This is a genomic window from Sphingomonas sp. Leaf22 (assembly GCF_001421715.1).
Taxonomy (GTDB): Bacteria; Pseudomonadota; Alphaproteobacteria; order Sphingomonadales; family Sphingomonadaceae; genus Sphingomonas.
This window is the reverse complement of sequence record NZ_LMKP01000020.1, coordinates 1-43,207: the sequence shown is the minus strand read 5'-3', so window position 1 is coordinate 43,207 and position 43,207 is coordinate 1. Positions and strand designations below refer to the sequence as shown.

The following is a 43,207-nucleotide window of genomic DNA, read 5'->3' as shown; positions in this document are numbered from 1 at the left end:
CAGCCGCATTGAGATCATGTTTGGCCGCCTCAAGGACTGGCGCCGCGTCGCAACCCGCTACGATCGCTGCCCGACCGCCTTCTTCTCCGCCATCGCCCTGGCTGCCACCATCATCTTCTGGCTGTAATCAACGAGTCCTGACCCTAGGTCGGACAGATCGATGATACCCGGCACCGCCAAGCGAGCCCCCTTCCCCCGGATCGTTGCAACTAGCAGTTCGGCTTCGGGTAAAGGCAAGCGACTAATCCGGTCGATCTTCTCCGCGATCACGACTTCGCCGGGTTGCAGGTCATCGACCATGCGCAACAGTTCGGGCCGATCGGGCCGCGCACCCGACGCCTTCTCCCGGTACACGGCAGCGACATAGAAGCCGGCGGTCCGCGCGCCGGCAGCGATCGCCTCCTGCCGCGCCAGATCCTGTTCGTCGGTACTGACCCGCAGATACACCCGCGCTGCCCGGATCATGCTGTTTTGCTGCGTGCTCATAGTTTCTCGGCTCAAATGGGTATACCCAAGATAGCCGTACTCAACGAGTATGGCTACTAAGTTCCGGTAGCGATATATCGTAGCCTAGCCAAGCTGGATCACCCATATGAGCCAGTAATCATACTCTGATGGTCACACTCGGAGGTGAGATATTGAATCAATGCATCGTGCCTTATTGTCCGATGACACCTAATTACAGTTATGATACCTGTTTGCCAATCTTGGTCAGTATGAAGGGATCGTCAGATGGAGGCGCAGCGGGTCAAGATCGTGGAGGGCGGCAAGCTAGTCATACCCGCTCTTATGCGTCGTGAGCTTGGCATCGGCGCAGGCGATACCGTCATGGTGGATATCGACAATGGCGAGTTGCGGGTACGGTCGATATCCAAGGCGCTGGAGCGCTCGCGCGCAATCCTGCGCCGTCATATCCCCGAAGGATCGAACCTGGCCGACGAGCTGATCGAGGACCGGCGTGCCGAGGCCGAGCATGAGTAACAAGATCGTCCTCGATGCGTCAGCCCTTCTCTGCCTGCTCAATGATGAGCCCGGAGCCGATAAGGTCGTAAGGGTTTTGACCCGCTCCCTGATTGGCGCCACGAACCTTGCAGAAGTTGTGTCCAAGCTGCGCGAACGTGGTCTTTCGCTCGACGAGGTCAGGGAGGCCTTGGGTGGGCTGCATCTCGACGTTCGGCCGTTGACACATGGTCAGGCAATGCTGATTGGTGACCTGCGCCCCGCCACCCGGTCGCTTGGCTTGTCACTAGGGGATCGCGCTTGCCTGGCGCTGGCGATCGATCTCAACGCGGAAATCTATACGACTGATGCCGCCCTGACGAAGGCAGACGCAACCGTCGTCACGACAAATATCCGTAGCTGAATGACAGCCCGGGCTCGGGATCTCCGTCAGCCTGCCCACCCCCTCCCCTTTCAACATCAGACCCTGCCGTCCGTTCGCGGTACTGGTAGAGTATACTCTAAGTGCACTGGTTCCAAGCTGGTCTGTTTTCCGCGGGAGAACGACGTATAGATTTCTGGTCGATTTGCTCGCTTGGTCCGGCTGAGGTCTTAACCAACGAGGACCATACGGAACCCAATCAAACGGGACCGTTGACCTCCCTGCGGGGGTAACGAGGAGCGTCTCTGCCTCCGCCTCGAGGACGTCCGGCAAGGCGGTGTTGCGGCGAGAAAGAACTCCGTGCTGAACCCAGGTCTCAACGGCTACAATTGGGGACTTTGCCGACCGGCAGCTTTCGGGCCTTAGGTGTTTGATCCCACGATTTGATGGTGCGATCCTTTCGTTGGAATGGAAGGAAGCCGCATGGGACAGGTACGTCATGGGTGCGCCACGACCACGCACGCCGTCCGAGCAGCAATACAGCGATCGCAAGCTTCGCTCTCGACGCTTAGCCGTGAGCTGGGAATCAATCCCAAGACGGTCGCCAAGTGGCGAAAGCGGGTAACGGTTGAGGATCTGAAGACCGGGCCGAAGGCCCCTCATTCAACGACCCTGACCGAGGCGGAGGAGGCAATGGTTGTGGCGTTCCGGCGCCACACGCTGCTGCCGCTCGACGACTGCCTCTATGCGTTGCAGCCATCGATCCCGCACCTGACCCGCTCAGCGCTGCATCGGTGCCTTCAGCGACACGGCATTTCGCGCCTGCCGGACATCGAAGGCGACAAGCCAAAGCGGCAACGCTTCAAGCGCTACCCGATCGGCTTCTTCCACATCGATATCGCCGAGGTACAGACCGCCGAAGGCAAGCTCTACCTGTTCGTCGGCATAGACCGCACCAGCAAGTTCGCCGTCACCCAGCTGGTAGACAAGGCTGATCGCCGGACAGCATGGGAGTTCCTCGAGCACCTGCTGAAAGCCGTGCCCTACCGCATCCACACGATCTTGACCGATAACGGCATCCAGTTCGCCGAGCAGCCTCGCAACCGGAACACCGCCTGGTCCCGTCAGATGCGCTTCGACATGATCTGCGAAGCAAACGACATCGAGCACCGGCTCACCAAACCGAACCATCCGTGGACCAACGGTCAGGTCGAGCGAATAAACCGGACCATCAAGGAGGCGACCGTCAAACGCTTCCACTACGAAAGCCACGACCAGCTGCGGACGCATCTCGCCGACTTTATGGCCGCCTACAATTTTGCCCGCCGGCTCAAGACACTCAGCGGGCTTACACCCTACGAATACATCGCCAAGATCTGGACGTCAGAGCCAGATCGGTTCATCGTCGACCCGATCCACCAGATGCCGGGACTAAACACCTAGGTTTGGCTTGTCTGGCAGCTATGCATGCCGCAGCCTGTGTTCCAACTGGTCACCCCGCGATGGTGAACACTGAGCCGGAGTCGACACGGATACCAGCGCCATTTATAAAACTGGCGCGTTCGGAGACGAAGAACGCGACCGCCGCTGCCACCTCTTCCGGCTTGCCCCGCCGCTTCAGCACCATGCCTGGCCGTTCTTCGTTGAGGAAGCTGGAGATCGCCTCGTCGAAGGTGGTACCCTTCTCCTCGGCGCGCTTGCGCATCATCGCATCGGTCATCGGTGTTGCGATGAACGCCGGCGACACGGTGTTGACCAGCACGTTATCGCAGCCGTAGGCTTTGGAAAGTCCCTTTGCGAGGCTGAGGATACCTGCCTTCGACGCACAATAGGCGAGTTCGTCAACGTACGGCTGCACTGCATCCTCGGACGCGAACAGCACGATCCGTCCCCAGCCCTTCGTCCGCATCGCCGGTATCGCCTCGCGGCACATCCGCACCGCCCCCATCAGATTGATGTTCAGCGTCTCGAGCCAACCGGCATCGTTGACATCGAGGAAGTCGCCGGTCGCGCCGGTGACGCCGGCAGCGTTGACGTAGATATCGGGTTCTCCCAGCTTCTCGCGGACCTGCTGCCAGATCGCTTCGACCTCGTCGAGCTTGGTGACGTCCCCGGTCACCGCGACGATCTCGCCAAGCGGCGACAGTTCGTCGACCGCCTCATCCAGCGTGCCGTCCGGCTTGTCAGTGATCGCGACGCGGACTCCTGCCTCAAGCAATAGCCGCGCAGTTTCCTTTCCCATGCCAGAGTCTGCTCCACTGATCAACGCGATGCGGCCTTTGATACCCAGATCCATGTCTCTCTCCTTCAACCTCGCGTCGCGAGGAAACGGTCGGCGGTGCGCAGCGACAGTGCCATGATTGTCAACGCCGGATTAGCAGCAAGCGCGCTCGGGAAGACCGAATTGTCGCAGATGAACAGGTTGTCGATATCGAAGCTGCGTCCGTCGGCGTCGACCACGGCACGGTCGCCGTCTTGGCCCATCCGGCACGTGCCGATCGTGTGCGCCGAGCGGTCGACCGCGAAGATGTCGCGCGCGCCCGCCGCTTCCCAGATCGCGGTCATCGTCTTTCGCGCATGAGCGTCGATCGCGCGTTCGTTCGGCCCGTAGCTGAAGTCGATCCGCGCCTTGCGCAATCCATAGGCGTCGGTCTCGTCCGCCAGCGTCAGCCGGTTGTCGTCGGACGGCAGGCATTCGCCATTGATGCCGATTCCACCCAACCGGTTGTAATCGTCGAGAAGGTCGACCAACGCCCGCCCCCACAACCCGGCACCGCGCGCTAAATTGGTGGCGAGCGTCACCGGCATCACGCCTAGGCTTTGGATCAAATAGCCGCCGGCATGGTCGGCGTCGCCGGCCCGCATCATGTCCTCTGTGATCAGCGACGAGGGGTAGCCGCGGTTCATCCGCATGTCGGCATCGAACCGACCCCACACCTGCGTCGCGACATGCGCCATGAAGTTGCGCCCGACCTGACCGCTTGAATTGGCGAGATCGAGGTTGAGTAGTAATCGCGGCGTCTCGACCCCGCCGGCGCACAGAAACAGCGCGCGACAGGATAGGCGTCGACGCTCGCCGCGACAAACATAGACTACCCCGGTCACCCGGCCGTTGCCGTCGCGTTCGATGTCGACGACGCGGCACTCCGCCCGCACCTCGGCACCATGTGCGACGGCGAGAGGCAACCAGCTCGTGTCGGTCGTCGCCTTGGCGGCAGTGCGACAGCCCTGGTGGCAGGTGCCGCAGTTGATGCACGCCTTGCGCTCGCCCCAATGCGGCTGCTCGCGGTCGCGCGAGACCAGAGCAGCGGGAGCGTCGGTCGCAATGATGTTGAGTGCGGTGCAACCGCGTGCCATCGCATTGGCGGGCGCATTGCGCGCGACCGGAGGCAATTCGTAGCGCCGCCCCACGTCCCAGGGATAGCGCGCGGGGCCGGACACGCCGATGAAGCGCTCGACCGCGTCGATATAACCGATCAATTCATCGTGGGCGATCGGCCAGTCCTCGCCCCGCCCGCTCTCGCTGCGCAACCGCAGGTCGCGCGCGTCGGGCCGCGGGCAGAAGGCACCCCAGTGCAACGTCGAACCACCGACACCCATGCCTGAATTGTTGGCGCCGAAGGCGGTGGCGTCGGCGCCGCCGCTCAGCCGCTCTTCCATCCAATAGATGTCGGCGGCGAGTTCGTCGGCGACATGATCGTCGGGCCGAAAGGCGCGCCCCGCCTCCAGCACGATGACCGAGACGCCCGCTTGTGAGAGCCGCGCGGCGAGCGGCGCGCCGCCCGCGCCGCTGCCGACGATGACGACGTCAGTCACGTCCGCTGCCGCGCTCATGCCTGCACCTCCAACTGCTGCCAGTCTTCGATCATGTCGGCCGCGGTCAGCCGATATCCCTGCTTGTGCGGTCCGTCGCCGCCGACGGCGAAACCGTCATAGCCGATCCGCGCCATGGTCGCCGGCAGCGCCATCCATTGACGCGCGATCTCGGAGCGCGCCTCGGCGAACCATAATCGCATCTGGCGCGGATCGAAGGCACCGCCCTCCGTGTCGGCGGTCTCGTCGGCGATCGACTGCAGGCATTGCTCGCGATCCGCTGGCGAAGCGTCGGCAAAGCTGCTGGAGAGGTGATCTAGCGTGTCCAGGCCCGACGTCCAACCCTCAGCGTCGGCGGGCAGTTCGGCGCTGCGCCAGCCGTCGCCGATCCCGCTTGTCAGCATCGCATCGATCCGGGCGGCGAGATCGACTGGATCGGCGGCACCTGGCAGCACCGTCTCGATCAAGGCGGCGAGCACCGCCCGCTGCTGCGGCGACAGCACCTTGCCTCGCGGCGGTGCGGCGTGCCGCTCGGTCATTACCGCGCGTGTTCCGCGGCTGACCCGATCGGAGGCAAGGAGCGCAACGAACGGCGCGGGCAATGCTCGTGCGAAGGCCTGAGTGATGTGATCCCGGATCAAGGTCGCGACCGCAGCGGGCTGTTCATAGGGCAACAAATGCGCGGCGCCGGCCACCACTTCGACGCGCGCGTTGCGATAGTGCGGCAGGTTAAGCCGCCGCTGCGCGTCCTCGCCCAGATCCCCGTCCTCACCACCGGCGACGATCAGCGCCGGCACCGCAAGCGTCCCCGCAGCCTCCCTCCAATCCTCGCGGCTGTCGCGCTTCAGCCAGCCGGTCCAGGCAAGGCGTCGGGAACGCTCCACGTCGGCGATTGCCTGCGTGCGTAGCGGTTCGGGTAAGCGCTGTGCTGTGTTGGCATCGACGAACGTCGCCGCTTCGTCCGGACCAATCCGACCGTTGGCGAACCAGTCGATCATCTCGGCGCGACGCTCCTCGGCCATCGGCTCGGAGGCGGGAGGAGACGCGGCCAGCAGCACTACTGCGGCAAGGCCTGCGAAGGCAGGGTCGCCATCGCGAGCGCGCGCGGCGGCCAACGTGGCAATCTTGCCACCCATGCTGTGCCCGACCACTGCCCAGCTCTGTGGCTGATGCGCAGCCACCTGTTCGGAGAACCAGTCGACTAGCCCCGCGACATCAAGGTCGGCATCCGGGCTGCCGCCGAAACCGGGTAGGCAGAGCGGGACGCAAGCGCCGACATCGCCGAGGTCGGCGATTACCTGATCCCACTCGCGTGCGCTCGCGCCCAGTGCATGAAGGAAATATACCCGGTTCATACGCCCTCCGGCTTTCACGAGCGGCAGCACCAGTGCACCGGTGCTGCCGCACCAATCCTACGCCACGCCTGCCCCGCCGGTGACGCCGTAAACCTCACCGCTGATGAAGCTTGCCTCCTGACTGGCGAGGAGCACATACACTGCGGACAACTCGACAGGCTGACCGGGACGGCCGTACTGGCTCTCCGAACCGAACTTCTCGACCGCCTCCGGGGGCTGGCCGCCCGACGCCTGCAACGCGGTCCAGAAAGGGCCCGGTGCGACCACGTTGGCGCGTATGCCCTTCTCGAGCAGCTGTTTGGCCAGCGCCTTTGTGTAAGCGACGATCCCCGCCTTGGTGGTCGCATAGTCCAGCAGGATCGCCGACGGCTCGTAAGCTTGGATCGAGGCGGTGGTGATGACGCTCGCGCCGGTCGGCAGGTGCGGCACCGCAGCCTGAGTGATCCAATGCATGGCGTACAGGTTGGTCTTCATTGTCCTGTCGAAATCGTCCGAGCTAACCTTAGAGATGTCCTCGCGGTTCTGCTGGCGCCCCGCATTGATGACGAGAATGTCGATGCCCCCCAGCGCCTCATTGGCCTTGCTGACGAGCTCGCGGCACCATGCCTCGTCGGTGATATCGCCGGGCAGCGCGACGGCTGTGCGACCCTCCGCCTCGATCAGCTTGATGACCTCATCGGCATCCGACTGCTCGGTCTCAAGGTAGGAGATCGCGACGTCGGCTCCTTCGCGCGCATAGGCAATTGCCGCGGCGCGACCGACCCCACTATCACCGCCCGTAATAAGCGCCTTGCGGCCCTTGAGTTTGCCGGCACCGACATAGCTCGTTTCGCCGTGATCGGGCTTCGGATCCATGTCGGATGCAAGGCCGGGGACGGGCTGCGGCTGCCGAGGGAAAGGGGGCTGGGGATATTGCGTACGCGGGTCCTGGATGGTCAGACGATCGGTCATGTAATTGCTCCAGCTTGGGTGTGACGTGGTGGGAAAGTGTCGAAGGCCGTCAGCAATCATCCTCGGCCGCGAGCACATCGAGCGCCATGACGTGCGCTAGATGCGACAGGCCCTGCGGAAGGTTGCCAAGGAACGTGCCGGTGCGCGGATCGGCCATCTCGGTCATTATGCCGACCCCGCGGTCGAGAGCGGTGGTGATGGCGTTGAACACCTGCTCGGCGCGCTCACGCTGACCGAGCAGCGCGCGTGCCTCCACCATCCAGAAGGTGCATGCGAGGAAGCAGCCTTCCTCGGCGGAGACGTCAGTGTAGCGATAATGATAGGGCCCAGCGCCGAGCTCGGCGTCGATCGCATCGAGGGTTTTTACAAGCCGCTGACGGCCGTCGAAGCCGAAGCGCACCATCAGCGCAAGGGAGGCGTCGAGCTTCTCACTGCCGGGATAGAAAACGAACGCCTGCTTGGTTTCTGACCAGCAGTTCTCCTCGATCCATCCGGCAATCCGGTCGCGCTCACGCGACCAACGTTCGCGACACGTAGTGGGCAGCTGACCCTCGTCGGCGAGTTCGACGGCACGCGCCAGCGCCTGCCAGCAACTGACCTTCGACATAGTATAATGCTGGGACTCCTCCAGCTCCCAGATGCCGGCATCCTTCTTGCGCCACACGTCAGCGCACTCATCGGCAAGGTGTGAAAGAAGTTCGGCGCTGGATGCATCAAGTATGTTGCCGCACTCGACGAAGCGCGAGGCCGTCTCGAAGATGTCCCCATAGATGCCATGCTGGTGCTGGTCGGTCGCCGCGTTGCCGATCTGGACGGGTGTGGACCGCCGATAGCCTGGCACTTCGATCTCGCTCAAGCTTGGTACGATGGCGCCATCGAGCGAGTAGCAGACCCGCGCGCCATGCTCTTCCAATCGCTTCAGCAGCCAGCTGAACGCCGCCTTGGCCTCCGCCTGCGCACCTGCTGCCAGGAAGGCCTTGATGGTGTAGCCAGCGTCGCGGATCCACGCGTAGCGATAGTCGTAGTTCTTTTTGCCGCCGATACCCTCCGGCAGCGATGTCGTGGCGGCCGCGGCGATTGCGCCCGACGGCGAGAACAGCAGCAGCTTGAGTGCGAGCACGCTGCGGATGAATTCCGGTCGCCGGTCGCCGTCATATTCGATCTGCTCGGACCACACTCGCCACTCCGCATCGGATGTATCGATGCGCTCGTCGATCTTATCGATTTTAGGCACGATCAGCGGTTCGTCCTCGCCGGCGACGATCGCTACGATCTCCCGCTGCCCCTGCACGACCGTGAACTCAGCCGTCACTGCCTCGTCGGAGCGTTCGACCGTGATGCCTTCACTATGGAGCAGCAGCCCAAGCACCGTGCCGACATGGAAGACGGCGTGCTTGCCGATCGTCGACTGATAGGGACTGGCGCCGTTTGCGCGACGCCCCGGACGCATATTCAGCTGGAACCTGACAGAGCCGTCGAGCCCTTCGATGCGACGACCAAGTTCGGCCCAAGGCAGTCGCCCTGCCGTGCCGCTGTTCATCGATTCCGTCAGCTTGGCGCGACCTGACGCTGTCGTGAAGATCGTCTCAAGTACGTTGCTGTCGGGCAGGTAGCGCCGCTCCACCTCGAAGCTCTCGACCGGCGCGATGACGAAGCGGCCACCCTCCTCCGGATCAAGTAATCGGTCGAACAGTGGCGGAGAGTCGAGGTTGGGAACGCACCACCAGTCGATCGAACCGTCGGCCCCCGACAGCGCTACCGAGCGACCGTCACCCAGCGCGCCGTAATCCTCCAGTGCAAGATAGCCATCGACCCTGGTGCCGCCTGCCACAGGCGCGGCGATCTTGCCGCGGACGACGTCGAGCAGACCGTTCATGGGCGAAGTCGCGGCAGGAGCCGGCTTAGGCTAAAGCCTGCTGCTGCACCTGTGCTGAGCAGGGCACCCGCTGCCGCGACCTTAAGCAGGTCCCGTTGTCGGCTAGAGAAGATCTCACGGCGGCTCGATTTTACACGGTCGGGCGACGGCCCATCGATGGCAGCTGGCCCTTCGCCCGGTTCGTCGAGGTTGCCGACGCGGTCCGGTGCGGGGTCACCGGTCATGGCGTCGATCTGCTTGGCCGCCTGCTGATCGGCGAACTCAGGCGCAAGTGACTGCCCAAGCGCCATCATGGCGGTCGAGCGTCCGACCCAGAATTCGCGCTGTGGCCGCTCCACCGCCTCTTGCACCGCCTTGGCGCATAGCCGCGGATCAAACAGCGGATCAGGCAGCACTTGTTCGCGACCGCTATGATTGCGGGCCCAGGTCGGCTGCGGTGTGTTCACCGCCGGCAGGTAGACGACGGATAAGGTGATCCTACTTTTATCGGCGATCAGCTCGGCGCGCAGCGAGTCCGTGAACCCGGTTACGGCGGCCTTGGCGGCGCAATACGCCGCCTGGAGTGGTGCGGGTCGAAGCGCGAGGCCTGAGGATACCTGGATGATGGCGCCCTTGTCGCGCGTCTTCATATAACGGAGAGCGGCGAGAGTCCCATGCACCTGGCTCAGATAGGTCGTGGCCGTAACACGGGCGTATTCGGCGGCGGTAATGTGATCCGCACGCGCGACGACGGTGGACATAGCGTTGTTGACCCAGGCATCGATCGGCCCAAGCTCATCCTCTATTCGCGCTGCGGCGGCGTCGACCGCGTCTGCGTCCACGACGTCGACACTGATCGCCAGGACTTTTGAGGCGCCTGCCAACAAAAGCATCGCCTGCGCTTGCTCGAGCCGAGCCCGGTGGCGCCCCAAGATGCCTAGCTGCCAACCGGCAATCGCAAACTTCTCGGCAATGGCAAGTCCGATGCCTGCACTGCCGCCCGTCACCACTATGGTCTTCGCCATATCAGCCTCGCAAAACATTGTGATAATGCCCCGAGGTAGAATGACCGGCGCACGATGCGCCTGGGGATCAAGACGGGAACGTCTTCGGCCCGCATCATATCCGCAGCTCGGTCATTATATCTATTCGAATACGATCCATCGGATCGCGGCATACTAGCCTAGGACCGCTCATGGATTGGTCTTCGGATCGTTACGCTCGTAGGCTCTGACCCTCTTGAAGGGTAGAATTGTTCTCATCCTCGTGTTGAGCGGCTTCGACCCAATCCCGGACATTCAGTTGTCATCTTCCAAAGCTCCAACTTCGGACCCCCATTAATGTCGGAAGCGGGGACTGCGTCATAGGCGCTTTCCCCGCCGAACCGCACGGCAGCTTCCCGAGGAAAAATTTAGAGAAGCAGCGCCAATGGCAGCACTGTCGGCGCGGCGGCTGGACTTGCGATCGCCCCTGCGCCGACGGTGGCCACAACCCCAACCTCGCTCACCGACACCCGGAGGCCTCATCGCGATTAACCTGCGGTATGAGCTCGATCCTACGGCTGGCTCTGATGTGAGGGGCTGGGTCAGCTGCGATCCGGATTCCCGCGCATCGTCGGCCAGTCGGAATAGCCGACCGACCCGCCGCCATACCAATACTCTTTTGGCGCCTCTGCAAGCGGCGCACCTGTGCGCAGGCGATCAACGAGATCGGGGTTGGCAATGAACGGCCGCCCCATGCTGAACAGGTCGGCATCGCCACGCTCAAGAACCTCTTCGGCCAGCTTGAGCGTGTACTGGTTGTTCGCGATATAAGCCCCTTTGAAGCGCTTGCGCAGCGCAGCAAAGTCGACGCCATCTGCGTCACGTGTCTGCTGCGTCACGCCCTCGATGTCGTGGACATAGAGCAGGCCGCGCTGAGACAGCGCATCAACATAAATGCCGAACGTTTCCATCACGGTGCTGTCGAGCGGCGTCTCGCCGGGCATTGTCGTTGCTGGCGACAACCGGATGCCGACACGCCCTGCGCCCCAAACGCCGACGACCGCGTCGACGACCTCGAGGGGGAAGCGCAGACGGTTTTCGATTGACCCGCCATAGGGGTCGGTTCGCCGGTTGGTGCTGTCGCGTACGAACTGTTCAAGCAGATAGTTGTTCGCCGAATGGACTTCGACCCCATCGAACCCTGCCGCCTTGGCGTTGGTGGCGGCGCGACGATAATCCTCGACGATGCCAGGGATCTCGTCCGTTTCCAGGGCTCGCGGCGTTACGTGGTCCTTCATCCCATCCTTGGTGAATGCCTGTCCAACCGGCTTGATGGCCGACGGCGCAACCGGCGGTTTTCCGCCCTGTAGGTCCGGATGCGAGATACGCCCAGTATGCCACAACTGAAGAAATATGACGCCGCCACGATCATGGACAGCCTGCACGATCGGGCGCCACGCCTCGATTTGCTGTTCGTTCCAGATACCCGGTGTTAACGCATAGCCGACCGCCTGGGGAGATACGTTGGTCGCTTCGCTTATGATGATCCCGGCGTCAGCGCGCTGTGAGTAATAGTCTGCGGCGAAAGCGGGCGGGATCCCGTCGTCGTTCGAACGGCTGCGCGTCAACGGCGCCATGACGATGCGGTTGCGCAGCGACAGGTCGCCGATCTGGACGGGCTGCAATATGGGCGATGCGGAATGGTCGGGCATGGTCGGCGATATCCATCAAGCAGTGCAAGATCAGGAACGCTGAACGGACAAGCTGCCGTTACGGTCCGGCGTTCGGCCACATTCATGGTCGGTTGAACCGATCTGGAAGAGATGCTGGTGGCGCGTTGACGGCCGCAATGGCCTCCTATGCGATCATGACCGAACCCCATTCGTTTCGATCCCCTCCTGGCTAACTGATCTCAGCGCTCGTCAATGTGTATGAACTCGTCGTTTGGGCGTCCCCGCTTCGGCACCGGCACGCCCAAGCATTTACATGTCCGCTGCGGTCGGGCGAACGATCACCTCATTGATGTCGACACCCTCCGGCTGCTCGATGGCATAGCGAACGGCTCGCGCGATCGCGTCCGGCGTCAGCGACTTCTTTCGCCATCCGGTCAGGGCCGCAGCAACCTCAGGATCGGTGATGTCATGGCCCAGCTCGGTGGCGACCACGCCCGGCGAGATCAACGTCGAACGGACCTCGTCATGCTCCTGCCGCAGCCCTTCAGTGATGGCGCGTACGGCATGTTTGGTGGCGCAATAAACCGCGGCGGTCGGCATCACCATGTGTGCGGCGACCGAGGCGACATTGACGACATGCCCCCTTCGCTGAGCCACGAACCGCGGCAGGACCGCGGCGATGCCGTTGAGGACGCCGTGGATGTTGACGTCGACCATCCGCTTCCACTCGTCGCGCTTGAGCGCAGCGAGCGGTGAGAGGGGCATCACACCCGCATTGTTGACCAGCACGTCGACACGTCCGAAGCGCGCTTCAGCGGCCTCCACGAACGCATCGAAATCGACGCCGTAGGTGACGTCGAGTTCGCGCCAGGCGACGGTCTCGCCCAGTTCCTCCGCCAGTGCCTTCAGGCGCTCTCCGCGACGCGCGCCGATGAACAGCCGGGTGCCGGTCGCAGCCATTTCTCGCGCAGTTGCCTCGCCGATCCCACTCGACGCGCCTGTGATGAGGACGACCTTGTCAATATTTCCTGCCATGATGCAGTCCTTCCGTTGTGGTGACGGGACGCAGATGGGCCATCGTCCATGTCGCACGGTAGAGTGATTGCCCTAATGGCTTGCACGATCCTCTAGAATTAACGCCAGATGTTTGCCCACAGCTCGCAATTGGAGAAGGATCGTCGGCATGGACCGGATCGCCGAACTCTCTGCCCTCATCCATCGACACGTCGTGGGTACAGGCATTTGCAGCACGGCGATGCCGCATGTTTCGCTGATCCGGGCCGACGCACCGAGCACCCCCACGCCTGCCGTCTACGAGGCCTCCCTTTGCATAATAGCCCAGGGGTCTAAGCGGGTGTCGATCGGCGAGCACAGCGTGGTCTATGATGCGGCCCATTACCTCTTGGTCTCGGTCGACTTGCCGCTGGTCGGTCATGTGCTCGATGCGAGCCCCGAGCGACCCTATCTCTGCTGCAAGATCGATCTCTATGCCTCGATCCTGGCCGATCTCATGGCGATCGAAGGCGGCGGGCTGGTCCGAACAGACTTGCCGGTGCTTGGCGTCTACCCCGGCGATCCCGACCTGATCGACGCGGCATGCCGGCTGGTCGGCCTGCTCGACCGACCCGACACGATCCGCGCGCTGGCGCCGCTGATCGAGCGCGAGATCCTCTATCGTCTGCTCACCGGACCGCATGGTCCGATGCTTCGTCACGTCGCAACCGCTGGCAGCCATCTCAATCAGGTCAGCCGCGCCATCGCCGCCATCCGCCGGCGTTTCGACGCGCCGATCCGCATCGACGATGTCGCAGCCGAGGCCGGCATGAGCTCCTCCTCGCTCCACGTACACTTCAAGGCGATTACCCGCATGACGCCGCTGGAGTATCAAAAACAGCTGCGGTTGCAGGAGGCTAGACGCCTGATGCTGACGGAGGGCGCCACGGCGAGCACCGCAGGCTTTGCCGTCGGCTATGAGAGCCCATCGCAATTCAGCCGCGAATACAGGCGACTGTTCGGCGCGCCTCCACGTGCCGACATCGAACGACTCCACGCTGCGCCAGCAGCCGCCATGGCGCTGTGACAATGGCTCGGGTCGCGACCGGTGCTTCAAAATGCTGTGATCAGCTGATGCTGGGACGCAGACCCATAGCCGGTCATTCGCTGTTCGTTTTCGGCTTCCCAACTTCAGACATTTGTTCATCCAAATATTTGTGGTCGGCTTCCGGGCTGCCGACGCGGGAGCGAACTTATAAGACGCGATCGCTCGCCATCGACCGCGTGCCAAGCCTCAGTTTAGGATGGCGCCGCTGTTCGCCCGCGTGAAGGCTTCGTCCGGATCAGGCGTCGCGCCTCTGTCCTGAGGGCGATCGCCGTATCCCGGTCGCTTGGCGAGATCGTTCCATCGACCCAAAATATCGACCTTGTAGACCGGTTCGCTCCAGTCGTTCGCACGACCTCGTCAAACGCGATCGATACTGCGTCATCGCCATAGCCGAGGATGCCGGTCACCCTCTCCGTGATCGCGTCAGCAAGCCGGCTTCTGATCGTCCGACTTGCCCGGCCATAGCTTGACGATGACGTGCGGTACCACTCAGCCCTTCGCCAACGGCGCGAGATATTGCTCGTCGCTCACCTTTTCCATCCAGGTTACGGGTGTGCCATTCACAGATTCCTGGATGGCGATGTGAGTCATGGCGTCATGCGCGGTCGCGCCATGCCAGTGCTTGTGTTCAGGGGGGCACCAGAGCTGGTCGCCCGCATGGAATTCGAGCTTCGGTCCGCCCTCGACCTGCGTCCAGCCGACACCTTCGGTGACGATGAGCGTCTGCCCGGCCGGGTGGGTATGCCAGGCGGTGCGTGCGCCCGGCTCGAAATGGACCACGGCACCGCCGACGCGCGACGGCTCGGGCCGCTGGAATTGTCCGGTGATCGTGACCTTGCCGGTGAAATACGCGTCGGGGCCGGGGACCGTCTTCAGGTCTGCCTTGCGGGATATATCCATCTTGCTCTTTCCTTGCTGTGCGTGTGCGACGCCATTGGACGCCAGGAGAATTGCCGAAATTGTCAGAACTCTGATCATCATCGTCCTCGATAAACAGTGCGCAACGCTGCGGTGGCCCTCTGCTGTGAAGCCAAAATCATAATTGCTGCGCGGTCGGGCGGAAGATGATCTCGTTGACGTCGACATCATCGGGCTGACTGATCGCAAACGCCGCCATCCTGGCAAAGCTGTCGGCTGAGATACCGACCTTGCCGACATAATCGCTGTTTGCGGAGCGGACGCCCTCGTCCGAGATCTGCTCGAGCAACTCGGTCTTCACCGCGCCGGGGCACAGGATAGTGGTCCGGATGTTGTAGTCCTTCACTTCCTGACGGAAGCCTTCGCAGATGGCGCGGACCGCGAACTTCGTGCCGGAATAGACCGCCGATGCTGGGAAGACGACGTGGCCGGCAACGGAAGAGGTCGTGATCACCTGGCCCGATTTCTGCGCCTTCATATGCGGCAGCGCGGCCGCGATTCCGTACAGCACGCCCTTGATGTTGACGTCGACCATGCGGTCCCATTCATCCACCTTGAGGCTTTCCAAAGCCGACAGGGGCATAATCCCGGCATTGTTGATGAGGACGTCGATCCCGCCAAAGCGCTGTACGGCGGTGTCGACGAGGTTGGCGACCGCTGCACGGTCGGTAACGTCGGTCTGCACAGCCAGAGCCTGTCCGCCCGCCGCCACGATCTCTGCGACGAGCGTTTCGAGGCGACCTGTACGGCGCGCGCCGAGCACGACCGTCGCGCCGCACGCCGCCAGATGCCGTGCCGCCGCCTCGCCGAGGCCGCTCGAGGCGCCGGTAATCACGACGACCTTATCTTTGATACGGTCAGTCATTTCAGTGCCCTCCATTTCAGCAATTGATCGGGGCGGCGATACGCCGACCTCGATGTGCTTACGTTGCAGACGGAATATGGGACACGCGGCAGGCTAGATTACCCGCTATCTGGTTGATGCTTCGATGAACAGATTTCATCAATCCGAACCATCAGCATCCAACGCGACTCCGCGATCGATTGGTCGACAAATCCGGGAGATTGTCTGGATGACACGCTGGTCATTCGCGTTAAATACGGCGAATACCGTTTCAAAGCACACCCGTCCAAACTGCAACGGACCCAGTAATGCCTTTGATCGATCGACGAATGCTGTTGGCGGGACTCGCCGTTGGCGCTGCCACTTCGAGGACTGCGTGGGCAGCCAATCCCGTTCTGCCGGGCTGGTACGCCGATCCGGAGATCCGCATTTTCGGCGATCGATACTGGATCTATCCGACCTATTCCGCCGACGGGCCCGTCCCCGCCCCGCCCAGCCGGTTCACCCGTTGGCAAACCCATGAACGCGCCTCGCCGACGATATGGAGCCCGTTTCTGCGACAGACGTTTCTCGACGCGTTCTCCTCGCCAGACCTGGTATCCTGGACCCGCCATCCGCGTCCTCGACGTCAAGGACGTCGACTGGGCGGCCTATGCGGTGTGGGCCCCTTCGGCGATCGAGCAGGATGGCCGCTATTTCCTGTTCTTCGGCGCGAACGACATCAAGACCGACCGACAGCGCGGCGGAATCGGCGTGGCGGTCAGCGACCGCCCGGAAGGCCCGTTCCGCGACGCGATCGGCAAACCCCTGATCGGCAGCATCGTCAACGGCGCGCAGCCGATCGACCAGATGGTGTTCCGCGACGACGATGGAACCTGCTACCTGTATTATGGCGGCTGGAAACACTGCAACGTTGTGAAGCTGTCGCGAGACCTCACCAGCCTCACCCCGTTCGCGGACGGCGAGACGTACAAGGCGATCACCCCCTCCGCCGACTATGTCGAGGGACCGTTCATGCTGAAGCGGCGCGGAATCTATTACCTGATGTGGTCGGAAGGCGAGTGGACGGGACCGCTGTACAGCGTCGCCTACGCTACGGCTTCCAACCCTCTCGGACCGTTCACACCGCGCGGCAAGATTCTCGAGCAGGACGCGCGCGTCGCTCGCGGCGCGGGGCATCATTCCGCTGTCTGCATCCCTGGAACGGATGATTGGTATATCGTCTATCACCGACGTCCCCTGGGTGAGACGAACGGCAATCATCGTCAGGTCGCGATCGAGCGGATGCATTTCCGTAAAGACGGCAGCATAGCGCCGGTCGTTCTGACCCAGGGCGGCGTGACGGCCCGACGCCTGCCGGTGGCGACTAAAGCGAGGCCAGGCTCTTAGGAGGCGCCATCAGCCGGATTTGCTACCGCTTTTCGTGGTCGAAGTTCGAAGACGAGCAGCGTCGACGTCGCCGTCGCGCAGAGCTGCCCCTTCTCGTTGACCAGGGTCGCCTCCGAAAATGCGGCGCGACCGCCCATCGACACAAGGCGTCCGACCGCCCGGATCTTCCCGCTGGAATCGTTCAGCGGGCGTAGAAACGACACCTTCAACTCCAGCGTCGTATAGCCGAAGCCCGGTTTCAACCCGGTGTGCGCAGCGATGCCGCAGGCACTGTCGAGGATTGCCGAGATATACCCGCCGTGCACCGTTCCCATCGGATTGTAGGACGTGCCGTCCGGCGTGGCTTCGAAGACGGCATGCCCGTATTCGACCTCGACCAGCGAGATGCCGAGCTTTTCCCCGAGCGGAGGCTGCCGCCCGGTCGACAGCATCGCGCGAACCTGGGCAAGCCCGTCAGGAGTGATCGGAAGGTCAGTCGTCATGGGTCGATCTCACATAGCGGTTCTTGGTAAAGCAGAGGCAACGACTGGATCTCAACGATTTCCAGGCGCTCGGAACGAGGCAGCGGCGCCACGACTGGCCGCTGCGCGCGCTGCCAGTACCTGATCAACCGCCAAGACCGACCGTCTGTCCACCATCCACGACCATCGCATGACCGACCATGAACGCAGCCGAGTCGGAGCAAATGTAGAGCACCGCGGCGGCGATCTCCTCGGGCTTGCCCATGCGGCCGATCGGCTCCTGCGCGATCATCTTCTTCTGGCCTTCCTCGGTACCGCCAGACACCCGGTCGGTGATCATCGGCGTTTCGATGATGCCGGGGCAGATGACGTTCACGCGGACATTGTCGCCGATATATTCGAGCGCAGCCGACTTGCTCATTCCGATCACGCCGTGCTTGACGGCAACGTACCCGGCCTGCCCTGCAATTCCGACGACGCCTGCGCCCGACGAGGTGTTGACGATCGCGCCGCCCCCCCGCTTCTGCATCAGCGGAATCTGGTATTTCATGCAGAGGAACACGCCGCGCAGATCGATCGCGGTCATGCGGTCGAAATCCTCCTCGCTGAGGTCCGCCAGCGGGATCTGCTGCTGCTCGATACCGGCGTTGTTGAACGCGATGTCGATGCCGCCAAAGGCCTCGACCGTCTTGTCGAGCGCGGTACGAACGTCCTCGCTCTTCGAGACGTCGCAGGTGATCCCGACCGCGCTGCCCCCCGCTGCCTCGATCGCCGCGACGACCTCGGCAACGCCGTCTCCGTTCAGATCAACGACGGCGACATGTGCACCAGCCTCGGCGAAGGCGATGGCAGTGGTGCGCCCGATTCCATTGGCGGCGCCGGTGACGAAGGCGATCTTGCCTGCGTAATTCTGGTTCTGGTCGGCCATCTCGATTTCCTTCGCGCTGAAGCGGCTCGATCGCCGCGGATATGGTTCAGAACGAAGTCGGTCGATGCCGCTTCCATGAAATCCCCTCACCGATCCGGTGCAGTAGCCTCATTGGGCCGACAGGCCGCTGCGGTCGTTCCTCGTGACTAGATTTAAAGACAAGCCCGGGATTCCCGTACATGAAGCCGCATATCATCTGTCACATGGCCAGCAGCATCGACGGCAGGATCCTGCCTGAACGCTGGACGCCAAGCGGCGCGCATTCGCATGATATTTACGAGGACCTGCATGACAGGCTCGGAGGCGGGTCATGGCTCGTCGGCCGTGTCACCGGCCAAGAGTTCGCCAAGCGCGACGCGTATCCGGACCAGCCGGAGGCGAGCTTTCTCCGTACCGCCTGGCTCCCGAACCACGCGGCGGAAGCGTATGGCATCGTGTTGGACGCTCATGGCAAGATCGCGTGGGGGCGTAGCGATGTAAGCGGCGATCCTATCGTGGTCGTGCTAACCAAGGCGGTATCGGACGCGCATCTCGCGGGACTGCGCGAGGACGGCGTCGGCTATGTCTTTGCCGGCGAGACCGACCTCGACCCGCACGAGGTCGTAGAAATTCTGAATACCGAACTGGGGATCGACCGCCTGCTCCTCGAAGGCGGCGGTCACCTCAACGGCGGCTTTCTCCGTGCCGGCCTCATCGACGAGATCAGCCTGATGCTCGTGCCTGCGATCGACGGGGCATCGGGCGCTCCGGCCGTTTTCGAAGGCTCCGGCACGGCGGCTTCGGAACGGTTGCCGATCGATACTCTGGCGTTGATGAGTCATGACGTCATGGACGGCGGGACCGTCTGGCTTCGGTACCGGGTCACTCCAGCCTGACGGTTCGCGGTTTTACGGGCGTGTGCATGAGCAGCGCTCACCAAGGCATCAACGTCTGGCTGAATTGTCGGTCGGATCGTCCTTCCCTAAATTAGCATTCTTCGCAGCCAACCGTTCGTCCCCGAACCGGCACGGCACGAGCGCCCGGATCCGTCGCGATCCCCCTCCACAACGGGTCCGGGCGCATTTGGCACAATCAGGAGAGCCATCATGGCAAGTCCCATCGCCGCGGTTGCGGACACGGATGCCGCGCGCATCGACGATCGGCCCGCCCGCTGGGGCGCGGTATATGCAATGGCGCTGTGCAGCTTCGTGCTGATCGCGTCCGAGTTCATGCCGGTCAGCCTGCTGAGCCCGATCGCACACACGCTGAATCTGACCGAGGGCAAGGCCGGACAGGCGTTTTCCATATCCGGGCTGTTCGCGGTCATCACTAGCCTGTCGCTGTCCTCCGTACTGGGGAAAACGGACCGTCGGATCGTGCTGCTCGTCCTGACCAGCCTGCTGGTGGTCTCCGGTGCCATCGTCGCGTTTGCGCCGACCTATCTGGTCTTCATGGCCGGCCGCGCGCTGCTCGGTATCGCCATCGGCGGGTTCTGGTCGATGTCGGCTGCGATCGCCATGCGACTGGTGCCGAGCCACGCGGTCCCCAAAGCGCTCGCGGTCATCAGTGGCGGCAATGCACTGGCCACCGTGCTCGCGGCGCCGCTGGGCAGTTTCGTCGGCAGCCTGATCGGGTGGCGCGGCGCATTCTTCTGCGTGGTACCGGTCGCCGTCGCGGCCGTGATCTGGCAGGCGCTGACGCTGCCACCGCTTCCGGTTGCAGAACGACAGAGCGCCCGCGGCATGTTCGCCCTGCTGCGCCGGCCGCCCGTGGTATTCGGCCTGCTGACCGTCGCGATGCTGTTCGTCGGGCAGTTCGCGCTGTTCACCTATCTCCGCCCGTTCCTCGAGCAGGTGACGCATGTCTCGCCGGCCATGCTGTCGATCATGCTGCTCATTCTCGGCGTATCCGGATTCATCGGCACCGTCCTGATCGGGCGGGTGCTGAACGGGGGCCTGTTCCTCACCCTTGCCGTGCTGCCAGCGTTGATGGCGGCAACGGCGGCGGCACTGACGGTGCTTGGTACGTCCGTCGTGGCGGTCGGAATATTGCTTGCGGTTTGGGGTTTCGCAGGCACGTCCGCGCCGGTGGCGTGGTGGACATGGCTGGCGCGCACGGTGCCCGACGAGGCCGAGGCTGGCGGCGGGCTGATGGTGGCGATCGTGCAGCTCGCGATTACGCTGGGCGCGACGATGGGCGGCATCGTCTTCGATGCAGCGGGTCCGCGCGCCGAGTTTATCGCCAGCGCCGGCCTTCTTGCGATTGCAGCACTCGCCGCGGTCGCGATCGGCCGAGCCGATCGTCGCCCCGCCGCCCCTGCCCAAGCCGTAGCGGCATGAAGCAGGCGCTGGCGATCCTGCGCTTCCTGCGCGACTGTGACGAACGGGGAGAGCGGGCCGCGCTGGTGACGCTGACCGACGTCACCGGCAGCGCGGCCCGCGCGCCGGGCGAGCATATGGCGGTGGCCGAAAGCGGACGGTCGCTGGGCTCGTTTTCCGGTGGGTGCGTGGAAGCCGCCGTGATCGCAGAGGCGCAGGAGGCCCTTGCCGAAGGGCGCGCACGTCACGTGCGCTATGGCGACGGTTCGCGCTACATCGACATTCGGCTGCCCTGCGGCGGGGGCATCGACCTGCTGTTCACGCCGACACCGGATCGTCGGCAGATCGATCGCGCCATCGCCATTCTGGAACGGCGCGAGCCGGTCGTGCTTCACCTCTCGCTCGACGGGACTATCATTGCCGCTTGGTCTCGCGACGGTGATCGCACGCGGTGGCTCGATACGATTTTCAGCGTACGTCACGATCCGGTCCTTCGGCTGGTCGTCATGGGACATGGCGCAGAGCCCGCCGCGATGCTCGACATCGCCCACGCCTATGGCGCCGACGCGACGCTGTTGAGCCCCCAGGCCTCGCTCGTCGAGGACACACGGCGGCAGGGACGATCCGCGGATCTTCTCCGGTTCGTCGGCCGCGTGGACGGATTGGCGATCGATCCCTGGACCGCGGTCGTGACGCTGTTCCACGATCACGACTGGGAGACGCCACTCCTGCTCCAGGTCCTGGAGCAACGCCCGTTCTTCATCGGCGCGATGGGCAGCATGAAAACGCATATCGAGCGTCAGCGGCGCCTTCTGGAAGCATGGGCGGAGCGCGATGATATCGCGCGGGTTGTCGGCCCCGTCGGTCTGATCAAGGCGACACGCGATCCCCAGACGCTAGCGCTCTCGATCATGGCGCAATTGGTCCAGGCCTATGAAGCGACAACGGCGCTCGAAAAGCCTCGCCCGGAGAGTTGGGCCATGAGCCATCCTCATGGTTTCATTGAACATCATGCACGCTCCAAACAGCACGGCGACGCGTTACAGTCCGAGACAATCGTTGATGTAGATCAGACAGTTACCGCGGACGCGCGGTACGGCAGCAAGAGAGATGAAGCCCATGCCCAGCATATCTGAAGTAGAGCTTTCGCGCCGTGGGCTCCTCGCGGGCAGCGCGGCGACAGCCGTGATCGCCGCATCGCCGGCCGGCGCCGTCGCGACGACGCCGCCCCAGGCTAGCGCCACGCCGACCATGCCGGTGCGGTTCAAGGTCAATGGTGAGAAGCGCGAGCTCAGCCTCGATCCGCGGACGACCCTGCTCGACGCGCTGCGCGAACACCTCCACCTGACGGGCACCAAGAAGGGCTGCGATCATGGCCAGTGCGGCGCCTGCACCGTGATGGTCGATGGGGTCCGCATCAATTCCTGCCTGAGCCTCGCGGTGATGCACGAAGGCGACGAGATCACGACGATCGAGGGCCTCGGCACGCCGGACAAGCTGCACCCGATGCAGGCGGCCTTCATCAAGCATGACGGCTATCAATGCGGCTATTGCACGCCGGGTCAGATCTGCTCGGCCGTCGCGGTCCTCGACGAGATCAAGCGTGGCGTGCCCAGCCATGCGCAGGGCGACCTGATGACCAAGCCGACCGCGACGAACGTCGAGATGCGCGAGCGCATGAGCGGCAACATCTGCCGCTGCGGTGCCTATTCCAACATCGCCGAGGCCATGGCCGAAGTCGCGGGAGCAAAAGCATGAGAGCTTTCACCTATGAGCGCGCGAAGGATGCGAGCGCCGCGGCGCGCGCGGTCGCCGGCAACCCGGCGGCCAAGTTCATCGCCGGCGGGACCAACCTGCTCGACCTGATGAAGATCGAGGTCGAGACGCCGACGCATCTCGTCGACGTGCAGGATCTCGGTTTCGACAAGATCGAGGCGACGCGTGAAGGCGGGCTGCGCATCGGCGCACTGGTGACCAACACTAACCTCGCCGCCGACGAGCGGGTTATGCGCGATTACGGCGTGCTGACGCGCGCGATCGTCGCGGGGGCATCGGGCCAGTTGCGTAACAAGGCGTCGACCGCCGGCAATCTGCTCCAGCGCACGCGCTGCCCGTATTTCTACGACACCAACATGGCGTGCAACAAGCGCAAGCCGGGTTCGGGCTGCGCCGCGATCGGCGGATACTCGCGCCAGTTGGGCGTCATCGGCGTCAGCGACAGCTGCATCGCGACGTTCCCGGGTGACATGGCCGTGGCGATGCGCGTGCTGGATGCGGTGGTCGAGACGGTCGATGCGACCGGCCAGCGCCGGTCGATCGCGATCGCCGACTTCCACCGGCTATGGGGTGACACGCCCCAGCAGGATACCGTGCTGAAGCAGGGCGAACTGATCACCGCGGTGACGTTGCCCAAGCCGCTAGGTGGCAAGCATTTCTACGAGAAGGTGCGCGATCGTGCGTCCTACGCCTACGCGCTGGTGTCAGTGGCGGCGGTGATCCAGCCAGACGGTACGGGGCGCGTCGCGTTCGGCGGCGTGGCCCCCCGCCCCTGGCGTGTCGAGGCAGCGGACGCGCTGCTGCCACGCGGTGCCGCCGCGGTGACCGCGCGTGCGTTCCAGGGCGCGACGCCGACCAAGGACAACGCGTTCAAGCTCCCGCTTGCCACCCGCGCACTGGCCTCGGTCATCGCCGAAGCGAAGGCATAATCGCATGAAGTTCGATACACCCGCCGTCGCCAACCCGATCGACCGGATGAAGGTTGTCGGGCGCGCGCATACCCGCATCGACGGCCCGCTCAAGACGACCGGGCTGGCGCCCTATGCCTATGAGCATCATCCCGAGATCGAGAACGCCGCTTATGGCTATGCCGTAGGCACAGCCGTCGCCAAGGGCCGCATCAACGCGATCGACACGGTCGCGGCGAAGGCTGCACCGGGCGTAATCGCGATCGTCACCGCCGCGGATGTAGGCAAGCTTGGCAAGGGTAAGTTCAACACCGTCAAGCTACTCGCCGGGCCGGACGTCGATCATTATCACCAGGCAGTGGCGGTCGTCGTCGCCGAGACGTTCGAGCAGGCCCGCGCCGCGGCCGGCTTGGTCCGCGTCGATTATGCGCGCGGCAAGGGCAGGTTCGATCTGGATGCGGCGTTGAAGACGGCGCCGCTGACCGACGCGGACAAGCCCGGCAAGGGCGAAGACCGGGTCGGCACGTTCGAAACCGCCTTCGCATCCGCGCCGGTCAAGCTCGATGCGCACTATACCACGCCGGATCACAGCCATGCGATGATGGAGCCGTTCGCCTCGATCGCCGCCTGGAACGGCGACGCGCTGACGGTGTGGACGTCGAACCAGATGATCGACTGGGGTCGCACCGATCTCGCCACCACGCTGAACATGCCGAAGGAGAAGGTCACCTTCCTTTCGCCCTATGTCGGCGGCGGTTTTGGCGGGAAGCTGTTCCTGCGCAGCGATGCGGTCCTCGCGGCGCTCGGCGCGAAGGCGGCAGGGCGTCCGGTCAAGCTGGCGATGAGCCGGCCGTTCATGGCCAACAACACGACGCATCGGCCGGCGACGCGCCAGCGCATCCGCATCGGCGCAGCGAAGGACGGCACGATCACCGCGATCGCGCATGAGAGCGGCTCGGGCGACCAGCCGAACGGCAGTCCGGAAGCGGCAGTCCTGCAGACGAACCTGCTCTATGCTGGCGCGAACCGCCTGACGTCGATGCGCCTCGCGGTGCTCGACCTGCCCGAGGGCAACGCGATGCGCGCGCCGGGCGAAGCGCCGGGCCTGATGGCGCTTGAGATCGCGATGGACGAGATGGCGGAAAAGCTCCGCATGGATCCGATCGCCTTCCGCGTGAAGAACGACACGCAGGTCGATCCGAAGGATCCCAAGCGACGCTTCTCGCAGCGTGAGCTGGTCCGCTGCCTGACCGAGGGTGCACAGCAGTTCGGCTGGTCGCGTCGCAACGCGCAGCCCGGCCAGGTTAGCGACGGGCGCTGGCTGGTCGGGATGGGCGTGGCATCCGCGTTCCGTAATCACATGAACATGACGTCGGGTGCTCGCGTCCGGCTCGGCAATGACGGCATCGTCACCGTCGAGACCGACATGACCGACATCGGCACCGGCAGCTACACGATCATCGCGCAGACCGCGGCGGAGATGATGGGCGTCCCCCTCGACGCGGTCGTCGTCAAGCTCGGCAGCTCGGCATTCCCGGTCTCCGCCGGGTCGGGCGGCCAGTTCGGCGCCGCCAACGCGACGGCGGGGGTGTATGCGGCGTGCGTCAAGCTGCGCGAGGCCGTCGCCCAGCGTCTCGGCTATAATTCGGCCGATGCGGTGTTCGACGGCGGCAAGGTCACGAGCGGCAATCGCTCGGCCGACCTTCGCCAAGCCGCCTCCTCAGGCGAGTTGGTTGCCGAGGACAAGATCGAATATGGCGATCTCGACAAGAGCTGGCAGCTGTCAACCTTCGGCGCACACTTCGTCGAGGTCGGCGTCGATAGCTATACGGGCGCGACCCGCCTGCGTCGCATGCTGGCGGTCTGCGCATCCGGGCGGATCATCAATCCGACCTCGGCGCGTAGCCAGGTGATCGGCGCGATGACGATGGGTGTCGGCTCAGCGTTGATGGAGGAACTGGCGGTCGACAAGCGCTTCGGCTTCTTCGTCAACCACGACCTGGCCAGCTACGAGGTGCCGGTCCACGCCGACATCCCGCACCAGGACGTGATCTTCCTCGACGAGGCCGACGACAAGGCCAATCCGATGAAGGCTAAGGGCATCGGCGAGCTCGGCCTGTGCGGCGTCGGCGCGGCGGTAGCGAACGCCATGTACAACGCGACGGGCGTCCGCCTTCGCGATTATCCACTGACCCTCGACAAGCATTTCGATCGGCTGCCGGCGGTGGCGTGAGCCACGCCGCACTGGTCGAATGTGCTCTAGGGCGAATGGGAGACAAGATGATGATACCCGAAAAGACCGCCCTGTTGCTGCTCGAGTACCAGAACGACTTCGTCAGCGAAGGCGGCGCCCAGCATGATGCGGTGAAGGCGGTGATGGCCGACACCGACATGCTGGCGCACAGCCGGGCCGTCGTCGAACGAGCGCGCGCGCAGGGCGTGACCGTGATGCACGCGCCAATCACCTTCGCGGAGGGTTATCCGGAGATCCCGTCCGATCCTTACGGTATCCTCGCCGGCATCAAGCAGGCTAACGCGTTCCGGAAAGACAGCTGGGGCGCGGCGATTGCCGATGCGATGGCACCGGTCGACGGCGACATCGTGATCGAGGGCAAGCGGGGCCTCGATTGCTTCGCGAGCACCAATATCGACTTCATCCTGCGTCAGCGTGGCATCACCGATCTGGCGATCGCCGGGTTCCTGACAAATTGCTGCGTCGAATCGACCATGCGCTCGGCGTACGAACGCGGCTTCCGCGTCGTCACGCTGACCGACTGCACGGCGACGCTGAGCCCCGAAGAGCAGCACGCTGCGGTCACGAAGAACTTCCCGATGTTCTCCAAGCCGATGACGCACGACCAGTTCCTGGCCGATCTGGAGACGAGTGCATGAAGTTCGACACGCCTGCGGGCACGACTCCAATCGACCGCCTGACCGTGGTCGGACGCGCACACACGCGCGTCGAAGGTCCCCTGAAGACGACCGGCACGGCACGCTACGCCGCCGAGCATCACGATTTCGCGCCAGATGCGGCCCATGGCTACATCCTGGGTGCAGCGATCGGCAAGGGACGCATCGACCGCATCGATACCGCGGCGGCACATGCCGCGCCCGGCGTCCGTGCGATCGTCACCTATGAAAATTCGGGCCCGATCGGCAAGGGCGAGTTCTACACCCAGCGCATTCTGGCCGGCCCGATGGTCGATCATTATCATCAGGCGGTCGCGGTCGTCGTCGCCGACACCTTCGAACAGGCGCGCGCGGCGGCGTCGCTGATCCGCGTCACGTATGCGCGCGGGAAGGGGCGCTTCGATCTGGCCGCGCAAAAATCATCGGCCCCGATCGCGCCGGAGGAACCGTTCGGTGGCTCGACGAACGCGTCGGTCGGCAACTTCGCAAGCGCGTTTGCCAGCGCGCCGGTCAAGGTCGACGAATCTTATACGGTCCCCGATCAGGCGCATGCGATGATGGAACCCCATGCGAGTATTGCGCGGTGGGATGGTGACAAGCTCACCTGCTGGACGTCGATTCAGGCGATGAACTGGGGCTGTCGCGACCTGGGCCTCATCATCGGCACGCCAAAAGAAAATATCCGCCTGCATTCCCCCTTCATCGGCGGCGGCTTTGGCGGCAAGGGCACGACGCAGAGCGATCTGGCACTCGCGGTGATCGCCGCGCGGGTATCGGGCCGTCCGGTCAAGGTCGTGCTGCAACGCCCGCTGATGTTCAACAATACCATTCACCGCCCCAAGACGATCCAGCGCGTTCGACTGGGCGCCGGCAAGGACGGCCGTCTCGTTGCCATCGGTCACGATAGCTGGTCGGGCAACCTGGCGGGTGGCCGCACCGAGCCCACCAACCTGCCGACGCAGTTGATGTATGCCGGCGAGAACCGCCAGTTGCGGCGCTATCTCAGCCCTCTCGATCTCGCCGAGGGCAACGCCATGCGCGCGCCGGGCGAGGCCCCGGGGATGATGGCGCTGGAAGTCGCGATGGACGAGCTTGCGGAAAAGCTCGAAATGGATCCGGTCGCTCTGCGGATCGCTAACGACACGCAGGTCGACCCTTCGAAGCCCGAGCGCAAATTCTCCACCCGGCCGTTCGTGCAGTGCCTGAAAGAGGGCGCGGACCGGTTCGGCTGGAATGCGCGGGTCGCCAAACCCGGCAGCCGTCGCGAAGGCAAGTGGCTGATCGGCATGGGCGTCGCCAGCGCGATCCGTGGAGCACCGATCATGAAGGCCGGCGCCCGCGTGCGACTGGGCAAGGACGGACACGTCACGGTCGAGACCGACATGACCGACATCGGCCAGGGCAGCTACACGATTGTCGCGCAGACCGCCGCCGAGATGATGGGCGTGCCGCTCGAACGGGTGACCGCCAAGCTCGGCGATTCCACCTTCCCCGAAACACCCGGCTCGGGCGGCCAGGCGGGTGCCGCGTCGGCTACGGCTGGCGTATATGCCGCGTGCGCGAAGCTGCGCGAATTGGTGGCGCAGCGGATGGGCTTCAACACGACCGACGTGACGTTCGCGGACGGGCGCGTCAGTTCGGCGGGCCGTTCGGTCCCGCTGGCCGATGCCGCCAGGGACGGCGAGATCGTCGCCGAGGATGTCATGGAATTTGGCGACCTGAACAAGGAGTATGCGCAGCAGACCGTCGGCGCGCATTTTGCCGAGGTTGGAGTGGATGCCTATACCGGCGCGGTCCGCGTCCGACGGATGCTGGCGGTCTGCGCCGCCGGGCGTATCCTCAACCCGATCACGGCGCGCAGCCAGGTGATCGGGGGGATGACGATGGGGATCGGCGCCGCACTGATGGAGGAAATGGCCGTCGACACCCGCTTCGGCTTCTTCGTCAATCACGACCTTGCCGGCTACGAGGTGCCCGTCCACGCCGACGTCCCGCATCTCGAGGCGCATTTCATCGACGAGGTCGATGCGACGATGTCGCCGTTGAAGGCAAAGGGGGTCGGCGAGCTGGGTTTGGTCGGCGTCGCGCCGGCGATCGCCAACGCGGTGTACAACGCGACCGGCGTTCGGGTGCGCGAATATCCGGTGACGCTCGACAAGCACTTCGCAGGCCTGCCGGGAATCGCGTGACGCGACAGATCTGCAGCTGCGTTGCGAGGGGCGCGGCTGCGGTCGTCCACGCCGGTACGCTATAGCGTGCACGCAGCCGCCATCGCGTCAATGTTCGGTTCGAGCACCCGGCGTGAAGCCGTTGGCTGAAGCGGCGTAGGCAATGGCGAAGGCGACGCCCAGCAAGGCCAGCATCGCGGGGAAAAACGCAACGACACCTGCGCTGCGATAGATCAGCGCGCCGACCGCGCCGCCGCACGCGATGCTCACGTTCCAGACCGTCGTCAGCATGGCGCCGACGATATCGACGCCCTCGCCCGCCGCGTCGGAGGCCGCCGTCTGGATCGAGGTCGCAGCCCCGCCGAACGTCAGGCCCCACAGGACGACGCCGACAAGGATGACGCTGTTGCTGTGCGGCAGAAAGCCGAGCACCGCAGTCGCAGCGGCGAACACCGCGAGGCTGGCGAGGACGTGGAGGCGCAGGTGGCGGTCCACAGCGGCACCCGCGATCCAGATCCCTGCGAGCGCGGCGCATCCGAACACCAGCAGGAGCAAGCTCACCCGGCTACCGTCGCCGGCCCATTCCGCGTACGGCGCGACATAGGTGTAGAGGATGTAATGCGCCGTCACCCAAGCGAACGCGGTGGCAAGGATCGGCGCCACGCCCGGCATCCGCAGCACGGCCAGGTTCGACAGCTTGCGCTCGGGCGGCTGGCCGGCGCTGTCCGGCATCTTCCACGCGACCGCCCCGGCCAGGCATAGCGCGAGCGCGGCTAGCACCAGGAACGCGATCCGCCAGCCGATCGCCCCGCCCGCGAACGTGCCCAGCGGCACGCCGACCGACAGCGCCAGCGGGGTGCCGATCATCGCCAGTGCGAGCGCGGGGCCCTTCAACCGATCCACTACCAACCGGCGCGCATAGCCTCCGAGGATGCCCCAGCCGAGCCCGGCGGAAACGCCCGCCGCAAACCGCGCGACGAGCGTTACCGCATAGCTGTGGGAGAGCGCGGTCACGACATCGAACACCAGCAGGCCGAAGATTGCCGCGAGCAGGAGTGGCTTGCGCGCATAGCTCTGCGTGACACTGACGAGCGGAATGGCCGCCATCACCGATCCGACGGCATAGACCGTCACCATCTGGCCGGCGAGCGCGCGCGAAATGTTCAGATCATCGGCGACCTGGGGTAACAGACCTGCGGGGAGAGTCTCGGTCACGATCGCGGTGAACCCGGTCAGCGCGAGCAGGATGAGCGCGCCAACGGGGAGCGTATCGCGCTCGGCGCGCGCCTGTGGTTCGATATCCAAGACTTCACCTTTGTGCGATCGCCGGACGAGCGACGTGCCCGATCGATGGGAGAAGACTGTCCTACGATCCGCCCGCGCAATCGCGGCATGGCGGCTGCTCAACGCCCGGATGAGCAGGCGTCATGACGGCCGTTACGTGGCGCGGACACCGTCGCACGCTGAGCGCCGCTCATCATGGCATCAACGCAAGACCGTGTTGTTCGGGTCGGGGGCGGCGGTTAGATCAAGATAGACACACGTGCCGGCCGAGGATCGCCGCGCTTGAAGCCGCCCTTGCCGATACGCTGGCGACCAAACCGCGACGCCACGGCTTGCTGCTTCAGCTTGGCGATGATCCGGCGGTCGCGTGCCATGCGGGCGTAAGGGGAAGGTGACGATGCGCGCTATCGAGGCAGGACGCCCCCTTCTCTGTCTGTTGGCTCTGCTGACGGCATGCGGCCAACCAGCAGCGACCGCGAAGGCAAGCAACGCCTTGATATCCTATGCAAACAGCGCGCGAGAGACACGAACAATGACGACTATCGAAATCGATGCCGGGACGCGTCAGTGGACTGCGCAGATTGCGGACTCCCCCTCGGCACGCGATTTCCTCGCGCAGCTGCCGCTCGACCTGACGCTGACCGATTATGCAGCGACGGAAAAGGTCGCCACTTTGCCCCGACCGCTGACCCGCGACGGCGCCCCGGCCGCGGTCACGCCGCGCGCCGGAGAGATCGGCTATTACGCGCCGTGGGGGAACATCGCGCTTTACCACAAGGACGGCCCGCACTCTCCCGGCCTCGTGATCCTCGGTCGGATCGACGGCCCTTACGCCGATCTCGCGAGCCCCGGTGCCGTGAAGGTTACAATTCGACAGCGCGTCGCTCCTCCGACCGAACGCTGATCCTTCGAGGGAGGACGCCCCTGCCGATCCCGCAGTCGCCCGTCGATCGCTTGCGAGGCTAAACCATAGAGCCCAGGATACACTATGCCGACCAGCCGATCCGATCTCGCCGACCTGACCTACTTCCTGGCAATCTCCCGACATCGAAGTTTCAGGCTCGCCGGGCTCGAACTTGGGGTCAGCGCATCGGCGCTCAGCCATGCCTTGAAGGGGCTCGAGGCACGGCTCGGCGTCCGCCTCCTCCATCGCACGAACCGGAGCGTCACCCTGACTGCCGCTGGCGAGGAGTTGCGAGACAAGGTGGCTGAGCCGTTCGGCACGATCGATCAGGCTGTCGAGAGCCTCAACCGCTATCGCGACGCGCCAACCGGGCGGGTTCGTCTGAACGTCGCCGCCGAAGCGGCGCCCTTATTGCTCGCGCCGGTCATGCCGATCTTCATCGAGCGGTATCCCGATATCGAGATCGACATCGCCGCGCGGGACCAGATGACCGACGTCATCGAAGATGGCTTCGACGCCGGGATCCGTTACGCCGGAACGGTGCCCGAGGACATGGTGGCGCAACGTCTTTCGGGCGAGCTTCGCTGGATAGTCGTCGCATCCCCCGCCTATCTCGAGAAGTTCGGCGTTCCGCAGCACCCGTCGGATTTGGAACACCACCATTGTCTCGGCGTCCGCCTCGGAAATGCGCATATCTACCGCTGGGAATTCGAAGGCCCCGAGGGCGAATTCTCGGTCCCCGTCGCGAGCAAGGTCCTCGTCAACGGGGGGCGCGCGATGCTGGCCATGGCGCTCGCGGGGACCGGACTTATGTACGGCATGGAGGCAACCTTCGCCCCCTATATCGCGCGCGGAGAACTACGCCCGGTGCTAGAGGACTGGTCAACGATGGGCCCGGCATACCACATCTATTATTCCAGCCGTCGCCAAGTGCCCACTGGCCTGAAACTTTTGATCGAACTCATTCGCGAGTTGCGTCCGCTAGGCCTTTAGACACGCGAATTGGAAATGCGCATGCAACGTCGGCGCTCATCGCGAACTGCTCGTACCATCGGTTGTCGTAGACATGCGCCATACGCTCCTTGGCATCGAAGACCCAGTTCCGGACGCTCAGGGCGCCAATAACGCTGCCCATAATCAGACGGTCGTTCATGACACCGTCCAAGACCTTGCCTCGTGGGAACAAGTTAGGAACCAATCAACTAATAGACGGTTTAGGACTGTGCACCACCAGATGGTGTTTGCTTGGAGCCAAACGATGGCGAAGAACGAGCATACGAGCGAGAAGGCCGGCAAGGCAGCTTCAAAGGTCCTGAAGGACGGTCGAACCGGCAAGGACTCGAAGACAGCCGCTGGATCTGCGTTGTCTCAGCGCCCCGACAAAAAAAAGAAGTAATCGATGGGGGCCGGTCGGTACCGGCCCCACTCATCTGGTACGGGTATTAGCCAGCTGAGGCCCAGTTGTGGTCACTCCGGCGGGTGGCGGTCCAGCCTAAGAGCGGACGCTCGTTCATAGCGGCCTCACGCCGGCGGAATACGTCTCCATCCTCACTGCGGCAACGGAGTCCGGGGACCTCGGCATCTTGGTCTTCAAGACGGGTGCCGATGACGGTGCGGATGGGCGTACGGCCGAGGCTGCGGCGGCGACGTTCCTGTCGTTCATGCTGCCGACCCTTTCCTCGAAGACCGCGGGCAACCGGTGGCTTGAGTTGGCCGCTCGCCGACGGGATGCCTTCGTGACTCGTCCGATCCTCGTGACGCGCGATGCATATCTGGATCACCTCGGCGACCTGGTGCGCCAGGAGGGAGCGCCGCCGACGGACGCCGTCATGAGAACGCTGGGGCAAGCGCGGCGGACCCGACGAGCGACGATGGCGATCAGCGCGCTCGTCGTACCGACCGACGATACCGACAAAAGCGTTGCGAGGCGATCAGCTAAGGTCGTTTCGAATCCGCATGACTCCCGCCGGCAGAACGAAGGCGACGCGCCGCGGGCGATAACGACAAGGCCGATCGCGTGGCAGGTGCCGTTCCAAAGTGGTTCCAGGCTCAATCGGGCAGCGCCGTGGGGCGATCGCAGCACTCCTGGCTTCACATGGGCATTGTTGGTCTGTCGGGTAGTGGCTATGTTCCAGCTTATGGCGTTCAAGAAGTCCAAAAGCGTATCGAAAGGGTCGGGGACTTCCCGCTCGGCGAGCAGCGGTCAATTCCTATCCACCAAGAGCATGAGCCGGTCGGCGCACAGTTCGTTCAGCCTCCCGAATGGCGAACGGATCAGCACGGTCCGCAAGGATATCATGGACCGCGCTTTGAATCGTACTCCGGGCAAAGAGCGCTGACGGATCACGCGCCTCCACCTGCGGCACCCGCGGAACGTGGGTATAGTCGCGCCTTCGAAAACTTCGTTGCGGCGGATGGCGACGAGGAAGATGTCGTTGGCCTGGTCGCTTACGCCTTGTTCAAGCAGGCCGTCAGGGAAGAGGCGGCGTCGGGTGCAGTCGTTGCCGGCGATGCGCGCAACCCGTCCGCAACCACTGTCAAGACCTACAGGGCGGCCGCCGAGCAGCTGCTGACTGGGATCGTTGATCGAGCGCTAGACGCTGCGACTCCAGATATTCAGCAATCCGCAGTGCTGAGCGCGATCGAGAACGCTGCAGGCCAAGTCAAATCGCATGTGACGGAGCGGACCGGGTTCGGTTCGGCGCTGCTGACCAACCTGCTGGCATGGGTGCTGACCCTCGCGATTGCTGCCTTGGTGCTCATCCTCGCGGCGCGCCCGAGCGTCGAGCAGACCGTCGCCAAGGCGGTTGATCGCGTCGGCGTCTCGCAGCCTGCATCGCCCGGTAACGGCCAATGATCCGGGGCCTTGTCGGTGTCGTGCCGCATCATACGATCGAGGTAGGCCGTTTCTACATGGCGCCGGCCTACCAAGATAACAACTGGCTGTTTCAGTGCGTCCAGACAGATGAGCCGCTCGACGACGGCTTTCGGCAGAAGGCGTTGTTCATGACAACCGGTGGCCGGCCGGACATCGGACTGCATGAACTTCCCTATTAGACGGCCTTGGTGGCGCTGGATGACGTTCACGTACGCGTCGATCCAACCTCGCTTGATCGCAGCGCCTTCGAGACCACCTTGCGCCGTGGCCTTTTCCTCGTCCGTGCAGACGAGGCGTTCATCTGCGCGCCGACTGACCAGATCCGCGGTTGGGCTGTGGTCAACCTCAATACCGGGCGTACGGTGAGCGGACGCCTTGGCACCGATTGGCTCAGCTTTTCGCGCTGGTCGCTTGTCATGGATGATGAGGAAGGCGACGAGCTTACGATCGCGACCTTTGGTGAAGACGCACCCCCCGCGGCAGGCTCACCGGGCGGAATTCGCTAGTAGGCCTACGGATTCCCATGGGCGACCGCCATCGGGCCGGGATTTCCCCAACGGCATTGGCCATACGCCGGGTGAATCGCTGTTTCCCTTCTTGTTTATAAGGATGATGATGATCCACCATCGGCTGCGGCAAAGTCGACGTCGGCGTCGATCGGTCGGACAATAAGATCTTTTTGATTGGTTCGATCGCAGCCACGACGCCAGCGAGCATGCTAACGGCGGCCAAGATCATGATAAGTGGCTGTAGGCGCAAGTTAGCGTGTGCGCTCAGGAGCGCAGCCTGACTGTGGAGGGCTGCATTAAGTTCAGTCAAATCCTGAGATAAGCGTTTCGTTGATGACCGGAGGATGTCCCGCAGAGCCGTGCGAGCTTCGCGAGGCTCGGATGATCCAAATGGATCTTGAAGGACAAAGCCTTCCGCGTGGTTTCCAAGCAGACCGTCTTGTACTCCACGGTTCACCTCGCGAGCGATTGTGACGGCGTCCGTGCATTCAGCGGTATGCCTCCGCACCTTCCCGAGAGCCGCGGTCGCCCGAGATCCGCCGATCAAGTCTGCGAATTGGTCGCGGGTAGACCATACCCGGTCACTGAACTTCTCCAGTACCCGGACGATGCTCCAGTGCGCCACAATTTGCCTTGCCGAGTCATTGTAGGCCCAGAAAAAGCGAGCCTGGTCATCGCCCCAAGCGTCCGCTTTGATACTTTCGAAACCGGAGCGAGTCATCGCCAGAATCGAATGACAATCTCGGCGATCAGCCCCGTCCAGAAACGGCGCATAAAAAATCGCGGGATCTCCCTGCGCCGGTGTCACAAAGACGTCGCCACCTGACATTCTGAGTGCGTCGCGAAGCTGATGGTCATTTTGCTCACTGCCCGCCGTTGACCCACTAGGAAACGGCGCGATATCCGTGAGCACGGTAAGCTCGCACGTGGGGACGGGTTCACCAGCTCGAGTAAAAAAGCCGGGAAAGTGATTCGCGAACCATAAAGTCGCTTCGTCGATCCATTTCGATCGAATTTCCTCTACAAGCCTTCTCCGTTCTAGATCGGGACCGGAGATACTTAGCGACCGATTGCCGTTGACAGTGATTTTTGTCGGATGGTCGGCATGAAGGAGTTCGTGGATTCGGGCGCGCTCGCTCGAAGAAAGTTCAATTGCCACCGTCAGGAGCGTGAGAGATGGGGTTGCTGACCAGACGGCTGCTGTTGCTGCCTCTGCAAAGCTGGGAAGCTCGATTTCGAAGCTGCCGAGGGAGCCGTGAGCCCCTGGTCTAGAAAAATAGAGGTAGAATGAGCTGCCGGGGCGACGGCGTTGGCGACGAACCCATGACGCCGGGTCTCGATCACCAAGACCTCGGTACGAAGATTTTAGCTTTTCCAGCGACGAAAGTAATTGGGTCGCTGTCTCAGGTGTGTACGCCTCAGTCGCCCAAAATCCAAATGTTTCGACTTTCTGCTCCGGCCGGGGGCGACAGCTGGCGTTCTCTTGAGCGTCTTTTTCTCGATAAAACGCTTTAGCGGAATGATAATGGGGAGATCTAATCCTCCCATGCGTCCACCGTGATAAGCGTAAAATAAGACGGTAACGGAGCGATTTATGACGGCTGAACCATGGCTGGGGTGGCGCTTCTTTGTCCATTCCAGGCCCGGGTCCGTCTAAGGGCATCGTTTCGGCGTCGTCGTTCATCTTGGCTGGATATGTTAAGCAGCCATGGCACGGCAAGTATGACCGGATGTAGCTCAGATGGGTAGGAGCCTAACGCAAGAGCTTCGCACGATTATTGATGGGCGGGGGAATGATGGGGATATTAGTTGGGGTATCACCGTAGTGGGTGAATCAAAAGCCACCATCCGCGGACGTCTGAGGCCCCTGCCCCGCCGCCTGAATGAATGGCCGCTATCTCGTCATCACCGCCGAAAAGCGGACCGGCCGGTTTCCACCATGAACGCACGTCTGCTTCCTGCGCCTGAGCCTACTTTGCTTGGCCGCAACCGTTCGTCGCGGGAACGATTCGTATCGACTCATAGGATTTGGCAGTCGGTGGGCGATGCGGCAGCCTCGGAAGCATGGAACAGCAGATTATTCATGCCTGCGGCCACAAGCAGGTTCATGTCATTTACGGCTTCGACTCTCAGGTCGCGCGCAAGGCACGCTGGCTGCGGACAACCAAATGCCGAGCCTGTTTCGTCGCTGACAAGAAAACCGAACAAACCGAGGCTGCGGCGCGTGACAGTGCGACGATAGCGCATCTCGTCCTGCCGCCACTGACCGGGAGTGAGCGGCAGGTGAGTTGGGCCGAAACTATTCGCATCAATCGTTTGGCCGCGCTGATGGCGACCCCACACAAAACCACTGATGCCGACTGCAGCCTTTGCCTGCGCATAAGCGATGCGAAGTGGTGGATCGATCACCGGGACCTGCCGAACGCAGATCTCGTGGTTCAGGCGACTAGGCAGCTGCAAATTGCTGCCATGCCAGCTAATGGGCAACAGTCCGCAGCGGCATGATCAGGACCCCAGCGCTTACTTACTCAATAGCACGAACCTGCCGGCATACCACCTGAACCCCAACGCAACGCGCCGCTTAGCTCAGACCTGAAAGTAAAGTAGCCGTGGATCATCGAGCATGCTGGCTGGCGTCGGAGTAATCCAATCGGCACCATGTTCGGGATAGGGGCCGTAGAACAGGTCGCCCATCGCCCGACGGAAATGGGCATTCATCCACCGACGTCGCCGATGCTCGGGGGCATCGTGGATCATGTGGCATCGCTGGCAAAGCGCAGCCAGCTTTTCGAAGCGACTGTCGCTTGGATCGTGATGGAGATGGGCGCACGCTAGAACCACCGATGTCCACTTACCAACGTGAAGAATATCGTTGGTCGGGCGACGAACCCGCCTGCCCTGCCCGTTCCGCCAATAGCCGCGTTCCGCATCCCACCACCGTCCGTCACCCATGTGGAAGACGCGCTTCAGATGTCCCCGACCACAATGCTCGCAGCACCCTTTGGCACGGACAAACCGAACGAAGTCGGAAATATGCCGCCAATCGATCGGGTACAGAAAAACATGCTCAGGACGGATCGGCATCGGTAGCAGCGCTATGCAGTAGAGCGGATTCCGATGGCAAGGCACCGTTTGGCCCGAGAGACGCTGCAGGTAGGAAGCGATAAACCGTCCCTCGCGAGATCCCCAGTTCGCGGGCGATGTGCGCCGGGCGCATCCCCTGCGCCGCGCGCGTGCGCACCGCCTCCGGATCGATACGCGGTTTGCCGCCCTTATAGACGCCGCGCGCCTTGGCAGCCGCGATCCCCTCCGCCTGTCGTTCCTTACGCAGGTTCGTCTCGAACTCGGCAAAGACGCCGAGCATATCGAGGAACGCTTTACCGGCGGCAGTGCGGGTATCGATCGGCTGCTCTGTCGCCTTTAAGGCTACCCCCCTGCCCTTCAACTCGTGGACGATGTCCTGAAGGTCCTTCATCGACCGTGCGAGCCGGTCGATCCGCGTCACAACCAGCGTGTCGCCCTCGCGCAGAAAATCGAGCAGGACTTGTAATTCGGTTCGAGCTTCGCGCCCGGACCCGGACTTTTTCTCCGACCGGATCGTCTGACATCCAGCTGCGCGTAAAGCGGCTTCCTGGATGCCGAGATCCTGATCCGTCGTAGAAACACGGGCATATCCAAAAAGCGCCATCGAACCCTCATTCTGTTCGAACAGCTTCTAAACCCAACGGATCAACTGTTCAATATCCCTGCAACCCACCCTGATTAGACGCTACCGGCGTTTCATACTGGTTGTCCGATACGGGTATACCCAGATGAACGCTTGGCGCCGGCCATATCGTCAGACCTGTCTATCCGAAACTTGTGGCATACGACTGCCAATGGCATATATATGCAGTTGCCTAGCTGCGGAAGGGATGGAGGCATGCCAATACAAACCATGGATATCAAGGTAGCCGGCAACGGCCGTATGGTTTTGCCTGCTTCGGTTCGCAAGGCGATGGGCTTACACGGTGATGCGAAGGTCATTCTTACTATCGAGGACGATCTAGTTCGCCTGTCGCCGATCGGTCACGGCGTATCACGCGCACAGGCGCTCTACCGCGAACACGCCAAGCTGGAGCGCACGACCGACGACTTCCTGAATGACAGGAAGGCCGAAGCTGTCGCTGACCTTGGCGAAGTCGCATCCGCTGATGAAGACCGGGACGCACAATGACCTCTGTCGTCCTCGACGCATCCGCGGTGCTGGCGCTGGTTCGGGACGAACCCGGCGCTGACAAGGTCGCACCTCATGTCGGGCGTGCTGCGATCTCGGCGGTCAACCTTCAGGAGGTCATCAAGGAGTTGCTGCTTAGCGGCCTCGACGAGGTCACCACCCGCGAATTACTGGACGAACTGCGCCTCGACGTCCGCGCACATGACGTCGGTGCGGCATATGCAGCTGCAGGCCTGCACGCGCAAACGCGCCAGTACGGTCGTGGTTTGGGCGATCGGTCATGCCTCGCACTGGCCATGCAGCTCGACGCCCCTGCCCTTACCGGCGATCGGGAGTGGAAGAAAGTGAAGGTTAAAGGCCTTGAGATCGAACTGATCCGCTCCTGACGTAACCCGCAGATACTTTCCGAGCGCAGCTACCCGAGCAGGAAGTCGATGTCCTCCTGCGTCAATCCAGCGGAGGTCGCCGCCTCGTCGCTCCACAGTGCGTCGGCGAGTGCGGCCTTGCGGTGTTGCAGATCAAGAATCTTCTCCTCGATCGTGCCGCTGGCGATCATGCGGTAGACGAACACCGGCTTTTGCTGGCCGATGCGGTGCGCGCGATCGATCGCCTGCGCCTCCACTGCCGGGTTCCACCACGGATCGTAGAGGATCACGGTATCGGCGGCCGTCAGGTTCAGCCCCGTGCCGCCCGCTTTCAGGCTGACCAGGATCAGAGGCACTTCGCCGGCCTGAAAGCGGGCGACCGGCGCGCGGCGGTCCCTGCTCATGCCGGTCAGTTCGACCCAGGCGTGACCCCGCCGGTCGAGTTCGGGTTTGATGAGATCGAGCATGGACGTGAACTGGCTAAACAGGATGATCCGCCGTCCTTCCGGTATCAGTTCATCCAACAATTCGATCAGCCGCTCCAGCTTTGCAGAGCCCGACGGCTTTGGGCCACAATCTGGCAGCAGTCGCGGGTCGCAACATACCTGCCGCAACCGGGTGAGCGCCGTGAGGACGATGATCTGCGCGCGCATCAGCCCGACGCGCGCGATCTCGTCGCGCACGCGCTGCTGCATCAGAATGCGTTGGCTTTCGTGCAGCGCCATCTGGGCGGGGGGAGGTACGACCGCGACCTGGATGACGGATTTAGCCGGCAGGTCGGGTGCCACGGCGTCCTTGGTCCGGCGTAGCATGAACGGCCTGAGCTTTCGTGCCAGTCGGGCGCGTGCCTCGCCGTCACCGTGCTTCTCGATCGGGGTGCGATACAGCCGCTGGAAGTCGCGCTGCGATCCCAGCAGACCCGGTACGATCAGGTCGAACAGCGCCCATGCATCGGTCAGCCGGTTCTCGACCGGCGTGCCGGTCAGCGCAATCCGGCGCTGCGCCTTTAGTCGTTTCGCTGCGGCATGGCTGCCGGTGCGCGGATTTTTCAGCACATGCGCCTCGTCGAACACGACCAGCGCGAACATCTCGTCGGCAAGAATATCGGCATCACGCACCAGCAGCGGATAGCTGGTCAACACCACGTCGCAGTCGCCGATCGGTACTGTCGCATCGTGGCGGCCGGCGCCATGCCGCATCAGCACCGACAGGCCGGGTGCGAAGCGCGCGATCTCCGCCTGCCAGTTGGGCAGCACCGAGGTCGGCGCGACGATGAGCACCGGGCCGGCGTCCACCGCCTTGCGTGACGCGATATGCGCCAGCGTCTGCACGGTCTTCCCCAGCCCCATGTCATCGGCAAGCAATCCGCCGAACCCGGCACGTGCCAGCGCCTCCAGCCAGTCGAAGCCGGTCTGCTGATAGGGCCGCAGCGTGGCCGTGAACCCCGTCGGCAGCGGCGTCGGGGCAAACCGCAGTTGGGTCAGTTCGCGCGCCAGTTGCCGCAACGCGTCGGCACCGCTCCACGCCAGCGTCGGCGTCGTCGCCTCCAGTTCGCCGAGCAACCCCATGTCGAGCCGTGAGAACCCCGGCCTCCCGCCAGCCCCGACAGGCGCCGCATCGTTGGCGGCCAAGGCGAGTAGCGAGCGCAGCACCGGCAGCATCGCGCCCGCCGGCACCGTCACGACCCGCCCGTCGCCGAGCGCCACCGGCAGCAGGTCATCCGCTTCAGCAAGGTCCCGGCTAAACGCGTCGAACTCACCGGCATCAAATGTGGTGAGCATTCGTCGCAGTGCGGGAACGAGGTCGATCCGCGCGCCGTCGACGGTCACGCCCAGCTCGATGTCGAACCAGTCGATCCCTGTCGGCACCACTGCCGCGAACAGGCTGTCGACCTCAACCGGGAGTACACGCAGCGGAAAGTCCGCCGTGGCCTCGACCCGCCAGCCCTCGGCGCGAAGTGTCTCCGCCTCGTAGATCAGGAACGGCGTGAAATCCTCCGCCGAGGCCGGCAAGTCGGGGACCTGGTCCCACGCCTGCCGCGCGCAGGGAGCGGCTTCATCGAAATCGTGAAGCGGCATCAGCCCGGCCAGCATCAAGCGGCCGAAGGCCTCCTCTTCCGCATCCTCGTCGCGTGTGAAGCGAATGAGCGCGTCGCCACCCCGAACCAGCAACGTCCGATCGTTCACCGACGGATCGACGATCGTTCCTGCATAGTCGAAGCTCACACGGGCGAGAGCGCAAGGCACCTGCATGCGATGGTCATAGCGGTAGCGTGAGCCGTGCCAGCTTTCGATGGCAACCTTATCAATACACAGCGACACGACCGGGACCGGAGCGATCACGCCCAAGTCGCGGATATCGGGTGCAACTGGCGCAGGCACTTGGCTCGGCACCATATCGCTCCAGCGTGCCGCCAGCCCCGCGACCGCGTCAGGTCCGACAGGCGGCAGTCGCAGCAACTGCTCAGCCATTGTCGCGGGTACGCCCAGGTCAAGCGGCGTGACCGCCCCGCCGACCGTGTCGATCACGACTGGCGGGGCGGCCAGCGCCACCACGCTGCCCGAGGCGATGCCGTTGACCGACAGCCGCATATGACCAAGATCGTCATGCATCCAGGTCAGTCGTGCCGGTGCTGCCGACTGCGACGATAGCGCCGGTCCGCGCGGGTTCTCCCAACGCGATCGACCAGTCGCGATGATGCGTTGGAGCAGGTCGGCACCCCCTGCCCCGCTGAGGCATCCGTCGTGATCGGTGTCGCCGAGCCGCTGTTGCAGACAGCGAACGATCAGGCGATCCTCGTCGCTCATGTGCGGCGGGCTGCCGTAACCGGGGTAGAGGCTGCCCGCATACACCTTGGTGCCGCTGCCTGTCGGCTTGCCGCCGGCATCGAGCGCGACATCGACCGGCTCGATCATCAGGCGCAGCGCGCAACCCGGCGACGTCATCGATGCCAGCGGCCGCTTTTTCGACAGTTTCGCGGTGCCGGAGAGCGCCTGTACCTTCACGATATACAGGATCGCGCGAACTGCGGGACGCGGTGCGATAGCATGCCGCTCGGCGAGCGGCTTCATCGCTGCCGCCCATTGTGCCAGCGCCGGCGGCAGCGGCTCCACCACCTGCCGTGGTGCCGCATGATCGAGCAGGATTCCTGTCCTGCCCGTTCCTGCGCCTGCAACGTCGGCTTGTGTCACCGCTTTGGCTGCTTGCAATGCAAACAGGACCGCCGCGGCATGCTTGCAGCCGATCGAAACGGGACACGTACAATATGTCGCGACACTCGCATCCGGGCGAAAGCGCAGCTCGACAAGGTAAGGTGTGCGCTCCGTCCCCTTCACCGAAGCGGAGAAAACAGACCGGTCCGCGCCAGCCTCCAGCCGTACGACATGGCCGTTTCGCCAATACTCCCGTCCCGCCTCCATCATCCGCGAATTGGTGATGGCGCGGGATATGATAGCGTCTGTAACGTCGGGCAGCATGGTCGACAGATTACCTTGCCCACCGCCAGCGGACCAGCCGCATGAGCGTGGCGACATCATGTACGGTGTCGATGCAACTGGGCCGTCCAGACAGTGCTTTTTAGCATGCCTTTCGGGGACCAGCACCGAACCGGTACCTTAATGGTGGTTTATCCATTTAAAAAAGACTGCACAAACAAGCACAACGTATCGAAGACTAAGCCATGTTCATCCGGGCCTACCTCCGCGCATCTACGTCCGAACAGGACGCATCACGCGCTCGCAGCGGGCTCGACGCCTTTGCGGTTGAGCAGAGACTGCGTTTCGCGGCGCGCTATGTCGAAAACCAAAGCGGGGCCAAGCTGCGTCGGCTTGAGCTGTTCCGACTGCTCAACGACTGCGAACCCGGCGACGTGCTTCTGGTGGAGCAGGTCGACCGGCCGTCCCGCCTCACCTCGCCCGACTGGATGCGCCTGCTTGGTCTGATCGATGCCAAGCAGGTCCGTATCGTCGCGCTCGACCTGCTCCACCTCGTGGCCCCCGATGGCACCGGCCGCATGTTCGCCGCGGTCAAGGCGATGATACTCGATGTTCTCGCCGCAGTAGCGCGAAAAGACTACGAGGACTGCCATCGTCGCCAGGCCTAAGGGGACCGCCAAGGCCAAGGCTGCCGGCCTCTACAAGGGGCGGCCCGCAAACAAGACGCGCAACGCTGCTATCTCGTCCCTGCTCAGGGATGGCCGCAGCTGGCGGGAGATCATGGGCGCAACTGGATGCAGCCGTACCCTGCTTGCCAAGATCGCTCGCGATCGGCTCCTCAAAGCGGCAACGGCCACTGAAACGGACAGCTGATCTGGCCCCCGTTTTACCGGACGGAATTAGGCGGTTGCAGAAACCAGTGCGCGATGCTCGCGCGGCGAACGCATTTTGAGCCCTGAGTGCGGG

At 63.6% G+C, this 43,207-nt stretch carries 44 protein-coding genes and 2 pseudogenes; 25 read left to right on the top strand and 21 right to left on the bottom strand.

The genetic code is table 11. The annotated features are described in order from the left end of the window. Positions 1-127, top strand: a 127-nt coding sequence (locus tag ASE70_RS19855; protein ID WP_156356158.1) for a transposase, incomplete at its 5' end; no start/stop codon positions are given. 80 nt (positions 128-207) lie between these two features. Here the strand turns inward: ASE70_RS19855 and ASE70_RS10450 are convergent. Next, positions 208-465, bottom strand: a pseudogene (locus ASE70_RS10450) (recombinase family protein); the annotation flags it as partial. A gap of 267 nt (positions 466-732) precedes the next feature. On the opposite strand from ASE70_RS10450, the gene ASE70_RS10445 reads away from it, so the two are divergent. The 3 genes from ASE70_RS10445 to ASE70_RS10435 all read left to right on the top strand — a co-directional run bounded on the left by ASE70_RS10445 (position 733) and on the right by ASE70_RS10435 (position 2,764). Then, a complete protein-coding gene (locus ASE70_RS10445; protein ID WP_056504445.1) occupies positions 733-981 on the top strand; it encodes an AbrB/MazE/SpoVT family DNA-binding domain-containing protein in 249 nt (82 codons plus the stop codon). After that, positions 974-1,363 carry a type II toxin-antitoxin system VapC family toxin gene (locus tag ASE70_RS10440; RefSeq protein WP_056504444.1) on the top strand — a complete coding sequence of 130 codons (390 nt, stop codon included), beginning with the start codon at positions 974-976 and terminating at the stop codon, positions 1,361-1,363. Before ASE70_RS10445 ends, ASE70_RS10440 begins: the two co-directional genes overlap by 8 nt. Before the next feature lie 441 nt (positions 1,364-1,804). Next, entirely contained in the window at positions 1,805-2,764 is a 960-nt protein-coding gene (locus ASE70_RS10435) for an IS481 family transposase (RefSeq protein WP_056504467.1), read from the top strand. A gap of 49 nt (positions 2,765-2,813) precedes the next feature. On the opposite strand, the gene ASE70_RS10430 is transcribed toward ASE70_RS10435, so the two are convergent. The 8 genes from ASE70_RS10430 to ASE70_RS10395 form a co-directional block, all read right to left on the bottom strand. Beyond that, positions 2,814-3,617 carry an SDR family NAD(P)-dependent oxidoreductase gene (locus ASE70_RS10430; RefSeq protein WP_056504440.1) on the bottom strand — a complete coding sequence of 268 codons (804 nt, stop codon included), beginning with the start codon at positions 3,615-3,617 and terminating at the stop codon, positions 2,814-2,816. Between the two features lie 11 nt (positions 3,618-3,628). Then, a complete protein-coding gene (locus ASE70_RS10425; protein ID WP_056504437.1) occupies positions 3,629-5,155 on the bottom strand; it encodes a GMC family oxidoreductase in 1,527 nt (508 codons plus the stop codon). Beyond that, positions 5,152-6,519, bottom strand: coding sequence for an alpha/beta hydrolase (locus ASE70_RS10420; protein WP_235519791.1), 1,368 nt, complete (start codon positions 6,517-6,519; stop codon positions 5,152-5,154). Before ASE70_RS10420 ends, ASE70_RS10425 begins: the two co-directional genes overlap by 4 nt. Before the next feature lie 27 nt (positions 6,520-6,546). After that, positions 6,547-7,440, bottom strand: coding sequence for an SDR family oxidoreductase (locus tag ASE70_RS10415; RefSeq protein WP_056504435.1), 894 nt, complete (start codon positions 7,438-7,440; stop codon positions 6,547-6,549). 49 nt (positions 7,441-7,489) lie between these two features. After that, complete coding sequence (locus tag ASE70_RS10410) at positions 7,490-9,316, bottom strand: glycoside hydrolase family 15 protein (RefSeq protein ID WP_056504433.1); 1,827 nt, start codon at positions 9,314-9,316, stop codon at positions 7,490-7,492. Next, complete coding sequence (locus ASE70_RS10405) at positions 9,313-10,320, bottom strand: SDR family oxidoreductase (protein WP_056504458.1); 1,008 nt, start codon at positions 10,318-10,320, stop codon at positions 9,313-9,315. Before ASE70_RS10405 ends, ASE70_RS10410 begins: the two co-directional genes overlap by 4 nt. Positions 10,321-10,880: 560 nt before the next feature. Next, a complete protein-coding gene (locus ASE70_RS10400) occupies positions 10,881-11,990 on the bottom strand; it encodes an alkene reductase (RefSeq protein ID WP_056397233.1) in 1,110 nt (369 codons plus the stop codon). A 270-nt stretch (positions 11,991-12,260) separates the two neighbouring features. Continuing rightward, a complete protein-coding gene (locus tag ASE70_RS10395; RefSeq protein WP_056504430.1) occupies positions 12,261-12,986 on the bottom strand; it encodes an SDR family oxidoreductase in 726 nt (241 codons plus the stop codon). 148 nt (positions 12,987-13,134) lie between these two features. Here ASE70_RS10395 and ASE70_RS10390 point away from each other — a divergent pair, with 148 nt between their 5' ends. Further along, positions 13,135-14,031, top strand: a complete 897-nt coding sequence (locus ASE70_RS10390) for an AraC family transcriptional regulator (protein WP_056504426.1) — start codon at positions 13,135-13,137, stop codon at positions 14,029-14,031. 510 nt (positions 14,032-14,541) lie between these two features. Here the strand turns inward: ASE70_RS10390 and ASE70_RS10385 are convergent. Together ASE70_RS10385 and ASE70_RS10380 are read right to left on the bottom strand one after the other, a co-directional pair. Continuing rightward, positions 14,542-15,030 (bottom strand): (R)-mandelonitrile lyase, encoded by a 489-nt coding sequence (locus tag ASE70_RS10385; RefSeq protein ID WP_235519790.1) that lies wholly within the window; start codon positions 15,028-15,030, stop codon positions 14,542-14,544. 58 nt (positions 15,031-15,088) lie between these two features. Further along, positions 15,089-15,835, bottom strand: a complete 747-nt coding sequence (locus tag ASE70_RS10380; protein WP_056504455.1) for an SDR family oxidoreductase — start codon at positions 15,833-15,835, stop codon at positions 15,089-15,091. Positions 15,836-16,333: 498 nt separating this feature from the next. Between ASE70_RS10380 and ASE70_RS10375 the strand changes: the two genes are divergently transcribed. Next, entirely contained in the window at positions 16,334-17,203 is an 870-nt protein-coding gene (locus ASE70_RS10375) for a glycoside hydrolase family 43 protein (RefSeq protein ID WP_235519789.1), read from the top strand. Here ASE70_RS10375 and ASE70_RS10370 read toward each other — a convergent pair. Further along, positions 17,200-17,634, bottom strand: coding sequence for a PaaI family thioesterase (locus ASE70_RS10370; RefSeq protein WP_235519787.1), 435 nt, complete (start codon positions 17,632-17,634; stop codon positions 17,200-17,202). The two genes, ASE70_RS10375 and ASE70_RS10370, sit on opposite strands and share 4 nt — an antisense overlap. A 175-nt stretch (positions 17,635-17,809) precedes the next feature. Continuing rightward, complete coding sequence (locus tag ASE70_RS10365; protein ID WP_056024464.1) at positions 17,810-18,592, bottom strand: glucose 1-dehydrogenase; 783 nt, start codon at positions 18,590-18,592, stop codon at positions 17,810-17,812. 179 nt (positions 18,593-18,771) lie between these two features. Here ASE70_RS10365 and ASE70_RS10360 point away from each other — a divergent pair, with 179 nt between their 5' ends. From ASE70_RS10360 to paoC (ASE70_RS10325), 8 genes are all read left to right on the top strand, one after another. Continuing rightward, positions 18,772-19,467, top strand: coding sequence for a RibD family protein (locus ASE70_RS10360; protein ID WP_056024461.1), 696 nt, complete (start codon positions 18,772-18,774; stop codon positions 19,465-19,467). A gap of 210 nt (positions 19,468-19,677) precedes the next feature. Next, positions 19,678-20,910 (top strand): MFS transporter, encoded by a 1,233-nt coding sequence (locus ASE70_RS10355; protein WP_056504419.1) that lies wholly within the window; start codon positions 19,678-19,680, stop codon positions 20,908-20,910. Continuing rightward, the gene (locus ASE70_RS10350) at positions 20,907-22,025 is read left to right on the top strand and encodes an XdhC family protein (RefSeq protein WP_056504417.1); all 1,119 of its coding nucleotides are present in this window, start codon (positions 20,907-20,909) and stop codon (positions 22,023-22,025) included. The genes ASE70_RS10355 and ASE70_RS10350 overlap by 4 nt, the downstream gene beginning before the upstream one ends. Next, a complete protein-coding gene (gene paoA, locus ASE70_RS10345) occupies positions 22,009-22,647 on the top strand; it encodes an aldehyde dehydrogenase iron-sulfur subunit PaoA (RefSeq protein WP_056405795.1) in 639 nt (212 codons plus the stop codon). Before ASE70_RS10350 ends, paoA begins: the two co-directional genes overlap by 17 nt. Then, complete coding sequence (locus ASE70_RS10340; protein WP_056024453.1) at positions 22,644-23,594, top strand: FAD binding domain-containing protein; 951 nt, start codon at positions 22,644-22,646, stop codon at positions 23,592-23,594. Before paoA ends, ASE70_RS10340 begins: the two co-directional genes overlap by 4 nt. Before the next feature lie 4 nt (positions 23,595-23,598). Next, positions 23,599-25,806 carry an aldehyde oxidoreductase molybdenum-binding subunit PaoC gene (gene paoC, locus ASE70_RS10335; RefSeq protein ID WP_056504414.1) on the top strand — a complete coding sequence of 736 codons (2,208 nt, stop codon included), beginning with the start codon at positions 23,599-23,601 and terminating at the stop codon, positions 25,804-25,806. Positions 25,807-25,856: 50 nt separating this feature from the next. Further along, a complete protein-coding gene (locus ASE70_RS10330) occupies positions 25,857-26,465 on the top strand; it encodes a cysteine hydrolase family protein (protein ID WP_056504451.1) in 609 nt (202 codons plus the stop codon). Continuing rightward, positions 26,462-28,672, top strand: a complete 2,211-nt coding sequence (gene paoC, locus ASE70_RS10325) for an aldehyde oxidoreductase molybdenum-binding subunit PaoC (protein ID WP_056504412.1) — start codon at positions 26,462-26,464, stop codon at positions 28,670-28,672. Before ASE70_RS10330 ends, paoC (ASE70_RS10325) begins: the two co-directional genes overlap by 4 nt. Before the next feature lie 87 nt (positions 28,673-28,759). Here paoC (ASE70_RS10325) and ASE70_RS10320 read toward each other — a convergent pair whose 3' ends face one another. Both ASE70_RS10320 and ASE70_RS20900 read right to left on the bottom strand, forming a co-directional pair. Continuing rightward, positions 28,760-29,956 (bottom strand): MFS transporter, encoded by a 1,197-nt coding sequence (locus ASE70_RS10320; RefSeq protein WP_200925622.1) that lies wholly within the window; start codon positions 29,954-29,956, stop codon positions 28,760-28,762. Between the two features lie 218 nt (positions 29,957-30,174). Then, the gene (locus ASE70_RS20900) at positions 30,175-30,309 is read right to left on the bottom strand and encodes a hypothetical protein (RefSeq protein WP_261362621.1); all 135 of its coding nucleotides are present in this window, start codon (positions 30,307-30,309) and stop codon (positions 30,175-30,177) included. Between the two features lie 158 nt (positions 30,310-30,467). Between ASE70_RS20900 and ASE70_RS10315 the strand changes: the two genes are divergently transcribed. Further along, complete coding sequence (locus ASE70_RS10315; RefSeq protein ID WP_056024445.1) at positions 30,468-30,839, top strand: cyclophilin-like fold protein; 372 nt, start codon at positions 30,468-30,470, stop codon at positions 30,837-30,839. Positions 30,840-30,923: 84 nt separating this feature from the next. Continuing rightward, the gene (locus ASE70_RS10310; protein ID WP_056024441.1) at positions 30,924-31,832 is read left to right on the top strand and encodes a LysR family transcriptional regulator; all 909 of its coding nucleotides are present in this window, start codon (positions 30,924-30,926) and stop codon (positions 31,830-31,832) included. Here ASE70_RS10310 and ASE70_RS19850 read toward each other — a convergent pair. Beyond that, positions 31,801-31,992, bottom strand: a complete 192-nt coding sequence (locus ASE70_RS19850) for a hypothetical protein (RefSeq protein ID WP_156356165.1) — start codon at positions 31,990-31,992, stop codon at positions 31,801-31,803. The genes ASE70_RS10310 and ASE70_RS19850 overlap by 32 nt on opposite strands. A gap of 105 nt (positions 31,993-32,097) precedes the next feature. Here ASE70_RS19850 and ASE70_RS20415 point away from each other — a divergent pair, with 105 nt between their 5' ends. The 5 genes from ASE70_RS20415 (at position 32,098) to ASE70_RS10285 (ending at position 34,223) form a co-directional block, all read left to right on the top strand. Continuing rightward, positions 32,098-32,235 (top strand): hypothetical protein, encoded by a 138-nt coding sequence (locus ASE70_RS20415; RefSeq protein WP_165895571.1) that lies wholly within the window; start codon positions 32,098-32,100, stop codon positions 32,233-32,235. Positions 32,236-32,422: 187 nt separating this feature from the next. Further along, complete coding sequence (locus ASE70_RS10300; RefSeq protein ID WP_056504404.1) at positions 32,423-33,178, top strand: hypothetical protein; 756 nt, start codon at positions 32,423-32,425, stop codon at positions 33,176-33,178. A gap of 116 nt (positions 33,179-33,294) precedes the next feature. Next, positions 33,295-33,696, top strand: a complete 402-nt coding sequence (locus ASE70_RS19845; RefSeq protein WP_156356164.1) for a hypothetical protein — start codon at positions 33,295-33,297, stop codon at positions 33,694-33,696. Beyond that, on the top strand, positions 33,693-33,896 hold the full coding sequence (locus ASE70_RS10290) for a hypothetical protein (protein WP_056504398.1): 204 nt from the start codon (positions 33,693-33,695) through the stop codon (positions 33,894-33,896). The genes ASE70_RS19845 and ASE70_RS10290 overlap by 4 nt, the downstream gene beginning before the upstream one ends. 6 nt (positions 33,897-33,902) lie before the next feature. Beyond that, positions 33,903-34,223 carry a hypothetical protein gene (locus ASE70_RS10285; RefSeq protein ID WP_056504395.1) on the top strand — a complete coding sequence of 107 codons (321 nt, stop codon included), beginning with the start codon at positions 33,903-33,905 and terminating at the stop codon, positions 34,221-34,223. Here ASE70_RS10285 and ASE70_RS19840 read toward each other — a convergent pair. Beyond that, positions 34,159-35,910 carry a hypothetical protein gene (locus tag ASE70_RS19840; protein WP_156356162.1) on the bottom strand — a complete coding sequence of 584 codons (1,752 nt, stop codon included), beginning with the start codon at positions 35,908-35,910 and terminating at the stop codon, positions 34,159-34,161. The genes ASE70_RS10285 and ASE70_RS19840 overlap by 65 nt on opposite strands. Positions 35,911-36,290: 380 nt before the next feature. On the opposite strand from ASE70_RS19840, the gene ASE70_RS10280 reads away from it, so the two are divergent. Continuing rightward, on the top strand, positions 36,291-36,731 hold the full coding sequence (locus ASE70_RS10280) for a hypothetical protein (protein ID WP_056504392.1): 441 nt from the start codon (positions 36,291-36,293) through the stop codon (positions 36,729-36,731). Positions 36,732-36,812: 81 nt separating this feature from the next. Here ASE70_RS10280 and ASE70_RS19195 read toward each other — a convergent pair whose 3' ends face one another. Next, positions 36,813-37,310, bottom strand: a complete 498-nt coding sequence (locus ASE70_RS19195) for a hypothetical protein (RefSeq protein WP_235519784.1) — start codon at positions 37,308-37,310, stop codon at positions 36,813-36,815. Next, entirely contained in the window at positions 37,294-37,914 is a 621-nt protein-coding gene (locus ASE70_RS10275; RefSeq protein ID WP_082450963.1) for a recombinase family protein, read from the bottom strand. Before ASE70_RS10275 ends, ASE70_RS19195 begins: the two co-directional genes overlap by 17 nt. Positions 37,915-38,148: 234 nt before the next feature. On the opposite strand from ASE70_RS10275, the gene ASE70_RS10270 reads away from it, so the two are divergent. Together ASE70_RS10270 and ASE70_RS10265 are read left to right on the top strand one after the other, a co-directional pair. Continuing rightward, positions 38,149-38,442 carry an AbrB/MazE/SpoVT family DNA-binding domain-containing protein gene (locus ASE70_RS10270; protein WP_056504388.1) on the top strand — a complete coding sequence of 98 codons (294 nt, stop codon included), beginning with the start codon at positions 38,149-38,151 and terminating at the stop codon, positions 38,440-38,442. Beyond that, entirely contained in the window at positions 38,439-38,828 is a 390-nt protein-coding gene (locus tag ASE70_RS10265; protein WP_056504386.1) for a type II toxin-antitoxin system VapC family toxin, read from the top strand. Before ASE70_RS10270 ends, ASE70_RS10265 begins: the two co-directional genes overlap by 4 nt. Before the next feature lie 29 nt (positions 38,829-38,857). Here the strand turns inward: ASE70_RS10265 and ASE70_RS10260 are convergent, their stop codons facing one another. Together ASE70_RS10260 and ASE70_RS21080 are read right to left on the bottom strand one after the other, a co-directional pair. Continuing rightward, positions 38,858-41,998, bottom strand: coding sequence for a DEAD/DEAH box helicase (locus ASE70_RS10260; protein WP_235519781.1), 3,141 nt, complete (start codon positions 41,996-41,998; stop codon positions 38,858-38,860). A gap of 27 nt (positions 41,999-42,025) precedes the next feature. Then, a pseudogene (locus ASE70_RS21080) lies at positions 42,026-42,226 on the bottom strand (SWIM zinc finger family protein); the annotation flags it as partial. A gap of 260 nt (positions 42,227-42,486) precedes the next feature. Between ASE70_RS21080 and ASE70_RS10255 the strand changes: the two are divergent. Next, complete coding sequence (locus tag ASE70_RS10255) at positions 42,487-42,909, top strand: recombinase family protein (protein WP_235519780.1); 423 nt, start codon at positions 42,487-42,489, stop codon at positions 42,907-42,909. The last annotated feature ends 298 nt before the right edge of the window (positions 42,910-43,207 follow it).

Excerpts from the sequence above, each read along its gene's own strand:
- ASE70_RS10445 (WP_056504445.1), top strand. The coding sequence starts at position 733 with ATGGAGGCGCAGCGGGTCAAGATCGTGGAGGGCGGCAAGCTAGTCATA.
- ASE70_RS10440 (WP_056504444.1), top strand. The coding sequence starts at position 974 with ATGAGTAACAAGATCGTCCTCGATGCGTCAGCCCTTCTCTGCCTGCTC.
- ASE70_RS10435 (WP_056504467.1), top strand. The coding sequence starts at position 1,805 with ATGGGACAGGTACGTCATGGGTGCGCCACGACCACGCACGCCGTCCGA.
- ASE70_RS10430 (WP_056504440.1), bottom strand. The coding sequence starts at position 3,617 with ATGGATCTGGGTATCAAAGGCCGCATCGCGTTGATCAGTGGAGCAGAC.
- ASE70_RS10425 (WP_056504437.1), bottom strand. The coding sequence starts at position 5,155 with ATGAGCGCGGCAGCGGACGTGACTGACGTCGTCATCGTCGGCAGCGGC.
- ASE70_RS10415 (WP_056504435.1), bottom strand. The coding sequence starts at position 7,440 with ATGACCGATCGTCTGACCATCCAGGACCCGCGTACGCAATATCCCCAG.
- ASE70_RS10410 (WP_056504433.1), bottom strand. The coding sequence starts at position 9,316 with ATGAACGGTCTGCTCGACGTCGTCCGCGGCAAGATCGCCGCGCCTGTG.
- ASE70_RS10405 (WP_056504458.1), bottom strand. The coding sequence starts at position 10,320 with ATGGCGAAGACCATAGTGGTGACGGGCGGCAGTGCAGGCATCGGACTT.
- ASE70_RS10400 (WP_056397233.1), bottom strand. The coding sequence starts at position 11,990 with ATGCCCGACCATTCCGCATCGCCCATATTGCAGCCCGTCCAGATCGGC.
- ASE70_RS10395 (WP_056504430.1), bottom strand. The coding sequence starts at position 12,986 with ATGGCAGGAAATATTGACAAGGTCGTCCTCATCACAGGCGCGTCGAGT.
- ASE70_RS10390 (WP_056504426.1), top strand. The coding sequence starts at position 13,135 with ATGGACCGGATCGCCGAACTCTCTGCCCTCATCCATCGACACGTCGTG.
- ASE70_RS10385 (WP_235519790.1), bottom strand. The coding sequence starts at position 15,030 with ATGATCAGAGTTCTGACAATTTCGGCAATTCTCCTGGCGTCCAATGGC.
- ASE70_RS10380 (WP_056504455.1), bottom strand. The coding sequence starts at position 15,835 with ATGACTGACCGTATCAAAGATAAGGTCGTCGTGATTACCGGCGCCTCG.
- ASE70_RS10375 (WP_235519789.1), top strand. The coding sequence starts at position 16,334 with ATGAACGCGCCTCGCCGACGATATGGAGCCCGTTTCTGCGACAGACGT.
- ASE70_RS10370 (WP_235519787.1), bottom strand. The coding sequence starts at position 17,634 with ATGCTGTCGACCGGGCGGCAGCCTCCGCTCGGGGAAAAGCTCGGCATC.
- ASE70_RS10365 (WP_056024464.1), bottom strand. The coding sequence starts at position 18,592 with ATGGCCGACCAGAACCAGAATTACGCAGGCAAGATCGCCTTCGTCACC.
- ASE70_RS10360 (WP_056024461.1), top strand. The coding sequence starts at position 18,772 with ATGAAGCCGCATATCATCTGTCACATGGCCAGCAGCATCGACGGCAGG.
- ASE70_RS10355 (WP_056504419.1), top strand. The coding sequence starts at position 19,678 with ATGGCAAGTCCCATCGCCGCGGTTGCGGACACGGATGCCGCGCGCATC.
- ASE70_RS10350 (WP_056504417.1), top strand. The coding sequence starts at position 20,907 with ATGAAGCAGGCGCTGGCGATCCTGCGCTTCCTGCGCGACTGTGACGAA.
- paoA (WP_056405795.1), top strand. The coding sequence starts at position 22,009 with ATGCCCAGCATATCTGAAGTAGAGCTTTCGCGCCGTGGGCTCCTCGCG.
- ASE70_RS10340 (WP_056024453.1), top strand. The coding sequence starts at position 22,644 with ATGAGAGCTTTCACCTATGAGCGCGCGAAGGATGCGAGCGCCGCGGCG.
- paoC (WP_056504414.1), top strand. The coding sequence starts at position 23,599 with ATGAAGTTCGATACACCCGCCGTCGCCAACCCGATCGACCGGATGAAG.
- ASE70_RS10330 (WP_056504451.1), top strand. The coding sequence starts at position 25,857 with ATGATACCCGAAAAGACCGCCCTGTTGCTGCTCGAGTACCAGAACGAC.
- paoC (WP_056504412.1), top strand. The coding sequence starts at position 26,462 with ATGAAGTTCGACACGCCTGCGGGCACGACTCCAATCGACCGCCTGACC.
- ASE70_RS20900 (WP_261362621.1), bottom strand. The coding sequence starts at position 30,309 with ATGGCACGCGACCGCCGGATCATCGCCAAGCTGAAGCAGCAAGCCGTG.
- ASE70_RS10315 (WP_056024445.1), top strand. The coding sequence starts at position 30,468 with ATGACGACTATCGAAATCGATGCCGGGACGCGTCAGTGGACTGCGCAG.
- ASE70_RS10310 (WP_056024441.1), top strand. The coding sequence starts at position 30,924 with ATGCCGACCAGCCGATCCGATCTCGCCGACCTGACCTACTTCCTGGCA.
- ASE70_RS19850 (WP_156356165.1), bottom strand. The coding sequence starts at position 31,992 with ATGAACGACCGTCTGATTATGGGCAGCGTTATTGGCGCCCTGAGCGTC.
- ASE70_RS20415 (WP_165895571.1), top strand. The coding sequence starts at position 32,098 with ATGGCGAAGAACGAGCATACGAGCGAGAAGGCCGGCAAGGCAGCTTCA.
- ASE70_RS10290 (WP_056504398.1), top strand. The coding sequence starts at position 33,693 with ATGATCCGGGGCCTTGTCGGTGTCGTGCCGCATCATACGATCGAGGTA.
- ASE70_RS19840 (WP_156356162.1), bottom strand. The coding sequence starts at position 35,910 with ATGAACGACGACGCCGAAACGATGCCCTTAGACGGACCCGGGCCTGGA.
- ASE70_RS10280 (WP_056504392.1), top strand. The coding sequence starts at position 36,291 with ATGGAACAGCAGATTATTCATGCCTGCGGCCACAAGCAGGTTCATGTC.
- ASE70_RS19195 (WP_235519784.1), bottom strand. The coding sequence starts at position 37,310 with ATGCCGATCCGTCCTGAGCATGTTTTTCTGTACCCGATCGATTGGCGG.
- ASE70_RS10275 (WP_082450963.1), bottom strand. The coding sequence starts at position 37,914 with ATGGCGCTTTTTGGATATGCCCGTGTTTCTACGACGGATCAGGATCTC.
- ASE70_RS10270 (WP_056504388.1), top strand. The coding sequence starts at position 38,149 with ATGCCAATACAAACCATGGATATCAAGGTAGCCGGCAACGGCCGTATG.
- ASE70_RS10265 (WP_056504386.1), top strand. The coding sequence starts at position 38,439 with ATGACCTCTGTCGTCCTCGACGCATCCGCGGTGCTGGCGCTGGTTCGG.
- ASE70_RS10255 (WP_235519780.1), top strand. The coding sequence starts at position 42,487 with ATGTTCATCCGGGCCTACCTCCGCGCATCTACGTCCGAACAGGACGCA.